Here is a 57671-nt window from a genome sequence, read left to right on the forward strand (position 1 = left end):
AGGATCCGCTCCCGGGTCTCGCGCGCCTTGTTGGTCCGGCGAGTCGGCGGCGGTGCGTCGGTGATCGGATGCGCGCTGGGCGGTGCCCATTCCCTGGCCGGATCGCCGCCGCCCGTCAGCACGGCACTCAATCGCGCCGAGGTCAGGTCGAGCGGCAAGGTGATGAACAACAGGCCGATCATGGTGTCGATCGCCGTCTCGACGTCATGTTCCCCGCGCGCGCCGGGCATCGCTCCCGCAAGATCGCCCCAGACCGCGAGCAGCTCGCTGAACCAGCTATCCGCCAGCGCATGTCCTTCCGGCGTACGCGCCGCATCGAGGATGATCTCGCACCAGGCCAGGGCGGATCTGCGATGGCGGCCAGTGGCGTTGATCAGGAGCCTGGCCGCGAACCCGCCAAGGTCAGTTGCCACACCATCGCCACGCCGCTGGCGCGCGGCAGCCCGCCGGAACGACTGGGCATAGCCCTCAAGCAAGCGACTGGCCGCATCAGCGATCATGTCGCGCTTCGTGGCGTAGTGATAGGTCGTGGCGGCAAGCGACACGCCTGCCGCGGCCGCCACGAGCCGGTGAGTCAACCTGCTCGACCCCGCCTCGGCAAGCACGGTGATGACCGCGTCGGCGATCCTGGCCTTGGTCCGCGCCGACCGTCCGCCCTGCCCACCCTGGCTGCCCTGCCCGTCCTGCCTGGCCTGTCCGCCCAGGCGCGACTGCCGAGCGCCAGCGGTCTTGGTCGATACCACGATTACACTCATCCCCTTTCGGCCATCCGCCCTGGCGTCGAGCCCAGCTTAGTCGACACGCGAGATAACGCACCTTTGGACAATAGTCCCTGCAACGCCAACGGCCTTGCGCCATGGAGGCCGCCGCCTGGCATATCAGAACCAAGAAGTGCGGCGATCCGTCGCTGAACTATTCCCCAAGGCTGCCGGTGACGCCGCGCTGAAACGTCGGTTCGAGCGGCGCCTAAAGGCTTGTGCCTCGTACGAATCGTCTCCAATACTTCCCGTCGAGCGCGATTCATCATGCCTCACCTCGCGGGAAGCACCTGCCATCCGCGCACATCGCATCCCCTTTGCAGAACGCCGATGCGGATCGCTGAATATAGTATTTTGAAGGGTTGTACAGGATATCCGCGAAAGCCCTGGCTGGATCATGCCGTGTCGCGCGGCGCGTCGCACATTCAGGCCGCTTCAACGTCCGGTTTCCCAATGGGCATATTTTCTTCCTAATGCCTACTCGATTAGTAGGTTATCGTCTTCCGCATATCGCGCCGGAGGCTGGAGGCATCGGATGGTTCTGAGGCTGCTCGAACAGGTACCTGAAAACAGGCCCATGCGTCTTGCCGCAAGCCTGGCCGGCGCTGCGGCATGAGCGCGCCCTTCTTTCCACGCGGCCCTGCTAGGCCGAGCAAGCCGGTCATCGGCGTTCTATGCTGCAACGAAATCGCCGAGCGCCCCATCCAGGCCGTGGCCAGCCGATTCATCGAGCCCCTGTCACGCATCTCGGGCGCGACGGTGCTGCTTGTCCCCGCGCTGATCGACGTGCTCGACGCGGCCTCGCTGACCGATCGGCTGGACGGGCTGCTGCTCACCGGCTCGCGGTCGAATGTCTGCCCGACGCGCTACGGCGCGAGCGCCTGCACGGGAGACCGGGTGGACGAGGAGCGCGATCAGGTCGCCTTCGCGCTCGCCGGGCATATGATCGAGCATGGCAAGCCGGTCTTCGGCATCTGTCGCGGGCTGCAGGAACTCAATGTGCTTTTCGGGGGCACATTGACGGCGGAACTCGGCGGCGAGACGCATCACGGCAATGAGGACGCGCTGTCGTTCGAGCAATTGTTCGAGCATTGCCACGATGTGAGGCTCGTCGACGGCGGCATGCTCGCTGGTGCCGCAGGCGCGCGCCGGCTCAAGGTGAACTCGGTGCACCGCCAGGGCATCGACCGCCTCGGCACGGGCCTGGAGATCGAGGCTCTGGCGGTCGACGACGACCTGATCGAGGCTTTCTCCGCGCGCCCCTGCGGCGGGGACGTCCTGGCGGTGCAATGGCACCCCGAATGGAACAGCGCGAAGAGCACGGCCAGCCAGGGCTTTTTCGGGCTGATCGGCTCGGCGTTGCGCGGTGAAATCGCCCCTATCGCAACATCTCCGTAAAACTCGCGGGGTGCGGCAGATCCGCAGCGGTGTGTGATGCGTGATGCGATCCCACCACGCCGTGCTCGAAGGCGCGAATGCCGAGCAGTTTCAGATCGCGCTTCTCGGTCAAGGTCGAGAACCAGGACTCGCCGGGCGACACGATCGGGTAGGTGAAGAAATAGAATTCGTCGATCAGGTCGAGCGCGACGACGGATTGCGCGAAACTGGCGCCGCCCGACACATGGATATCGGCTCCGGGCTGGGCCTTCAGGTCCCTCAGAAACGCCGCGAGATCGGCATCGGTGGCCGCCACGACCGGTTCCACGTTATTCCAGGGCGTCAGTGCGGCGCTGCCGGACCGCGAGAAGACGATCTTGCGATAGTCGTTCATTCGCTGCGCCATCGCCCGGTTGGTCTCGGTCCCGACATCGTCGGAAAGCGCGCCCGGCCAATAGGCGGCCATCTCCTCATAGGTCGTCCGTCCGACCAGAACGGTATCATATCCGGCATAGATCCGGTCGATCTCCCGATATTGGTCGTCCCCGACCCCGGAAAGCCAGGCCATCGGGTCATCCAGGCGGCCGTTGAGGGTCGTCATCATCTGCAGAATGATCTTGCGCATGGGCAGCGTCCCTTTGTGTGATGAAAGTCTATTCGACGAGCTTCGCGAGCTGCCCCATCACGGTGCCCCAGCCGTCATTGAAGCCCAGATTCTGGTGCATGGTCCGATCGGCATTGCTCCGATGCATGACATGGGCGGAATAGTCGGTGCCGAGCGGATGATCCTTGAAGGTGATGATCGCGGTCATGAAGGGGTTCTCCGCCGGCCGCCAACCGCCGAGCAGCGCGTTGGTGAAGACGATGCGTTCCTGGGGATCGACCGCGAGGAAACAGCCGCTCACATGAGGTCCGAAGGCACCCCCATCCTCGCTGATCCGGGTCACGAATGCGCCGCCGGGGGCGAGATCCATCTCGGCAACCTCGCAGCGCGCCGGTTCGGGAATCCACCACTTCTGAAACTTCGCCGGATCGGTCCACGCGCTCCACAGGGCCGACCGCGGCGCCTTGATGATACGCGAAATGGTCAGGTCGAGATCGGGATTGAATGGGGGCGTCATTGGGCATCCTCTGGTTGATGGGTGACGAAGTGTTCGAGCCGGTCGGTGCGCTCCTCCCAGAGCGCGCGCTGGTCGGCGAGCCAGTCGTCGACCGCGGCGAAGGTCGCCTTCTCGATCGTGCAGGTTCGCACCCGGCCCTGCTTGCGCGTCCGGATCCAGCCGCTCTCCTCGAGCAGATGGATGTGTTTCATGAAGGAGGGCAGCGCCATGTCGAAGGGCTGCGCGAGTTCGCTGATGCTGGCTGGCCCCTTGCCCAGCCGCCCGATCACCGCGCGGCGCGTGGGGTCGGCAAGCGCGTGAAAGACCGTGTTCAGCTGCTCGTGATACTGTTCCATAAGGCTAAGTATCACGCGCAATCGCTTAGCTCAAGAGCTAAGTGTTACGGCCACCGGGTTCTGGCGCCGTCTTCTCGTTGGGCGCCGGCAGAACCGGACCGTGCATCCATGACGACATAGTTACGTATTTGTCACGGACACATGGGCTGAGTCGTACGTTCCACATCTGACGGCCGATGCAGCACGCTTTGTCGCATCGGAACGTGCTGGAGGAAGACATGAAGACAGGAACTTCGCGGGCCGCGCTTTTCGCAGTGCTGGGTGCCGCAACCTTGATGACCGCGGGCTGCGCCACCGAAACAGCCTATCGCCCGGCGACCGGCACGGGCTTCGCGCGGGCGGGCTATAGCGACCGGATGATCGAGGCGAACCGCTACATGGTGAGCTTCGCCGGCAACAGCTACACGTCGCGCGACACGGTCGACCGTTACCTGCTGTACCGCTCGGCCGAACTGACGGTGCAGCACGGCTTCGATTATTTCATCCTGGCCGATCGCGACACCGACCGACGGACGCGAACCTATACGACACCAAGCGCCTTCGGCCCCGGACCCTATGGTTATTGGGGCGCGAGCTGGCGCTATCGCGGCCGCGGCTTCGGCTGGCGCAGCTGGGATCCGTTCTGGGGCGATCCTTTCTGGGATCGCAGCGTCGATGTGACGACGGTCGACAAATATGAGGCCAATGCCGAGATCGTGCTCGGCCGTGGCCCGAAACCGCGCGACAATGTCCGCGCCTTCGACGCGCGCGAGGTGATGAACAACCTCGGCCCGTCGATCGTGATGCCCAAATAAGCGAAAGGCTCCCCCGTATCAGCGGGGGAGCCTCTTTCTCACGCTACCCCGACGGCGCCGTGGCAATGCTTGTATTTGCGACCTGAACCGCATGGGCATGGTGCGTTGCGGCTCACCTTGCCTTCCCATTCAGCCGGATCTTCGCCGACCTCGTCGCCCATCGGTCGCGGGATCGACAGCGGCGGCAGCGTGGTGGTCAGCAGACCGCGCGTGCCCCCGTCGAAATCCGCACTGTCATCGTCGCCGCTGAACGGGTCGAAATGCGTCGTGATGAAGTCCGGCAGGTCGGGCAGCGGCGGCGCTTCCTGAAGCTGAAACTGGGCGTGCGCGATGGTGCGGGTCACATCCTCGCGGATATTGCCGAGCATGCGCTCGAACAGCGAAAAGGCTTCCTGCTTATATTCGTTGATCGGCGTCTTCTGCGCATAGGCGCGCAGATGGACGACCTGGCGCAGCGCATCGAGCGTCGCCAGATGCTCCTTCCAGTGATGGTCGAGATTCTGCAGCAGGATCGACTTCTCGACCTGGATCCACTGCTCGGGCTCGAGCATCGCGGCCTTTTCGGCGACCATCGCATCGGCCGCCTCGCGCACGCGCTCCTCGACGACCTCCGGATCGATCGCCTCTTCCTTCAGCCAGTCGTCGATCGGCGGTTCGAGCGCGAGCGTCTCGGCGAGCTTCGCCCGCATGCCCTCGACGTCCCATTGTTCGGGATAGCTGTTTGGCGGGCAAGCCTCGCCGACGATCGAATTGACCAGCTCGGTGCGCATGTCCTGCACCACGTCGCCGACCGTGTCGGCATCCATGATGTCGGCGCGCTGCTCGTAGATGACCTTGCGCTGATCGTTCATCACGTCGTCATATTCGACGACCTGCTTGCGGATGTCGTAGTTGCGCGCCTCGACCTTCTTCTGCGCGGTCTCGATCGCCTTCGACAGCCATTTCGATCCGATCGCCTCGCCGTCGCCGATGTTGGAGCGCATCATGCGCGCGAACAGCGTGTCCGGGCCGAAGATGCGCAGCAGATCGTCGTCGAGGCTCAGATAGAAACGGCTGAGACCCGGATCGCCCTGGCGGCCCGAACGGCCGCGCAGCTGGTTGTCGATGCGACGGCTCTCATGGCGCTCGGTGCCGAGCACGAACAGGCCGCCCGCGGCGAGCACTTCGGCCTTCTCGGCGGCGATCTCGGCCTTGATCGCAGCGATCGCGGCGTCGCGCTCAGGCCCTTCGGGGATGTCGGACAGCTCGTCGTTGACGCGGAACTCGAGATTGCCGCCGAGCTGAATGTCCGTACCGCGGCCCGCCATGTTGGTCGCGATGGTGACGACGCTCTTGCGGCCCGCCTGTGCGACGATGTGCGCCTCGCGCTCATGCTGGCGGGCGTTGAGCACTTCGTGCTTCACGCCTTCCTTGACGAGGAACTCGGACAAGAGCTCCGACTTCTCGATCGAGACGGTGCCGACCAGCACGGGCTGGCCCAGTTCGGCATGGTGCTTGATCTTCTTGGCGATCGCCTGGAATTTGTCGGCGGTGTCCTTGTAGAACTCATCCTCCTCGTCGACGCGCTGTACTGGCACGTTGGTCGGGATGGTCACGACGTTCATCTTGTAGATGTCGTAGAATTCGGCCGCCTCGGTCGCGGCGGTGCCGGTCATGCCCGAGAGCTTGGGGTACATGCGGAAATAATTCTGGAAGGTGATCGAGGCCATGGTCTGGTTCTCGGGCTCGATCTGCACGCCCTCCTTGGCCTCGACCGCCTGATGCAGGCCATCCGACCAGCGCCGGCCGTCCATCATGCGGCCGGTGAACTCGTCGATGATGATGACCTTGCCGTCCTTCACGATGTAATCGGTGTCGAGCTTGAACATCATGTTCGCGCGCAGCGCCTGGTTCAGGTGATGGACGACCTGGGTGTTCTCGAAGTCATAGAGGTTCGCGCCCTCGAGCAATCCGGCCTTTTCGAGCATGCGCTCGACCTTCTCGGTGCCATCCTCGGTCAGGATGATCGACTTCTGCTTCTCGTCCTTCTCGTAATCGATCGCGTCGAGCTCCTTCACGACCAGGTCGACGCTGCGATACAGGTCGGACTTGTCGTCGGTCGGGCCGGAGATGATCAGCGGTGTGCGGGCTTCGTCGATCAGGATCGAGTCGACCTCGTCGACGATCGCGAAGTTGAAGGCGCGCTGGACCATCGAGCTGCGCTCGTACTTCATGTTGTCGCGCAGATAATCGAAGCCGAACTCGTTGTTCGTGCCGTAGGTGATATCCGAATGATAGGCGTCGCGGCGCTGCTGGTCGGTCAGGTTCGGGATGATCACGCCGACGGTGAGGCCGAGGAAGCGATAGACCTGGCCCATCCAGCCCGCGTCGCGCTCGGCGAGATAGTCGTTGACGGTGACGACATGCACGCCGGTGCCCGGCAGCGCGTTGAGATAGGTCGCGAGCGTCGCCACCAGCGTCTTGCCCTCACCGGTGCGCATCTCGGCGATCTCACCGCGGTGGAGCACGATGCCGCCGACCATCTGCACATCGTAATGGCGCTGGCCCAGGGTCCGCTTGGCCGCCTCGCGCACTGTGGCAAAGGCCTCGGGCAGCAGATCGTCGAGCTTGATGCCGTTCGCCAGCCGCTCGCGGAACACGACCGTCTGGTTGGAAAGCTCGGCATCGGTCATCGCTGAGATGGTCGGCTCGAACGCCGCGATCTTCGCGACGATCGCGCCGAGGGACTTGACGTAACGGTCGTTCGAAGAACCGAAAAGCGATTTGGCAAAGCCGCCGAGCATGGAGAATTCCCGATCTATAAGGCATGGCCGCCGGGTCGTGCCGGGCGGCGGAATGAACGTGACAGGTGGAGCCGGCCGCAGCCGGATCAGGCGGTCGCTCTATTCGCGACGGCGCTCCGCATAGAGCGGAATGACGGTATCGAGCGCAAAGGCGGTTTCAATGCCGAAGGACGACGCCGCGACAAGCGTCGGCATCGCCTGGACGATCGGCCGTGCCGCGACACGCGCAGCAGTCGGCGCGCTGGCCTGGACCGTGGAGGCCCCGACCACTGCCTGATGCAACCGCACCTCGGGTGTCCGCACGCCGGAAATCGCGCCGGTCAGCGCGCTCAGCAGCGCGGAGAGGATGAGAAGCAGTTCCATTGCGGCGTGCGATGTAGTGGCTCGCGGTGCGGGCGTCCAGCAATTGCTCATGGAAGAAGTCCGTTCAATCCTCGGGCAATACCCAGCGGACGGGCACCGTATAATCGCCAACGGTCGCGGCGCCGTTTCGATCCCGTGCCGGTGTGAAGGTCGCATGTGTCATGAGGATCGAGCAGGTCGTCGCATCCAGGCTGGTCGAGCGGCTGCTGGTGAGGATGGTGCATGCCGTGGGCGACCCGGACGGGTCGATCGCCAGCCTGGCCAGCACCCGCCCCTCCGCGCCCGCGCGGATCGCGTCGGTGGGATAGGCATCATTGGTGAACCACATACCCGGATTTTCCGCTGGCATGGCCTTCACGCCGGCAAGCGCACGGTCGGGCGGCGGCACCGGCCTCACCAATGCGACTGGATTCTCAAGGCGCATCGTTCCCGAGTCCATGATCGAGCCGTGGGGCGGCCCGGGCTCGGTCGGCCCGATCCGGCTTGCGGTCGAGGTCGCTTTCCTGTCGGCGGCGGCCCGCGCCGACTCCGACGGCCCTCCACCGAAGACGGCCCAGAGTTTCGGGCCATATTCCTCGAAGCCCATAACGATGACCACGGTCAGCAGCAGGAACAGCGTAAAAACCACTGCCACCACCGCGAGGGTGACACCCTTGCCTTCTCCGATGATCATGCCTGCGTCATCTCAATCGGCATCCATATAGGCGCTCATCGTCATGGTCACCGTCGCCGGCGCCGGCTTGCCATTCCGGATCGGAGTCCCGAACGGGCGGGCGTCCAGCGGAAAGCCGCGGCATATGTCGGGTTTCACGCCACCGGTCTCGGCTTCTTCGTTCCTGATGACCTTGCACGCCTTCACGGCCCCCGTCTCGTCCAGCGATAATTCGATGGTCCGATCGGCCAGCTGGCGCCGGCCGTCGCTAAGATCGAGCTCGCGATCGTCCTTGGGAAGGACCCATCGCACGGGCAGGAGGAAGGTGGAGGGCAGCGCACGGCCGCGCTCGTCGCGCCCGGGTTTGAAGCGCGCGCGCGTCATCGCCACATTGCAGGTGCCCATATCGAGGTCGGGATTGCCCGCGCTCACCGCGACATAGCATTGCGACGGCGTACCATGTTCGTCGATGTTGAGCCGTACGACTACCCTGCCCTGCGCGCCCGCCCTGATCGCTTCGGGCGGATAGGCATCTCCGCTGAACCACAGTCCAGGGTTCTCGACCGGCGTCGGCTCCTGCGCCTTGTTCTTCGCACCAGCCTCTGTCGAGACAGCCAAGGCAAGTGCCCCCAGCACGATCCTGCTTGCCTTACCCCCCATATCGCCCCTTGCCGTATATGATCCGTGAGAGGCCAGCCTTATAGCCTTGCCTCAAGGCGTTACCACAGCCGACGCGTCCGAAACGGCACGCAAATCCCATCCGGCATTTGCGTGGCGGGCGCCTGGCCTTATGAGGGCGCCATGTCCGCCAACCGCTCTCCGCTCGCGCCCGAAGGCTTCCCCGCTTTGCCCCCGATTCCCGGCGTTACGCCGCGCATCGCCCGCGCGCGCTACAAGACCTGGGATCGCTGCGACCTGACCTTCGTCACGCTCGATCCGGGTACGGCGGTGGCCGGCGTGCTGACCCAGAGCCGCTGCCCCTCGCCCGAGGTGGAATGGTGCCGCAAGGCGCTGGTGCTGGGCCAGGCGCGCGCGCTGGTGGTGAACGCGGGCAATTCCAACGCCTTCACCGGCGATCGCGGCCGCGAGGCAGTGGAGAATCTCGTCGCGCGGGTCGCCACCCGGCTCGGTTGCCAGCCCTCGGACGTGTTCGTCGCCTCGACCGGCGTGATCGGTGTGCCGCTGCCGATCGACAAGAGCGAGGCCGGCCTCGACGCCGCCTTCCAGGCCGATTCCTGCAGCTGGGAGAAAGCCGCCGCGACGATCATGACCACCGACACCTTCGCCAAGGCCGCAGTGACTCAGGCAGTGATCGGCGACAGGACGGTCAATCTGGTCGGCATCATCAAGGGATCGGGCATGATCATGCCCGACATGGCGACGATGCTCGGCTTCATCTTCACTGACGCCGCGGTCGACCCCGCCTTCCTGCAGGCGGCGCTCTCCGACGCGAATGTGAAGAGCTTCTCCTGCATCACGGTCGACAGCGACACCTCGACCAGCGACACCGTGCTGGCCTTCGCCACCGGATCGGCCGGCAATGCGCCTTTGATCTCATCCGACGATGCCGGTGCCGACGCCTTCCGGGCCGCACTCGCCGATCTCTGCCTGCAACTCGCCCATCTCGTGGTGCGCGACGGCGAGGGCGCGTCGAAGTTCATCACCGTCGAGGTGACGGGTGCCGAGAGCGACCGCAGCGCGCGGGTCATCGCCCTGTCGATCGCCAATTCCCCGCTGGTGAAGACCGCCATCGCCGGCGAGGACGCCAATTGGGGCCGTGTCGTCATGGCGGTCGGCAAGGCCGGCGAGCCGGCCGAGCGCGACAGACTGTCGATCCGCTTCGGCGAGACCCAGGTTGCGCGTGATGGTCTTGCGGTAACCGGTTATGACGAGACGCCGGTCGCAGCGCATCTCAAGGGCAGCGAGATCGATATCGGCGTCGATCTCGGCCTTGGCGACGGCCGCGCGACGGTTTGGACCTGCGACCTCACGCACGGCTATATCGCGATCAACGCGGATTATCGGAGCTGAGCCGGTGCTGACGATCTGGGGCCGCCTCAACTCGCACAATGTGAAGAAGGTCGCCTGGTTCGCCGAAGAGGCCGGCCTGGCCTATGTCCGCCACGATGTCGGCGGCCGGTTCGGCATGGATGCCGATTATCTCGCGAAGAACCCGAACGCGCTCGTCCCGACGATCGAGGACGGCGAGGTGACCTTGTGGGAATCCAACGCGATCCTGCGCTATCTCGCCGCCCGCCACGCGCCGGATCGCTTCTGGCCGGCCAACCCAGCGGCACGCGCGATGGCCGATCGCTGGATGGACTGGCAGATCGATTATGCCGAGGCCCAGCGCGACGCCTTCGTCAACCTGATCCGCCGGCCTGAAGACCGGCGCGATGCAGACGCGATCAAGCGTTCGGCCGAGGCCTGCGCCAGGAAGATGACGATACTCGACGCACATCTCGCGCAGAGCCCCTGGCTGTCGGGCGACGCCTTCGGCATCGGCGACGTACCCATGGGCGTCTATGTCCACACCTGGTTCACCCTGCCGATCGAGCGGCCGAACCTGGCCAATGTGGCCGACTGGTATGAAGGCCTGCAGGCGCGCTCCGGCTATGCCGGCAATGTGATGATACCATTGACTTGACGGCGGTCTCGTCGCGGAGCATCCGGCTCGCGTCGCGCTCTGGCGACGTTATGACAGGAGGCCGTCATGCACCGCATCGACCAACTCGCCGACCTGCCCTGCTTTCGAGGTCAGCTCGAAGCGGCGTAAGGGATATCCGTCCGAAACGCAGGTGAAGCGGGGTCTCCGCTTCGTGCACGGCGATATCGAGCTCATCGAAAAGCTGGGTCGCAACGATCCCTGCCCCTGCGGGTCCGGGAAGAGATTTCCGCGCGTGCTGCCTGCAGGGAGGCCGTTTTCGATGGCGCGGAACGCCATGAATATTATCGCTGAATAGGAAAGGGGCCGCGCGGCAGATGCCGCGCGGCCCCATAATGTCAGTTGGCGGCGGTGCTGACCGAAGAACCGAGCTCGCCTTCAAGCCATGCCTTGATCCGGCCCTTGGGCTCGGCGCCGACCTTGGTCGCGGCCGGGGCGCCGTTCTTGAACAGGATCATGGTCGGGATGCCGCGCACGCCGTACTTGCCCGGCGCGTCGGGATTGTCGTCGATGTTCAGCTTGGCGATGGTAACCTGCTCGCCCAGCTCCTCGGAGATTTCCTCCAGGCTCGGGCCGATCATCTTGCAGGGACCGCACCACTCAGCCCAGAAATCGACGAGCACCGGCTTGTCGGAACTGAGGACGTCAGCCTGGAAGCTGTCGTCGGTGATGTGCTTGGTTGCCATGTCGGGAATCTCCTGTGTTGCCGGCAATCTAGGGAGCCCGGCCCCGGCACTCAAGCCGGCAGGTCGTAGCTTTGTTGCGCGGGTGCATAGCCGGGCTTGTGCAGTGCGAGGAAGCTGTGCGGCACGGTCAGCAGCTTCGGCCCGTTGGTGTAGAGCAAGACCGCCTCGATTGCGCGGCCGGGAAAGATCACGCCGAGGGCGTCGACATAGGCCGCCATCTGGCGCGCGTGATAGGGTGGGATCTCCTCGGGCGTCAGCGGGATCTGGCGCCCCGTCTTGAAATCGATCACCTGGATCCGCTCGGGCGTCACGCGCAGACGATCCACCGTGCCCGATACCACCACACCGTCGCCGATCACCGCCGCGATCGGCGCTTCCGCCAGCGAGTCCGGTCCGAACAGCGCCGCGAAACGGACGTCCTCGAGAACCCCGAGCACCGTCTGCGCGATATCCGTTCGCACATTGGCATCGGCAACCCCACCGACCCGTTCGAGCCAGCGATCCGCCGCGCCCCTGCGCTCTTCGGGCGCCACGGCCGGCAAGCGCTCGAACAGCGCATGGATCAGCTTGCCGCGTTCGGCGGCAACCCGCATCGCCGGAGAGGGTGGCGGATCGGCCACCGCGTCCTCGCCCAGCGAGGATGGTGCAAGTGGACGCGGCGGTCGCGCCTCGACTGGCGCGCGCTGCTGGGTCCAGGCGGGAAGCGATGTCTCGTCCTCGGCCTCGGCCGGCTTCCTGCTCGACACCGGCACTGCCCGTTGCGGAACGATCCCGGTGAAGCTCCGCGCCTCCGGGGAAGGCGGCACATCCAGCGCGGTCATCGCGCGGTCGGCGGCGGCGTACCAGCTCGACGGTGGCGGCTCGCCCTTGGCCAGCGGACCCAGCGCGCCTGCGATCACCAGCCGTTCTTCCGCGCGGGTCGCCGCGACGTAGAACAGCCGCCAATGCTCCTCCAGCTCGCGCTGCGCATCGGCATCGAGCACCTCGCCGAGCGGCCCGCCGCGCTCGCTCGCGCGCGGGCGGAAGATCGGCAGCGCGTTCGCCATGCCCGGCGGAGTCCAATTGAGCGTCGAGCGCGGCGATTTGGTGGGGTCGACCGCCGCATCGGCCAGGATCACCAGCGGCGCCTGCAGTCCCTTGGCGCCATGCGCCGTCATCACCCGCACGGCGTCGAGCGGCGCGGAAGGATCGCGCTTGATGTCGACATCGCCGCGATCGAACCAGTCGAGGAAGCGCTGCAGCGACGGCGTGCCGAGCGATTCGAAATCGAGCGCCGCGTTGAGCAATTCCTCAATCGGATCGCGCGCCTCCTGCCCCAGCCGCCGGATCAGCTTGCGCCGCCCGTCGAGCGGCCCGGAAAGCATCTCCTCAAGGAACTGGTAGGGCGTGGCGATATCCGCCCGGTCGAGCATCCGGTGCAGCGGATCGAGCGCCTCGCGCGGCTGGGTGCGCGACAGATGCCGCCACAGGCTGCCCGACTCGCGCGGGGCGGCCTCCATCAGCTTTTCCTGGCTCCAGCCGATCAGCGGCGAGACGAGCAGGCTGGCAAGCGACAGATCATCCCCCGGCTGCAGCACGAAACGGATCGCGGCGAGCAGATCCTGCACCGCTAGCGGCGCGTTGAGCCGGAGCCGGTCGACGCCCGCCACCGGCACATCCTCGGCATAGAGCCGCGCGACGATCAACGAGGCCAGCTCGCCGCGGCGCTTGACCAGGATCATCACATCCTCGGGACGCAGCGGACGGCCCTTGCTCTCCAATATGAGCGTGCCGATCCACGCCTTGATCTGCTTTGCGATCCGGCTGGCGAGTTCGCGGGTGGAATCGGCTATCCAACCTTCCTCATCCTCCTCGCTGCCGCCGGCGATGGTCAGCGGCCAGAGCGTGACCGTGCCCGGCCCATCCACTTCGCTGGCATGCGGTTCGCGCTCGGCAATGGTGCCGAGACCCGGCTCCGGGATCGCCTCGATCGCGGCATCGACGAACTCGAGCACTGGCCGGGTCGAGCGGAAGCTGTGAGTCAGCGACAGTCGGTCGAAGCGCAGCCCCTCCCCGTCCGGCCCCTGCGCATCCTCAGCCAGTCCGCCGAAATGCCGCTCGGCCGCCTGGAAATAGATCGGGTGCGTGCCCTGGAAGCCGAAGATCGCCTGTTTATAGTCACCGACCGTGAACAAGGTCCGCAGCCGCTCGTCATGCGCGCCGAGCCCCGCGAAGAACTCGTCGGCGAGCGCGCGGATGATCGACCATTGCTCGGGATTGGTATCTTGAGCCTCATCGATCAGGATATGCTCGGTGACCTGGTCGAGCTTGTAGCGCACCCATTCGCCCATGCCGGGCTGGCCGAGCAGATCGATCGTCGCGCGGATCAGGTCGTCGAAATCGACGCCGCCGACCCGGCGTTTGGCGCGCGCATAAGCAGCGGCATAGTCGCGCCCTACATCGAGCGCGTCGGCAAGCAGGTCCGCATAGACGGCGCGAACGCGCAGATCGAGCAACTCAGCGCACCAAGTATAGAGCCCGCCAGCTAGTTCGGCATAATCCTCTTCCTGCGGCGCCTGCCCTTTGGCGAAGGAGCGCATGTCGCCATCCGCCTTGGCCCAGACCTTGTGGAGATCGGCCAGCGACGCGGCGCGCGCTACGACCGGCTTTTCGAGCCAGCCATAGATGATCCCGGCCCGCTCGATCCCGCTCTTGGTGCCCCAGCCGCTGTTCATGCCGCCGATCGCGTCGAGCGATTCATGGTCCACCACATCGTCGCAGCACGCGCTGAGAATCACGCTCTCGATATCGCCCGTCGGAAGGTCGAGCGCACGGCGGATGAACGGACGCAGCCCGTCGCCGCGCGGCAATTCCTCCATCGCGGCCGGCGCGCGCGCGCAGGCACGCAGGAAATTCTCCGCCTCACCCTCGCCCAGCCGCACGCTCAGCCGTCCGATGGTGTCGATCGGCTTGAGCCGGCCGTCGCGGTCAGCGTCGACCAGCATCTCCGCCAGCGCCTCGCGTGCCAGGACCGCTTCCTCGCGTCCCTCAAGCGGACGGAAACCGGGCACCAGCCCCGCCTCGACCGGAAAGGCCGCGAGCAGCCCCTGGCAGAAGCTGTGGATCGTCTGGATGCGCAAACCGCCGCCCGGCGCGTCGAGCACCTTGGCGAACAAGGTGCGGGCATAAGCAATGCGGCGGGGATCGAAATGATCCTCGCCCAGCGCGAACAGGTCCTTTTTCAGGTCGTTATCGGGCATGCGCACCCAGGCGGCGAGCCGGGCGCTGATCCGCCCCGCCATCTCCGCAGCGCCCGCCTTGGTAAAGGTCAAACACAGGATCGCGCCCGGATCGACGCCGCGCAGCAACAGGCGGAACACGCGGGCGGTCAACACCTGAGTCTTGCCCGTGCCAGCCGAGGCGGACAGCCAGACATGCGCGTCGGGCGCGCTCGCGGCGGCCTGATTGCCCTTCAAATGGGGGAGTGGCCGGTTATCCCCGCTCACGGCCATACCATTCGTCGCGGCGCATCAGCTGGTCATACTCGGCATAGGGCGCATATTCGGGGTGGAGCTTGGCGGTGAACGCTTCGCTGCCGGTCAGCCAGGCAGCAACCGCTTCGGTGAAATGATGCGCGGCCAATGCGGGGAAGTCCTCCGGGCGCACTTTCTCGGCCTTGCCCGCCGGATCCGTCGGCGTCGTGACATAGCCGAAACTGTCGTTGCGCTTGCCCAGCGACCAATATTCGAAGCCGCGCGCCTCGCCGCGAATACCCTCGAACCCGCCGCGTTCGGCGATCAACCCGAGCAGCCCGAGCTGGAGGCTGAATCCCGCCCGCACCGAGGCCGGCGATGGCGCCTTGCCCGTCTTGTAGTCGATCACCGACAGCGTCCCATCAGGCAGCCGGTCGATCCGGTCGAACTTGCCGGTCAAGGTCACACCAGCAATGTCGATCTTCCCGTCCTTCTCGACCGCCAGCACCTGCCGGCCCAACGCCGATCCCCGCGCGATTTCCGTCGCGATCCAGTCGATTGCCTCCATCAGCCGCGGTTGCCACAGCGCGCGCATCATCGGGTGCGTACGCTCGTCCGCCAGCATCGCCAGCGCCCGTCCGCGCAACGTATCGGGCGCGCAGTCATCCTCCCGCGCCCAGACCTCGAGGATCTCGTGCACCGCTGTGCCCCGCCATGCGGCGCTCGGATCGGCATCGACCGGATCGAGCGCCATCAGCCGCAGGACCCGCTTGGCATAGAAGGCGTACGGATCAGCCTTCAGCCGGTCGACATCAGTGACGGCGATGCGCTTCGGCCGGAGGATTGCGGGCGGCGACGGTGCCGGCTGATCGGCTGGCTCATGCGTGTCCGGGCGGTCGAGCGCTCGGGCCCAGCGTTCGAGCGAGCGAGCGCGCTCGAAGCGCTCGCCGGCCAGCGCCTGCAACCGCAGCCAGAAGCGCGAGGCGATGGCTGGCTGGCTCGCATCGCGCCGGGCGCGGGTAATCAGCGCCTGGGGTGCCCCCAGTGCCCCCGCCAGATCGTGCGCGGAGACGCCGACGCGTCGTTCGAGGCCTGGCAAGCCAAGCTCGGCGCGGATGCGCGGCGCCAGCCACGGGTCCGGAGCGGGCTGGCCGGGCCAGGTGCCCTCGTTCAGCCCGCCGAGGATCATCAGGTCGGCGGTCTGCAACCGCGCCTCGATCAGGCCGTAGATCGCCAGGCGTGGATGACCGCCCTGGGGCGGCCGGACCGCCGCTTCGTCCATCAGCGTCTTGAGCAGCGGCGCGAGACTGGCTGGCTCGACGCTCGCCGGGCCTGCATCCGCCTCTGCTTCAAGATCGGCGAGCAGTTCGGATGACGCACGCCCAGCCGGGCCGCTCCACAGCGTATCGCCACACAGGGCTTGCGCGGTCTCGCGAAGCGCGGCGACCAGCGCCGCCAAAGGCTGAGCGCCTGCTTCGAACACCGCTTCGATCGGTGACAGCAGTGCCCGCGCCTCGGGCCACCAAGCCGTCGCCTCACCGAACAGCTTCCGCTCGCGATCCGACGGGTTGGCCAGATGATCGTCGATCCCCGTCAGCCCCGCCGCCGGTCGTGGCCCGCGCAGCACCCGGTCGAGTGCACGCGTCCCCTCCAGCCATGCTCCCCGCCCGTCGCCGAAACGCACCAGCGGATGCTTGAGCAGAGTCAACAATGCGAGCGGCGCGAAACGTTGCGTCGCTGCCTCCGCCAGCGCCGTGAGCAGAGTTCCCGAGGGCAGGATCGACAAAGGCCGCCCGGCCGTATCGTCGATCTCGATTCCCCAGCGCGCCGCATGCGCCGCCACCCGGCGTGCCAGTCCGCGATCCGGCGTTACCAGCGCCGCGGTTCGGCCCGGCATCTCAAGCACCTCACGTAGTGCCAGCGCGATCGCCTGTGCCTCTTCGGCAGACGTCGCCAGTTCGGCCGCGGCAATGCCCGACAAGCGCCGGTCCTCGGCCTCCAGCCCGGTCCATTTGCCCGTGAACTCGGCAGGTGCCAGCGCATTGGCAATGGCGCGCCCCCGCGCCGCCGTCGCGTCGTGGCCGCCACCATCACGCCAGGGCAGGAATTCGTCGCGGTTCACACCCATCCGCCTGAGCAGCAGCTTCAGATGGAATTGCGGATGAGTCTCGATCGACCGGCGGCGGAATCCGGTGACGGGATCAGGCTCGTGCGGACCAAGCGCCTGCCATTCCTCCTCGTCCATGCCGGTCGCAAGATCGGCGAGTACCACCATGCCGTGCGGCATCTCGGCGACGCGTCGCAGCAGCAACCCCACGGCCGGTGCGGAATCGGTGATGCCCGCGGCGCAAACAAAGCCCAGCGGCGGCGTGTCCTTCCATCGCGCGGCCAGCCGGCGCAGCAGCCGTCCGCGCCGATCCGCCAGGTCGATCCTGCCCAGCCGCTCCAACTCGCCCGGCCAGCGATCCAGCACGATCCCGAACAGCGCCAGCGCCCGGCGCCAATGGTCGGACAGGTCCTCGCTCAATTCGAGGTCGCGCAGCTTCGCCGGCGCCACCTCCTCGACCAGCAACTGGTCGAGCGTCCGCGCCAGATCGCCCGCCAGCCGCACTGCCTCGGCCGCATCGACCGGCTGGCCGGTTCGCGCGCGCTCCTCGGTCACCAGCCGCGCCAGGATCATCCGGCGCTGGAGCGGCGGCACCGCTGGCGGCACCGGATCGCTGTCGTCAGCCGGATCGAGCGCCGCGCCAGTGGCCTCGTCCAGTTCGCCAATCGAGACCAGCCGGGGCAGCAGCAGCCCGCCTTCGCTGGCGCGCACGAACGCATCGGTCATCGCCCGCTTGGCGCGATTGTTGGGCAGCAGCACCAGCCCGCGCGCGAGTCCGAGCGCTTCCCCGCCGAAGCGCCGGATCAGCCCGGCGGCGAGCGCGTCGGCGAATGCCCGGTGCGCAGGGATGGTGAAGAGTGCCGGTTTGACGGCCTCAGCCATCAGCGAGGATCGCCTCGGTCTGCCCTATCGCGGTCGGTGTGCCGACGTCGAACCACAGCCCTTGATGGACCAGGCCGTAAGCCCTCCCGGCCGCGATCGCCCGCTCCCAGAAGAGCATCGTCGAGAAGGGGCCTTCCGGCCAGTCCTGGATCACGCGCGGCGACAATATCTGCACGCCGGTATAGACGAACGGCGCGGGCCGCCCGGGCTGGCGCCGCTTGGTGATGCGGCCGTCGGGTGCGAGGTGGAAATCGCCCTGCCCGCCATGATTATACGCCCTGGCGAACGGCACCACGAGTAGCAGCGCGTCCATCGTCGTGTCGTCCCACCGCGCGGCGAGCAGCCGGATCGCGTCTGCCGGCCCATCGATCCACAGATTGTCGCTGTTGACGACGAGGAACGGCTTGTCCCCGATCAGCGCGCGCGCCTGGACGATGCCGCCGCCGGTTTCCATCAGCCGGCCGCGTTCATCGGAGACAGCGATTTCAATGCCTTTGACGCGATTCATCAGATGCGCTTCGAGCGCGTCGGCCAGATAATGGACATTGACCACCGCCCGCTTCACGCCCGCGCTACGCAGCCGGTTGAACACATGATCGATCAGCGGCCTGCCCGCCACCTCGACCAGCGGCTTGGGGCGCGTCGCGGTCAGCGGGCGCATGCGCTTGCCGAGGCCCGCCGCCATCACCATCGCGGTTTCCGGCACGTCGCCGCCGGGATCGGGGCGGATCGCAAGGGTGCGCTTGGTCGTCATTGGCCGAAAATCACCATCGGGTCGCCGCGCATGTCGGCAGGGACATTGGCATCGAACCACGCCTTGACTGGCGCCAGCGCCGGGTGTGCGAGGTCGCGCTCGAGATAGCGCCAGACGCGCGGGCACAGCGCCGAATAGCGCAGCTTTCCATCGCGCTTCCACAGGCGGGTGAAGATGCCGACGATCTTCGCGTTCCGCTGCGCGCCAAGGACATGATAGGCGATATCGAAATCCTCCCCGGCGCCGGTGATCCGCTTGTACCGCGCGAGCATGACGCTTTCGAGCGCCGGATCCACATCGCGCCGCGCATCCTGCAGCAGCGAGACGAGATCATAGGCGGGATGGCCGGCCAGCGCGTCCTGGAAGTCGAGCAGGCCGAGCGTATCGGTGCCGCCGATCAACATCAGATTCTCGGCATGATAGTCGCGCAGCACCGTCACGATCGGGCCGGCGAGCGCGGCATCGAACACCTTGTCCCACGCCGCGTCATAGCCCGCCTGATCGGCCTCGATGCCGACTGCCGGGCAATACCATTCAGTCAGCAGATTGGCCTCGCGGTGCAGTACCGGACGATCATAGGGTGCCAGCGGCCCGGCCTCGTGCTTGTGCAACGCGATCAGGATGTCGATCGCCGCTTCGTACAGGCCGGTCGCACGGCCGGCCTGTTCATCGACTGTTTCGCGCATCCGGATATCGCCGAAATCGTCGAGCAGGACGAGGCCACGGTCCAGGTCGACGCCGTGGATCGCCGGCGCGGCGAACCCTCGCGCGCCCAGCCAGCGCGCAATCTCGATAAAGGGGCGCGGATCCTCCTGCGGCGGCGGCGCATCCATCAGGATCGCGCTGCGGTCGCCCGCGACGACTCGGAAATAGCGGCGGAACGAAGCGTCGCCGGCGACGGGCAGGATGTCTGCCCCTTCCCAGCCATTCGCCGCGAGAAAATCGGCCGCGGCGGCCGGCGGGGTCATATCTGCTGCCATCGCGCCCTCCAAGCCGCCGGCACCGCGGCTGTCAAGGCGCGGGCGCCGTCAGGCTCGATCGTCAGGCTCAACGCCAGCGCTTCGGGCCAGATGCCAGACGCGCGTTCGGGCCATTCGACGATCAGCAGCGAATCGGACAGCGCTTCGTCCAGCCCCAGTTCCTCGATCTCGCCGGGGTCGTCGATGCGGTAGAGATCGATGTGGAGCACGGGAAACCGCACCTCAGGCGGCGCGTAGGGCTGCACGATCGCAAAGCTCGGGCTCGGCGCTTCGCCCTCCAGCCCGAGCGCCGCTAGCAGTCCGCGCGCGATGCTCGTCTTCCCGGCGCCGAGCGGACCGGTCAGGGTGATCACGTCGCCCGGCGCGGCAAGCGCGGCGAGGCGGGCGCCAAGCGCTTCCGTCGCGGCAGGGTCAGCCAGTTTCATCGGTCAATAGCCGGTCAGAAGCATGTCGATGGCATTCATGATGGCGACCTGCTCATCGGCCAGTGATGTGACGCGCTGGCCGATCAAACGGACCGGGATGGTAGCGGCCGACTGAGTCGCCATGATCACGGTTTGCCCCCCCACCTCGAATGTCGGATTCAGCCGCACAAACGTCCTGCGGAACGTGGTAGCCGGCAACAATGGAACGACGAACCGGCTGTCCAGTTCGTCCAGCACATCCGCCTGGCAATCGAGCAGCAATTCGTCGCCATCTTTCGGACGATAGACGTCAAAACGCGCCATCAGAATTGACGGAAGCGCTCAAGCGGCAGCCCGTGCTCTGCGACATAGGCGTTCCACTCGGCAGTCGCCTCGCGATTCTCTTCTTTCCAGCGCCGCCCGCGTTCCTCGGAAATCTGCTTCGCCAGCCCCTCTTCGCAGGCGCGCGAGATGTTGATGCCGAGTTCCCTGGCATCGTCGATCATCGCTGAATCGAGCGAGATGTTGGTCGGCCGACGGAACGGCGCCTTTGCTTCACGGACGGATCGCGTCATGGAATGCCTCCATTATATACGCATGTCATATGCGCATAACAATGCACATACAAGCTAGCGCCGTGGCAATTTGACGGTGATGAACGTCCCCTCGCCCGGTTCCGACACCAGGTCGATCGTGCCGCCATGCGCCTCGACGAACTGCTTGGCGAGCGGGAGCCCCAGCCCCAGCGATCGTTCCCCACCCCGCGTCACGCCGGGCTCGGCAAAACGGTCGAACGCATGAGCGACGGCCTGGGGCGTCATCCCCGCCCCATCGTCCGACACCACGATCCGGGCCGCCGCCGCGGTGCCGTCGACATGGAGCAGAATGCGGCCACCCTGTTCGGTGCCGCCCACCGCGTGGCGCAGGAGGTGCTCGACGACCTGGCGCAAGCGCTTCGCATCGCCCTTCATGCTGCCGGTCGAGGGCAATATCTCGACCGCGAAATCCAGCTTCTTGCGTGCCGCCAGCGGCTGGATCGCATCTGCCGCCTCACGCGCCACGACATCCAGATCGACTTCGAGCGACTCCAGCGCGGGGGTGCGCCCCTCGTTCTGGGTAAGATCGAGCACCTCGTCGACGAAGAAGCCGAGCCGTTCGACCGATTCGAGGATTGCTGCGACATAGCCGTGCGCATCCTTGCTCAGCTTGCCGGCATAGCCCTCGGACAGCATCTCGGCGAAACCGCTGATCGAGGTAATCGGGGTACGCAGTTCGTAGCTCATATTGGCGACGAAGGCGGTCTTGATCCGGTCCGCCGCCTCGAGCGCCTCATTGCGATCACGCAGCGCGCGCTGGATCCGGCGGCTGTCGGAGATATCGAGCATCGTGAACAGCCCGTTGCCATCGGGCAGCGGCACCGCGGCCAGCTCGAAGAAGCGCCCATCGGCGAACTCGAGCTCGCCGCCACGCTGCTGCCGCTCGACCGTTGCCGCGCGCACCAGATCGCCGACCAACGTGGCGCGCCCGGGCTTGGCGAGCTGGCGCGCCGCCGCATCCGCCAGCGCGTCGACGCCTGGATGGCTGGTCAGGAACTCCTCCTCGAAACCCCAGAGCGCACGGAACTTGTTGTTCCACAACTGGAGCCGCCCGTCCGCCGCGAACACACCCAGCGCTTCGTAGAGATTGTCGAAGGTAGCGGTGCGCACGCGCAGCAGCGTGTCGCGCGCGCTGGCAAGCTGGACCTGCTCGGTCCGGTCCTCGAAGATCAGTAGCAGCCCGCCATCGGGCAAGGGCTGCGCCACGACGCGCAGGTGCACGCCACCCGGCAGATGCCATTGCTCCTCGATCGCGCCGCCCGCTTCGAGGAACCAGTCGCGCCGCTCCGCCTTCCAGCCCGGGAAGTCGCGCACTTCGGGCAGGCGGTTCGCCTCGCGCATTCGTTCGAGCACGCGGTCGAACTCCGGCCGATCGGCGAGCCATTCGCTCTTCATCGCGAACAACCGGCGGAAGGGCTGGTTGCAAAAGGCGAGCGTGCGGTCGGGGGCGAATTGCACGACGCCGGCGGAAAGCCGATCGAGCATCGCGCGCTGCGCATCGGCGAAACGCTTGATGCCGCTGCGCGCCTGCTCCAGTTCCTCGATATCGACCGCGAAGCCGGCCACGCCGCCGGTCGGCAAGGGCACGTCATAGACGCGCAGCATCCGCCGCATGGTGCGGATCGTCGCCGGCATGGTCTGCATCTGCGGCTTGCCCGTGTCGCGCGCGATGACCGCACTCGCCAGCGGCCCGCCGATGCCCGATCCTTCGACCAGTTCCACGCCGCGCCGGATCACGTCGGCGGCATCGGGCGCTTCGACGGCCTCGACATAGGCGGAATTGACCATCGCCAGGCGCAGGTCGGGTCCACGATACCACATCGGCAACGGTGCTGCCTCAATCAACCCGGTCAGCGCGTCGAATGCGTCGAGCGCTTCGGCCCGCTCCTCGCCGAGCCGGGTAATCTCCGCCTCGCTGTCGGTCGCGTCGAACACCCAGAGCACCACGCCGCCCGGCGCCTGCAGGTCGCGTGGCGCGCGTTGGCCCTTGATCATCAAGGCGCGTGACGATCCCCGCGCGCGGATCGCACGCGCGAAGGTCCGCCCCGCCTTCTGCGCAGCGGCGACATCGGCAGCGATCGCGCGCGCATCTTCGGGGGTGAGGCCACCGTCCCGTCCGGCCAGGTCATCGAGATAGCGCGGCGGCGGCGACAGGCCGAGCCAGTCGGCCAGCCGATCCGGCAGCTCGAGTCGGCCATCCGCGCGCACGATCATCGCAAGCGCGGGGGCGGAGCCGACCAGTGCCTCGAGCCGCAGATTCGTCGCGAAAACCTCCGCGGCATCGCGGCGCGCTTTCAACCCCAGATACAACAGCCAGACGGCCGCGCCGACGAACAGCGCCAGAACGACGCCGACAATGACCATGGAAAGCGCGCTATCGTGCACGTCGTCCCTTGCGCGACTGCGCCCTGCCTATGCCGCCCGAAATCATGTTCGATCCTTAGGGCAATCCGCCGACAATAAGGAAGCGTCCGCACCACAAAAAAGGCCCGGTCGGCGACCGGGCCTTTTCGCGCCTGGGTTTCGAACGATCAGAACTTGGGCAGGCTCACCTTGACGCCCGCGTAAAGGAACCGCCCGACCGAGCTTACCGGATAGGTGTTGGTGCCGATGTCCGGCTTCTGCCCAAACACATTGTTTACACCCGCATAGAATTGCATGCCGCCCTTCACGTCGACGCTCGCGAAGATGTCATGCTGCCAATGCTGCTTCAGATAGACATATTTCGGATCGACGATGTCGGTGTTCGTCGCCATCTCCTGGTTGGTGTAGCGCAACGTCTTGTCGAACCACAGCAGGCCGTAGTTCACCGTGAACGCGCCGAGCTTCCACGTCAGGTCGGCATTGACGGTATATTTCGGCGAAAAGGCTTCACCACGCTGATTGGTGACCGGAGCGCCGGGCGAGCTGATAAACTCCAGACGATCCAGATAGTTGCCCATGACATTCAGATTGAAGGTGCCGACCTTTGCCGTCTCCACCCGGTAGCTTACATTGACGTCCAGGCCCGCCGTGCGGAACTGTGCGACGTTGAACGGACGCAGCGTGAAGTCCACGATGTTGCCCGGATCCGCCGTGCCCGCGGCGCCGTTCTGGCGAACGATGCCGGCGCAATATTGGTTGGCGAGTGTGGGCTGGTCGACGCAGAGCCCAGCCAGTTCGGATGCCGTCGCGGTGTTGATCGCACCCTTCAGTTTGATGTCGTACCAGTCCGCCCGGATCGACAGGCCCGGCACGAAGCGCGGCTGCAGGATCACGCCCGCCGTCCAGGTGGTCGCCTCTTCCTCGCTTAGATTGGGATTGCCGCCTTGGAGGCCGGGGATGTTGGTGGACCGGAAATCGCGATAGTTACCCGGATCCGTCACGCCCAATGATGTCAGCAGCGCCTGACAGTTCGCCGCACGATACTGGGTACCATTCTGGATCTGGTTGGTGTTGCAGGGATCAGTGATGAAGTTGAACGTCTGAGACTGGCCCGCGAACAGCTCACCGATGTTCGGCGCGCGAACCGCCTTGGAATAGGTGCCGGTCAGCGTGATGTCCCGGACAGGCGCCCAGGATCCATCGACCTTCCAGGTCGTGGTGTTCCCGATCGTCGAATAATCGGAGAAGCGGACCGCCGCACCGACCTCGAGCCGGTGAGCAAATGGCAGGTCCTTCAGCAGCGGCGCACGCAACTCGCCGAACCCTTCCTTGACCTCATATTTGCCCGTATCGTTCGACAGGGAGTTGGTAAAGGTAAGCCCCTGCGCGGCGAGCGGGTCAGCAGTGAAACTGCTCGTTTCCTTGCGATACTCGCCACCGATCGCGAACCCGATCGGGCCGCCGGGCAACGAGAAGAACTGCCCGAAATCGCCAGAGATCGACCCGGAGATCACCTGTTGCTCGAGCCGGGCGTGATCGACGGTGTTCGCGCGAATGAAGTCCAGCGCCGCCTGGGACGGCGCGCCCTCGCCGAACAGGTTCAGCGGCACGCACTGGCCGGGCTGGAACGTCGTCGGCGCGAAGATGTCGCGCGTGTAATTATAGGGCTGATCCGGCGTCCAGCTTGGATCCAGATTCACCCGGCAGGTCGGCTGGCCATTGGCTGGATTGGTCACGACATCAATCGCAGCATAGTAGCGATCGTCGAGGATGTCGTTGACATACTTGCTTTTGATGTCGGTACGCCCCCAAGTGTACGACAGTTCGTAATTGGCATGCTCGCTGATCTCGCCACGAGCACCCACCACGAAACGGTAGGTCTGCCGGGTAACGTCCTCACCGCGTTGTCCGAAGTCGAAATTGTCGCGATTGACCAGCACCCCGCCATTGCCGAGCGCGGCAATCTGCGGGCGCAACGCAGCCGGGATATAGGGATTGTCCTCGGGGATCAGCAGATAATAATCGAAAGTCGGCTGAGCGAGCGAGAAACTGCGGATATTCGCATATTTCCCTTCGGCGAACAGTGTCAGCGCTGGCGCGACGTCGAAATGCGTGATCGCGTTGACCACATGCCGCCTAATCTGAGGCAGCAGATCGTTGCCATAATCCGAGACCAGCGTCGCGTTGCCGCCCTGCTGATAGAAATCCGGCACGAAGGTGCCCGGGTCGAACTGGGTCAGGCCGCCGCCCGTACCGACGAAATAATCAGGGAAACCGTCGAAATCGAGATCGATGCCGCCCTGTCGGTTGGTGTCGAAATAGCGGATGTTATTGAGCGGGATATTGTCGGGAATCCCGTTGTTCGCAGGGCCCGTGTAGCCGCCCTGATTCTCGGGATCGTCTGGATTGAGGAAGAAACCGACCCGGTTCGTGCCGGAAAGGCTCTTCCTGTTCCTGGTCTCGAGCCGATCTTCCTCGCCATATTCATAGGCGATCGCGAAATTGCCACGACCTTCGGCGAAATTCTTGCCCGCGGTCACCGAAAGGAAACGCTTGCCCGCGTCTCCATATTCGGAAATCCCCGCTTGGGCGTGGGCGGAGATTCCCTCGAAGTTCTTCTTGGTGATGAAGTTGACCACACCGGTCACGCCATCCGCACCATAGATCGCCGACGCGCCGCCCGTCAGGATCTCGACGCGCTCGACCAGGTCGTTCGGGATGGTGTTGATGTCGATCGCCTGGCTGCCCGGCAGGGCCGCGACATGGCGGCGGCCGTCGACCAGCACGAGCGTGCGCTCGGTACCGAGGTTGCGCAGGTTCAGCAGGTTGAGGCCGGTGGCCCCGATGCCCGCACCGTCACCCGAATTGTCGGCTGAGGTGGAGGAACCCTGCAGGGCGGGGTAGCCGGTCAGAAAATCGGTCAGGTTGGTCGAGCCCGATTGCTGGATCTGGGCTGCACTGATCGAGAGAACCGGGTTCGGCGTGTCGAAGTCGGGACGGCGGATACGCGATCCCGTTACAACAACGTCATTTTCGCCTTCATCCGGCGCATCGGCAGCGATGCTTTCCTGCGCATCCGTCGGCGGCGGCGTCTGCGCCAGGGCCGCCGGCGACGACAGGCTGGCGAGCGACAGGGCGAACAGCGAAGCGGTGAGCGAAAGGCCAGCACCGCGCCGCGGCGTGCGAATGGACATATAAACCCCTTTGTCTATTGCCCCCCGGCCTCTTCAAATCATGACAAATTGTTCAGATAGGCAAGCCCATGGCGGTGGTAGTTCACGACTTTCGCGTTACTATGTTGCAAGCTTGCAACAAAAAGGCCGCGCCGGCCCTGAGGGCCAGCGCGGCCAGATTTCAGCGGATGAACGCTGTATGTCTTAGTAGCGGTAATGATCCGGCTTGAACGGCCCTTCGACCGGCACGCCGATATAGCCCGCCTGCTTGTCGGTCAGCTTGGACAGCTTCACGCCCAGCTTGTCGAGGTGAAGCGCCGCGACTTTCTCGTCGAGATGCTTCGGCAGGACGTACACGTCGTTCTTGTAGTTCTCGCCCTTGGTGAAGAGCTCGATCTGCGCCAGCGTCTGGTTGGTGAAGCTGGCCGACATCACGAACGAGGGGTGGCCGGTCGCGCAGCCCAGATTCACCAGGCGGCCCTTGGCCAGCACGATGATCTGCTTGCCGTCCGGGAACTTCACCAGGTCGGTGCCCGGCTTCACTTCGGTCCACTCATAGTTGCTGAGCGCCGCGATCTGGATCTCGCTGTCGAAGTGGCCGATGTTGCACACGATCGACATCGGCTTCATCGCCTTCATGTGATCGGCAGTGATGACGTCGGCATTGCCGGTCGCCGTCACGAAGATGTCCGAGCGGGTGACCGCTTCTTCCATCGTCACGACTTCAAAGCCTTCCATCGCCGCCTGCAGCGCGCAGATCGGATCGACTTCAGTCACCATTACGCGCGCGCCGCCGTTGCGGAGCGACTGGGCCGAGCCCTTGCCGACGTCGCCGAAGCCAGCGACGGTCGCGACCTTGCCGGCGAGCATCACGTCGGTGGCGCGACGGATTGCGTCGACCAGCGATTCCTTGCAGCCATAGAGGTTGTCGAACTTCGACTTGGTCACGCTGTCGTTCACGTTGATCGCCGGGAAGGGCAGTTCGCCCTTCTTCGCGATCTCGTACAGGCGGTGAACGCCAGTGGTGGTCTCTTCCGAAACGCCCTTCAGGTTCTTGACCGTCTCGGTCAGGTAACCCGGATATTTGGCGAGGAACGCCTTCAGCGCGCGCTGGAACTCGACTTCCTCCTCGTTCTCCGGCTCGCCCAGCGTGTGGCCGGCCTCGATCTTCGCACCCCAGAGTGCGAACATGGTGGCGTCGCCGCCATCGTCCAGGATGATGTTGGCGGTGGTGCCGTCAGTGTCGGCGCCCCAGTTGAAGATGTCGCCGACATAGTCCCAATATTCGGCCAGGCTCTCGCCCTTCACGGCGAACACCGGCACGCCGGTCGCGGCGATCGCGGCGGCGGCATGGTCCTGGGTGGAGAAGATGTTGCAGGTCGCCCAGCGGACGTCTGCGCCGAGCGCGGTCAGCGTCTCGATCAGCACCGCGGTCTGGATCGTCATGTGCAGCGATCCGGTGATGCGTGCGCCCTTCAGCGGCTGCGACGCGCCGAACTCCTCACGGAGCGACATGAGACCGGGCATCTCGGTCTCGGCGATGTTGATTTCCTTGCGACCGAAATCGGCGAGGCCGATGTCTGCAATGACATAGTCTTGGGCGCGGTCGGCGAGTGCGGTGGCCACGTAGGTGTCTCCGGATATGCGAATGGATGCCCGCCACATAGGGCCCCGACGCCGCCAAATCAAATATAAAGATGTCTTTATATGTAGGTCTTTCGGCCCCGGCGCTCCAGTTGACACGGTTTCGAACCACTGCCAGTCCGCGGACAGGAAACGGTCTCTGGGGGGAATGCCGTGAAGTTTTCGTCGTGCTTGCGTCACGGTCTCATGGCCATGGCGATCTCTACCCTGCCGCTGAGCCAGGCCGCCAGCGCCGCGCCGCTCCAGGCCGCCGAAGAGAAGGCCGGTTCGCTCTACGTCCAGTGCGACGGCATGCCCAACAATATGAGCACCGGCGAATCCGCCGCGCGCCTGCTCGGCGCGGTCACGCTGCTTGCCCTGCTCGCGCCGCCGCCGGAAAGCGCTGACGCCTCGAAGCGCAAGTTCGGTGCCGAGGGCGTCGCTGCCTGCTCGGCGATCCTCGAGGGCGAAAAGAAGGAAGGCAATGTCTCCCGGCGCATCGGCCTGATCCTTGCCCGCGCGATCCATCAGATCGAACAGAAATCCTATGATGCGGCGATCGCCGATGCCGGCCTCGCCCGCACCGAGGCGACCGCGGCGGGCCTGATGGCAGATCCCTATTATGCCCGATCGCAGGGCCGCGCCTTTGATCTGATCGAGTCCGCTGCCCTGTACCGTCTCGGCCGCCCGGCAGAGGCGCGGGACGCGGCGCTGCGCGGCACGGCCTCGGTCAAGCACAGCTTCCTCAGCCTGATGAGCGCGCCCGACTATCTCGACTCGGTCAAGGCCGGCTCCGAGACGGAAGAGCATTATCTGACGTGGCGGACCCGCACGGCGGCCACCACCGCCGCCGGCGAGGCCAATCGGCTCGAGGAACTGGGCCGGTTCGCCGATGCCGCTCGCCTCCGCGACGGGCTGGTCGATTACGACCGCTCCAGCACGCCGGATCTGGTCAGCTCGACCTGGCTTGCCCGGGCCGCCGTCTCGCATGCGCTTGCTGGCGACAAGACGCTGGCGGCCGAGCGCGCCGCCGCCGCCAAGGCGAATTTCGACAAGCGCACAGCGGACGGGAAACCCGAGAGCAACGCGGCGGAATATGTCGAGCTGATGGACCTTTACGGCATCGTCGACATGGCCAATACCGGCGACCTGAAGGGTGCGCGCCGGCTGTTCGCTGCGCGGTCGCAATGGGTGGCTGCCTCCTTCGGCAGTGTGCTCGAAGTGACCCGGCGCCTGCGTACCGGCGCCGCGCCGGACGAGATGATCGGCGGCCTCGCAAAGGACCCCGACCAGATGTGGAAGGAGCGCTCCGAGGCCAGGATTGCCGAGCGGGTCGCCAAGGACAAGGACAACAAGACCCTCTTCAACCTGATCCCGCGGCTAGTGCCGGCAGGCAGCTATGAAATGGTCTCGAAGAATGTCTGGCAGGCTGAAAAGTCGAAGCTCCTGCTCAAGGTCAAGAAAGAGCCGACCAATACGTCGAAGCTCGAGACCTTGTTCCAGTACGGCATCGATCCGGTCACCGCGCTCGAAGCCTATACGCTCCACGCGGCATTGCTGGCCAAGACGCGCGGCCAGCAGGGCTTCGTGATCATGCCGGTATTCACCCGGGAGATTCTCGCTGCCTGGATTCTGACGGGCAACAGCGGCGATCCCGGCCTGCCCGCCGCCCTGTTCAACAATGCCGACGAAGTGATCGCCGACCTGTCGCCGATCATCCCCGATCCAGTCGTCCTCAAGGCGCGCCGGGCGGCAAAGCGCTGAGCGGCGGCAAGTGTCGTGACAGGTGCGTCCGGTCCCGGCATATCCGTGCCATGGACCTGATCGATACAGCGCGCAGGGTCGCGGGATGAGCGGCAATGCGCCCGTCTTCATCCGGCACGATTTTCTCGACGAGGCGACGGCCGACGGTCTGCTCGACTATGCCCTTGCCCATCGAGAGGCGTTCCAGTCGACGCGTATCGGCATCAAGGATCGGGCGCGGGAGGATCCGCAGAACCGCATCTCGGTCGCCTCGCGTGACCTCGGCCCGTTCAGGCCGCTCCTGAACGATATGGTAGCGGCCGGCGTGCCGGAGATGCTGACGGCCCTGGCGATGACACCAATCAGCATCGCCAAGATCGAGCTCGAGGTGGTCGCGCACGGCGACGGTGCCTTTTACAGCCGCCATATCGATCTCAACCCGCACCGTCAGGCTGCGACGATCCGGGCGCTCAGCGGCGTCTATTATTTCCACGCCCGGCCCCGCGCCTTCAGCGGCGGCGCGTTGCGGCTCTACCCGTCGGCGACAGGCGCGACCGACAAATTCATCAATGTCGATCCGGCGCATAACAGCCTCGCCGTCTTTCCGTCCTGGGTGGTGCATGAGGTCATGCCGGTGCGCTGTCCGTCCAACCGGTTCGAGGATTCTCGCTTCTCGGTGAATTGCTGGGTGCACGTCCTGCGCAAGCCGGGCTGACCCCGCTCAGCGCACCAGCCGGTAGCTCACGAACGCGATCGATTTGCTGTCGGGGGACCATGACGGTACGTTGATCGTCCCCTGCCCTCCGAACAGCCGGGTCAGCACGCGCGGCGGCGCGCTGCCATCGGCCGGCATGATCCGCAGCAGCACGTCGCGGTTCGGCGGGTGGTCGCCGAGATCGACATCGAGCCCGAACGAGATGAACGCGATCCACTTCCCGTCGGGCGAGAGATGCGGGAACCAGTCGCGATAGGCCTCGTCCTGCGTGATCCGCTCGGGATTGCTCCCGTCCGCCGCGTTCGCCCGCCAGATCTGCATCGATCCCGACCGGGTCGAGTTGAAATAGAGATAGCGCCCGTCCGGCGAATATTCCGGTCCGTCGTCGGTGCCCGGCCCGCTGATCAGCATGGTGTCCGGCCCGCCCGCCAAGGGTCGGGTGCGGATGTCATAGGTCCCGTTCTTGGTGTGGACATAGACATAGGCGATCGTCTTCCCGTCGGGCGACCAGCCATGCCAGTAGGATCGTGCATCGGCATGGCTCACTACTTCGCGCGGCGCAGCCGATCCGCTTAGCGGCAGCACATGGATGCGCGAGAGATTGTCCGGCTCGATCTGGTCGGAGATGATCAGCTGCGTGCCGTCGGGCGACAGGCCGTGATCGTTGTTGTTCTTGATGTGCCGCCCGGTGTCGATCGCCGCCGGCTCGCCGCCTGTCGCCGGGATGCGATAGATGCGGCCATTGCTATTGTAGATCAGCGCGGAGCCGTCGTGTGTCCAGTTGGGCGCTTCGATCTTGCCGTCGAAATGGCGCACCACGGTCCGGCTCTGCTCGCCCGCGACCTGCATCGTCTCGAGCGTGCTCTCGACCTTGGCCGGATATCCCGTATCCGGCACATGGGCGAGCACCGGCACCGTCAGCGACACGTTGGAGAAGACCGCGGTCTCGCTCACCTTGTTGTCATGCGCCGATACCGCCAGGCCGACATAGGCCTCGGGCAGCGCGATGCGGAAATTGCCGCCGGCATGATGCCACACGCCGTCCGCTCCGCGCACCGAGAAGAAGACATAGTCTCCTTCCCGCTCCAGCCTGATCCCGCGCGGCGCCTTGATGTTGGACATGATCTGCCGGGTCGGCCCGTCCTGCACCTCGCGATATTGCAGCGCCGTCAGCCCGTCGCCATGCACCATCACATCGGCATAGCGCGATCCCGGCGTCAGGTTCTCGCGGATCATCAGCCCCGCCTTGCGATGCGGATCCCCACCAGTCCCGACAAAGGCCACGTCCGCGGCGACATGAAGATCGCCCGCCGGCCGTCGCGTCGCCACGAAATGGAACGCGTCCTTGCCGCCCCAGATATTCGCCCCGCCGCCGGTGATGCGATAGCTGTTCGTTGCCACGTCACGGACCACCGACCCGCGCAGCGCGGTCTCGCCGATATCGACGCTCTGCTCGAACGGTCCCGAAACAGGTGCGCCCGTCTGCCCGTGAGACGTCGCGCTGCCCCACAGCGCCACCGCTAGGAACGCGCACAGCGCGACGGTCCGGCTCGGCTTCATGCCACCCACTCCTTTTTCTCCCGGATCGGCAGGCCGTCCGGATTTCCTATAGGATGGTAGCGGTACCTCTCAGCGAAAGCGAGAGGGCAGAAGGAGAATTCAGGCCGTTCCGGTGCTGGTCGCCAGCAGGCGTGGGTCGATCCCCGCCTCGGCAAACCCCAGTTCCCAGCGCGTCGCCGCCTCGGTGTCGTAAAGCAATTCGATATCGCCCTGCACGTTGAACCACCCATGCCGGGTTAGTTCCTCATCGAGCTGCCCCTCGCCCCAGCCGGCATAACCCAGCGCCACGAGCCAGCGACTCGGTCCCGATCCATCCGCGATCGCCTTCAGCGCGTCGATCGTACCCGACAGTGCCCAGCGTCCGGCGACGTCGATCGTGTCCTGCCCGCTCCAGTCATTGGAATGCAGCACGAAGCCGCGGCGCTGCTCGACCGGCCCGCCCGAATGGACCGGCGCGTCGGGCGCAGCACCCGGCTCGATGCCGAACTGCGCCAGCACTTCGTGCAGCCCCAGCCCGCGAATCGCCTGGCCGATCCCGATGCCGATCGCGCCCTTGGGGTCATGCGCACAGATCGCGATCACCGCGCGTTCGAAGCGCGGATCGCCGATTCCGGGCATCGCGAGCAGAAGCTGCCCCGTGAGATTCGCCGCTTTATCCATCGCCGTCCATCATAGCGCAGCGATCAGCGCTCGCCATGCTTGAAATCCGAACGCGTCTGCACGAGGTAGGCTCCGTCGCCGGCTCGCGGTGGCACCTACGAAAACATTTGCGCGCCCAAGGCGGCTCCAGGAGGATTCCAACATGACCATCAGCGTCGGCGATCGGCTGCCCAGCACCACTCTCGTCAAGGCGACGGCGAACGGCCCCGAGCAGGTCAGCTCGGACGAGTATTTCGCGGGCCGCAAGGTCGCCCTGTTCTCCGTGCCCGGCGCCTTCACGCCGACCTGCTCGGCCAAGCATCTGCCCGGCTATCTCGACAAGGCCGAGGACCTGAAGGCCAAGGGCATCGACGAGATCGCCTGCACCGCGGTCAACGATCCGTTCGTGATGGGCGCCTGGAGCAAGGCGAACGACGCCGATGCGGTGACCATGCTCGCCGATGGCAATGGCACCTTCGCCGAGGCAGTCGGCCTCACCATGGACGGCTCGAAATTCGGCCTGGGCAAGCGCGGCCAGCGTTACTCGATGGTCGTCAATGACGGCGTCGTCGAGCAGCTCAATGTCGAGGCGCCCGGCGAATTCAATGTGTCCTCCGCGGAGCACATGCTAAACGAACTTTAAGGTCTGAGACTCGGGTCGTCACTCGGCGGGGCGCGGGCGGGCAACGATCCGCCTCCCCGTCGGGAACTTGCATCATCACCCCCACGTTCGGGGAACGATCGACCATAGGAGGCATAAATGACCGACGAAACCAGCACCCCCGCCGCAAAGGCAGAAGAGAAGTCCTTCTTCGAACGCGCCCAGGATGCCATCGAATCCGCGGTCGAATCGACCGTCGAAGCGGTGAAGGAGCATCCAGCCGCCGCGGCCGCGATCGCCGCCGGTGCGACAGCAGCCGTTGCCGGTGCCGCCTACGGCATCAGCAAGCTGCTCGATGACGACGACGACGCCAAATCCTGATCCGACATAAACGGGGCGCCCTCACCGGCGCCCCGTTTCGTTTCGGGTTTCCGCGGCCGTCTTGCCAGCGTCATGCGCGTGCTTTAGCCACGGAGGATGACGACTGCCTCCGATATCGTCGCCCAGCTCGATACCCTCTACCGTGCATCGGTCGAGCGGCTGCAGGCGGCTCTCACTGCCTATCTCACCGATGGTTCGGTCCCCTCGCGCGACGCGCGCCACGACGGCAGCTTCGCTTATCCCGAAATCAGGCTGCGCTATCGCGGCGACAATGATCGCCCAACCCCGATGCGGTCCTTCGGCCGGCTCGTCACGCCGGGCGAATATCGCATCAGCGTCACCAAGCCGTCGATCTTCGCCGACTACCTGACCGAGCAGCTCACCCTGCTGATCGAGGACTATGACGTCTTCGTCGAAGCCGTACCCGGCCGGCAGGAAATCCCCTTCCCCTATGTGCTCGACGCCGGCCATGCGATGAGCCTGGACGAAGTCTCCGCGCTCGAGCTGGCCCGCCATTTCCCGGCGACGGAGCTCGCCTATATCGGCGACGAGATCGCCGACGGCCTCTACACCGACGCGGACGGCACTCGCCCGCTCGCCCTGTTCGATGGCTTGCGCACCGACTTCTCGCTCGCGCGCCTGCGGCATTACACCGGCACGCCGCCCGAGCATGTCCAGCGCTACGTGCTGTTCACCAACTATCACCGCTATGTCGACGAGTTCGTCCGCTGGGCCTGTGCGCAGCTCGGTGAGGGCAGCCGCTTCACCGGCGTGTCGGGGGCCGGCGGCACGATCATGCGCGCCGGCGACGATGTCGAGGCGATGCTGGCCGACAGCAGCGCCTGGCGCCGCCACCAGATGCCGGCTTATCATCTGATGGCGGACGACCGTACCGGCATCACTTTGGTCAATATCGGCGTCGGTCCGTCCAACGCGAAGACCATCACCGATCACCTCGCCGTGGTGCGTCCCGAAGCCTGGATGATGATCGGCCATTGCGGCGGCCTGCGCCCGAGCCAGCGCATCGGCGACTATGTGCTCGCGCACGCCTATCTGCGCGACGATCATGTGCTCGACGATGTCCTGCCGCCGGAAATCCCGGTGCCCGCCATCGCCGAAGTCCAGCTCGCGCTCGCCCGCGCCGCCGAGACGGTTTCGGGCCAGTCTGGCGAGGAATTGAAGCGCCGCCTGCGCACCGGCACGATCGTGACCACCGACGACCGCAACTGGGAACTGCGCTACGCCCGCTCGGCGCTGCGCTTCTCGCTGTCGCGCGCCGTCGGCATCGACATGGAATCGGCTACCATCGCCGCCCAGGGCTATCGCTTCCGGGTACCCTATGGGACCTTGCTCTGCGTGTCGGACAAACCGCTCCACGGCGAGCTGAAGCTGCCCGGCCAAGCCAACCGCTTCTACGAGCGCGCGATCAGCGAGCATATGCAGATCGGCATCCAGGCCTGCGAGGAATTGCGCCGCGAGGGCGCCAAGCTGCACTCGCGCAAATTGCGGGCGTTCAACGAACCGCCGTTCCGGTAAGCGGAAACCCTTTGCGTCTCGTGCGTTACGGCTGCTCAATATTCTTGAGGAGCATGTGATGGCTACCGCCGCAAAGAAGCCGACCGCCCCGCGCAAACCCGCTACGGCCCGCAAGACGGCTGCCAAGCCCGCAGCGCGCAAGGCGCCGGTCCGCGCCAAGGATGGCACCTTCGCCAAGAAGTCGGCCAGCCATTGGGGCACCGCCGCGATCGTCGGCGGCGTGGCAGCAGTCGGCGCTGCCGCTACGGCTGCGCTCTACGCCTTCCGCGACCGGATCCCGACCGATCTGGACTCGCTGCTGCACCGCGATGGCGCGCATCAGGCCGATGGTACGGATTCCTCGGCCTCGTTCGACGCCAGGATCGCGGATGAGGGCACGATCCCCAACCGCATCGTCGCCTAAAACCCTTCTCCCCTCGCGGGAGCAGGATACATAGACTTGGCGCTTTAGCGCTTAGTCGAAGTTGGATGAGGGGGAGTGAGGCTCGAAACCTCCCAATGTCCCCCTCACCCTTCCCAAGCTTCGCTTGGGCCCCTTCCCTCTCCCACAAGGGGAGAGGGAAAATAGCTCACCACCCGGTCGGCTTGCCCTTGTTCTGCTCATCGAGCCACGCCTTCAGCGGCGCGAAATACTCGACCATTGCCTCGCCGGACATCTCACGGCTGCCGGTGAAGGCCTCGAGCGCATCCGGCCATGGCTTGGACTGACCGAGCGTCAGCATCGCATTCAGCTTCGCGCCGACTTCCTTGTTGCCGTAGAAGGAGCAGCGGTGCAGCGGGCCCTTCCAGCCGGCCTGGTCGCAGGCTGCCTTGTAGAACTGGAACTGCAGCAGCCGCGCGAGGAAATAGCGGGTGTAGGGCACGCTTGCCGGCACATGATATTTCGCGCCAGGATCGAACTTCGTCTCGTCGCGCGCGACGGGCGGGGCGATGCCCTGATATTGCAGCCGCAGCGCGTTCCACGAGGATTCATAGCCGCCCGGCTTGATCTGCCCGGAGAACACGCCCCAGCGCCATTTGTCGATCAGCAGGCCGAACGGCAGGAACGCCACCTTGTCCATCGCCTGCTTCAGCAACAGGCCGATATCCTTGTCGGAACTCGGCACCTTCGTCTGGTCGAGCAGCCCGATCTGGACGAGATAATCGGGCGTGATCGAGAGCGCGACGAAATCGCCGATTGCCTCGTGGAACCCGTCATTCGCGCCGTTGAGGTAGAGATAGGGCTGCTTGTTATAGGCGCGCTGGTAATAATTATGCCCCAGCTCGTGATGGATCGTGACGAAGTCGTCGCCGTTGACCTTGGTGCACATCTTGATGCGCAGATCGTCCTTGTTGTCGACGTCCCAGGCCGAGGCGTGGCAGATCACTTCGCGGTCGGCCGGCTTGGTGATCTGCGACCGCGTCCAGAAGGTCTCAGGCAGCGGATCGAATCCGAGCGAGGAATAGAAGCCCTCGCCGGTCTTCACCATCTTGACCGGATCATAGCCCTTTTCCTTGAGCAACTCGCCAGTGTCGAAGCCGAGATCGCCCGCCCCGGGCGGCGCCACCAGATCATAGATATTGCCCCATTCCTGCGCCCACATATTGCCGAGCAGGTCAGCGCGGATCGGGCCGGTCTTGGCCTGCACCGAGTCGCCGTACTTCTCGTTGAGCTTCCAGCGGACATAGGTGTGCAGCGACTGGTAGAGCGGCTCGACCTGCTTCCAGAGCGTGTCGGTCATCTTCGCGAAGGCGGCCGGATCCATGTCATAGCCGGAACGCCACAATGCGCCGGTATCCTTGTAGCCGAGCCCGACCGCGCCCTCATTGGCGATCGAGACCATGCGCTGATAGTCGCCGCGCATCGGCGCGCCGACAGTGTCGTGCCAGCTGACCCACATCTCCTTCAGCTTGGCCGGGTCGCGCTCGGTGCCCATCGCCGCCTCGATGTCGCTGCCGTTGATCGGCTTGCCATCGAGCGTCCCCTTGCCCTTGCCATAGGAGGAGGACATGCCGGTCACCAGCGTCGCCAGCGTATCCGCCGCACCGGGCCGGGTCGGCGCCGGCAGGGTGATGGCGTTGCGCATCAGGTCGAGCTTGCGCCGCGTATCGGGCGAGAGCCCCGCGACCTTGTCGTATTTCGCCGCTTCCAGCGCGGCCTTCACCTGCAGTTCGGTCTGCGCCGCGTTGACCCGCGAGGCGATCGCGTCGGTATCGTCAGTGATATAGGTCGCGTTGACCCATTGCACCTGGTTGGCGTTGATCGAGAAATCGGCGAGCGCCTTTTCGGTCTTTGCGACAAAGGCGTCTGCATCGGCAGCGGTAAGCTTGGTCTGGGCCAGCGCTGGCGTCGCGGCGAGCGACAGGGCCAGGGCAAGCGTCGAAATTCCAGTGCGGATCATGCGAAAGGGTCCTCGATAAAATCGGGTGATGCGCCACGTTGTGACGCCCCCGCTCCGCGGTCAAGCGGCGAGGAAGTCCGCTATCTCCTGCCCCAGCTCGGGCTTCGTCACCGCGCTCATATGGCCGCCCGGCGTCGTCCGTAGAATGGCATTGGGCAACGCCGCCGCCAGCTCCGCCGCCGATCCGTTATCATTGTCCTCGTCGCCGGTCAGGACCAGTACCGGTTCCTCGATCGCCACGACATCGGCTTCGGGAGTGTTGACGAAGGTATCGATGATCCGGAGCAGCGCGACCGGATCGCCCTTGGTCGTCTTCAGGAATGCCTCGGCCAACCATTCCGGCGTGCCGCGCTCATGCTTGCCGAGATTGGTGAGGATATGCCGGAAATGATCGCCGCGCCGCGCGGTGCCGACCAGGCCCGACATGCCCATGCCCGACAGGATGACCTTCCCGGGCTTGGCGCCCCTCATCAGCATCCGCACCGTGGTCCGCGCCCCGAGCGAATAGCCGCCGAGATCGTAGTCGGTGAGCCCGAGATGCGCGATCAGCGCGAACTGGTCCTGCGCCAGCACATCGGGCGGATAGCTCGCCGCATCATGCGGCTTGGCGCTCGATCCATGCGCGCGCAGATCCGGCATGATCACCCGAAAGCCCCGGGCCGCGATCTTCTCCGCATGGCCGTAGCGGATCCAGTTGGTCATGGCGTCCGAGAAGAAGCCGTGGATCAGGACGACCGGCCGCCCCTCCCCCGTCTCGCGCCACGCGATGCGCGCGCCGTCGAAGCTTTCGAAGAATTTCGGTTCAATCGGGGAACTTGCCAATGGCGTCCATCCAGCGTTGCACGAGGCGGTGGTTCTGGTCAGTCCGTTCGGCGGGCAGGCCCGTCGTGTCAAGCCATGCCGCGTGCCAGCTCTCCGCGCCCGAATGCTGGGTCGGCACGAAACCGAACGGATCATCGAAACTGCCGACCGTCAGATCCAGATAGTCGCTGTCATGCGCCTCATAGGTCAGCGGCGTCCCGCACGCCGCGCAAAAGCCGCGAAGCGCGATCGGCGACGAGGCATAACGATCCGGCTCCCGTTCCCAGGTCACATCGGCCTTCAGCACATATTTGAAGGCGATCGACACGCCACCGGTCGCGCGCTGGCACATCCGGCAATGGCAGAGATAGGCATCGCGATCGTCGATCAACGCCCGGTAGCGAACCCGCCCGCACTGGCATCCGCCGATCATTTCCTCCCGCATTCCGCCTCCTGCATGTTGCAATGCAAAATAATCATCCGGCCGGGGGCTAGGATTATATAAGCATGCTTATTATATGTGCGCCCATGAGTGACTCGGTCGGCTTCATGATTAGCGATGTTTCGCGCCTGATGCGCCGCCGTTTCGACGAGCGTGCGCGCCAGATCGGCGTGACACGGACTCAATGGCGCACGCTCACCACGCTCAAGCGCCATGAAGGCATCAATCAGGGCGGCATGGCCGACTTGCTCGAAGTCGAACCTATCACCCTGTCCCGCATGATCGACCGCCTCGAAGAGGCGAATCTGGTCGAGCGCCGACCCGATCCAGCGGATCGCCGTGCCTGGCAAATCTTCCTGACGCCCAAGGCGTTGCCTATTCTCGAACAGCTCCGCGGCCTCGCCGAGGGCATGGTCGAGAACGCGCTCTTCGGCCTCGACGAGGCCCAGCGCGACCAGTTGATGGCCTCGCTCGCCACCATCCGCACCAATCTCAACACCCAGCTCGAAAGCGACGAGGCCAACCATGGCTGATGCAGACCCCAAGATCGACCAGACCAAGGCCGACACCATTGCCATCAATCCGATCGAGGAGGTCACGGCGCCCGCTGCAAAGCGCCGCAACTGGCTGCGTTCGGTGCTGATGCTCAGCGTGCCGCTGCTGCTCGCCGCGATCGGCGGCTATTTCTACCTGACCTCGGGCCGCTACGTCTCGACCGACAATGCCTATATCGAGCAGGACATGATCTCGGTCAGCCCCGACGTCACCGGGCGCATCGTCGCGGTGAACGTGAAGGAGAACCAGCCGGTGAAGGCTGGCGACGTCCTGTTCCGCATCGATCCCCAGCCCTTCCAGATCGCGCTCGCCCAGGCCGATGCCGCGCTCGCCAATGCGCGCGTGCAGGTGAACACCATGTCGACCGACATGGGCGGCGCCCAGGCTGATATCGAAAGCGCCCAGGCCGATATCCAGCTCGCCCAGGCGACCTATGACCGCCAGGCAGCGCTGATGAAACAGGGCTTCACCACGCGCGCCAGCCTCGACGCCGCTCGTCATGGCGTGGCCGCCGCCAAGGCCCAGCTTGCGAAATACCAGGCCGATGCAGCGCATGCCCGCAACCAGCTCGGCAGCGGCACCGCTGCTTCCAGCTCGCCCGTCGCGGTTCAGGCAGCCATTGCGCAGCGCGCCAAGGCAGCACTCGATCTCGCCAGAACGGAAGTGCGCGCGCCCAAGGATGGCATCGCCAGCCAGACCGGCCGCCTCCAGGTCGGCAACATCATGCCGAGCGGCGTGCCGGTGGTCAGCATCGTGGTCAGCCAGGCGGCATGGATCGAGGCGAATTACAAGGAGACCGACCTCAACCATATGGCGGTCGGCCAGCCCGCCGAGATCAAGTTCGACGCCTATCCCGGCCTGAAGGTCCGCGGCCATGTCGCCAGCATCGGCGCCCTTACCGGCTCGCAATCCTCGGTGCTCCCGGCGCAGAACGCGACCGGCAACTGGGTCAAGGTGACTCAGCGGGTGCCGGTGCGCATCGCGATCGAGGGCACGCCGCCGCGCGCCATGATCGCCGGTCTCAGCGCCGACGTCGCGATCGATACAAAGGCTGGCGACACCAAGTGAGTGATCATCCGCCCGGCCCGGCTCCCGGCAAGGCGATGCTGCCGGTCAGGAACCGCGGGCTCCTGACCGTCGGCGTCATGGGGGCGATGATCATGCAGATCCTCGACACCACCATCGCCAATGTCGCCCTGCCGCACATGCAGACCAGCCTCGGCGCGACGGGGGAGACCGTCACCTGGGTGTTGACCAGCTATATCGTCGCCTCGGCGATCGCGATCCCCGCGACCGGCTGGCTGTCGGACCGGCTCGGCTCGCGCAACCTGTTCCTCTTCGCGGTCGGCGGCTTCATCATTGCCTCGATGCTCTGCGGCACCGCCATCAGCCTCGAGGAGATGGTGTTGTTCCGCGTCGCGCAGGGCGTGTTCGCGGCGTTCATCGGCCCGCTCTCGCAGACCGCGATGCTCGACATCAACCCGCCCGAGCGCGCCGCCAAGGCCATGTCGGTCTGGGGCATGGGCGTCATGGTCGGCCCGATCATGGGGCCCGTGATCGGCGGCTGGCTGACCGAAAGCTATAACTGGCGCTGGGTGTTCTACGTCAACCTGCCGGTCGGCCTGCTGACTTTCGCGATCCTCTGGTTCCTGCTCCCCTCGCGCCCCAAGGCGAAGCGCTCGTTCGATGCCATGGGCTTCGCGATGATCTCGATCGCGGTCGCTTCGTTCCAGCTGATGCTCGACCGCGGCCAGCATGACGACTGGTTCGCCAGCTGGGAGATCATGATCGAAGCCCTGGTCGCCGCCGCCGCCCTCTGGATGGCGATCGTGCACCTCGCGACCGCCGACAAACCGCTGTTCGACCGCGCCATCTTCAAGAACCGCAACCTGGTGATGGGCATGATCTTCATGGTCGTCATCGGCATCTCGACCATGGCGCCGATGGCGCTGCTGCCGTCGATGCTGCAGCAATTGTTCGGCTATCCGGTGGTCGACACCGGGTTGATGCTCGCCCCACGCGGCGTCGGCGTGCTGCTCACCATGTTCCTGGCCGGCCAGATGATGGGCAAGGTCGACACCCGCCTCGTCATCGTCGTCGGCCTGATCATCTTCGCCTATTCGCTCTACCAGATGTCCACCTGGTCGCTGGAGATGGATTTCTGGCCGGTGATCATCAGCGGCTTCGTCCAGGGGTTGGGCATGGGGCTGGTGTTCATGCCGCTGAACTCGCTCGCGTTCGCGACGCTCAGCCACAATTATCGTACGGACGGCGCCAGCCTGCTCAACCTGTTCCGCAATGTCGGCCAGTCGGCGGGCATCTCGATGGTCACGGTGCTGCTCGCCCGCAACATCCAGACCAGTCATTCGGACCTGGCCAGTCACGTCACCGCGACGACCATCCCCTCGCTCGATCTCAGCACGGTGGACCGGTTCGGCGCGCTGTCGGACAGCGTGTTCAGCTATGCGGATGCGATGATCAACCGTCAGGCAGCGATGATCGCCTATATCGACGATTTCTACCTGATGGCCTGGATCTCGATCGCGGTGCTGCCGCTGGTGTTCTTCCTGAAGAAGCCCAAGGGCAAGGTTGAGGCAGTCCTGGCGGAGTAGGCCGGGGCTTTCGCTAAATCCGAACCAGTGGAGACGCTGTTTCCGCTCCCCTTCTTCCTTCCCCGGCGAAGGCCGGGGTCCAGTTGGAAAGGTTGATGTAACGGCTCGCAGCGCCAGCCATGATCGTCCCCCGACTGGGCCCCGGCCTCCGCCGGGGAAGAAAGGGGCGAGGTTAGCGCGACAGAATCGCCACGAACTCCGCCGCCGAAGTGCTTTCCTCGAACGCCGGCACATCCCCGGCCAGCACGACCCAGGGCTGTTTGCGCTTCACCCAGATATGCAGCTTCGGCTGAAGCCCGTCGCTCGCATCGAGCGTCCCCGCCCGCACCACCGCGATACCAGGGCGCGCGCTGTTGGTGTTCCACAATCGCGTATGGCAGGTTCCGCACAGCCGCTGATGCGATTCCGATCCGCTCGGGCTGGTGAAGCGATAATCGACAATCGGCCCGGTCGCCGAGATCGCGTCCTCGCGTACCACGCCCTGTTCGGCAAAGGCACTGCCCGACCAGGTCTGGCAATCGAGGCAGTGGCAGCAATAGACCGGGGGCAGCTGCTCCATGGCCAGCGTGTACCGACACGCGCCACAGCGGCAACCGCCCTCGATCACTGGCTTATGCCGCTTTTTGCAGGTGCCGCCGTCCGAGCAGCTCGGCGATCTGCACGGCGTTCAGCGCGGCGCCCTTGCGCAGATTGTCGGACACGCACCACAGCGCCAGGCCGTTCTCCACCGTCGGGTCCTCGCGGACGCGGCTGATGAAGGTCGCATATTCGCCGACGCATTCGATCGGGGTGACGTATCCGCCGTCCTCGCGCTTGTCGATCAGCATCACGCCCGGCGCCTCGCGCAGGATTTTCTGCGCGGTCTCGGCCGAGATCTCGTTCTCGAACTCGATGTTGATCGCTTCGCTATGCCCGACGAATACGGGGACACGGACGCAGGTCGCGTGGACCTTGATCTTCGGATCGAGGATCTTCTTGGTCTCGACCACCATCTTCCACTCTTCCTTGGTCGACCCGTCGTCCAGGAAGCTGTCGATGTGCGGGATCACGTTGAACGCGATCTGCTTGGTGAACTTCTTCGCCTCGGCCGGATCGCCGACAAAGATGTTGCGGCTCTGCTCGAACAGCTCGTCCATACCCGCCTTGCCCGCGCCCGACACCGACTGATAGGTCGCGACGACGACGCGCTTGATCTTCGCGACATCGTGCAGCGGCTTCAGCGCCACGACCATCTGCGCGGTCGAGCAGTTCGGGTTCGCGATGATGTTCTTGCGGGTATAGCCGCTGATCGCCTCCGGGTTCACCTCCGGCACGATCAGCGGCACGTCCGGGTCCATCCGGTAGAGCGACGAATTGTCGATCACGGTGCAGCCGGCCGCGGCGAAGCGCGGGGCATGAATCTTCGTCGCTTCGGATCCGATCGCGAACAGCGCCATGTCCCAGCCGGTGGGATCGAAATGCTCGATGTTCTGGACCTTGAACTGTTTACCGGTCTCGCCATAGTCGACCATCTCGCCCTGCGACCGCGACGATGCGACGACGGCGATCTCGTCCGCCGGAAACTCACGTTCCGCCAGGATGTTGAGCATCTCGCGCCCGACATTCCCCGTCGCGCCTGCGACTACTACCCGGTACCCCATATCCATCTTTCCAAAAATTGCGCCCATGCGGCGGGCATGGCCATTTAGGCATCATGTTGGCGAATGGAAGCGAGTTTTTGTGTCCTGCGCACCAGCCTCGCTTGCTGCGCCCCGTTTCCCGCTCCGCCCGGGCGGAGATCGCACAAGCAACATCTCGATCGGCGCGTCATTCCGAAATGCTTTCTGATATTCAGCATTGTATCGCACACGTTACGAAAATCGCCGCAAAAATGGTTCGGACTCCCCTTGCAATAAAATGCTGGGCGTCAATGAATGCAACCAGTCGAATAGATTAGGTGGCAGCGGTCGCGGGAGCACAAACTCTCCGCACTCAGGCGAATATCGCTGTCATCCTCGTTGGCCGGGGCGGGGATTCTCCCTTGAACCCGCCCCGGTCAACGCAGTTTCGACTTATTTCCCAAGCTTCTCGTCGAGGAAGTCGAAGATCGTCGTCCAGACATGCACGTCCTTGCCCGCGCTGTGAGTCTTGCCCGGGTAGAACATCATCTGGAACGGCACATTCTGCGCCTGCATCTTCGCCGCGAACGCGGTCGAATTGTCGAGCACGACATTGTCGTCGGCCATGCCGTGGATCAGCAGCAGCGGATCCCTGATCTTCGCCGCATCGTCGATCGCGTCGGACGTCGCATAGGCTTTCGCGTCCTTCTTCGGATCGCCCATATAGCGCTCGGTATAATGGGTGTCGTACAGCTCCCACTTGGTTACCGGGGCGCCCGAAATGCCCGCCGCATAGACGCCCGGGTTCGCCTCGAGCATCTTCAGGGTCATGTAGCCGCCATAGGACCAGCCATAGGTCGCGACCTTGGTGGGATCGATGAACGGCTGGGTCTTGATCCATTTCGCCGCGGCCAACTGATCCTCGACCTCGACGCTGCCCATCGCGCGATAGATATGGTCCTCGAACGCCTTGCCGCGATTGTTCGAGCCGCGATTGTCGATGCGGAAATAGACATAGCCGCGGCTGACGACATATTGCGCCAGCGGGCTCTGCCAGGCGCGCGTGACCTGCTGGCCGGTGCCCGGGCCGCCATAATGTTCGAAGAACACGGGGTATTTCTTGCCGGGCTCTAGCGCTGGCGTGATCATTTCGTACCAGAGCGTGGTGCCGTCAGCCGCCTTGAAGCTGCCGAAGGTCTTGGCCTGATGATGGGCGAGATAGGGATAATAGGGATGCCCAGGCACCACCGCATTCTCATTCACCCAGGCAATGCGCTTGCCGCTGATGTCGGCAAGGAAGGTCTGGGGCGGCTGGCTCGGGTTGGAGCGGGTCACGATCAGCCGGCTCGCCGCCTTGTCGATCTTGCCGTTGTTCCACCAGCCAAGCTCGGTCAGCCGGGTGACGGCGTTAGGCCGCGCGATATCGACTGAATAGACATGCTGCTCGAGCGCGCCGTCCTTGTTGCCGGTGAAGAAGATCCGGCCCTTCGCTTCGTCCACCCCGTTCAGTGCCTGGACGGTCCATTCGCCCTTGGTCAGCTGAGTCCATTTGCCCTTGGCGAAGCGATAGAGATGGCCATAGCCGTCGCGCTCGGACCGCCAGATCAGGCTGCCGTCCTTCATCGGCCAATAAGCGTCGGACAGGTTGATCCAGCTCCGCTCGCCCGATTTCTCGGTGAACAATATGCTGCTCTTGCCCGTCGCCGGATCGACCTTGAGCACATCGAGCGTTTTCTGGTCGCGGCTCTCGCGCTGGACCAGCAGGGTCTGGCCGTCAGGCGTCCAGTCGACCCGGGCGAGATAGATGTCCGGGTCGTTGCCCAGATCGACCTTCACCTGGCCGGTACCGTCGGCATTCATCACGTACAGCTCGACCAGCACATTGGGCGTGCCAGCAGCGGGATAGCGCTGGTTATAGACCTTCGTCCCGTCGGCGCCGATCGCGGCGCGCGTGACGATGCCGACCGGCGCCTCGTCGAACCGCTCGACGGCGATGCGCGCGTCATTGGGCGACCACCAATAACCAGTGGTGCGATCCATTTCCTCCTGCGCGACGAACTCGGCCTCGCCCCAATGCACCGTGCCCGCGCCGGTGGTCGTAACCTGCTTCGCCGCACCGCCACCGAGCGGCTGGACGAAGAGATTCTGGTCGCGCACGAAGCTGACGAACCCGCCTTTGGGGCTGACGATGGGATTCAGCTCGCCATCGGGCGTGTTGGTCAGGCGCGCAACCTTGCCGTCGAGCGTGGCGAGATACAGGTCGCCGTCCAGCGGCACCAGGATCGACTTGCCGTCCGGCGCCCAGTCATAGGCGACGATCCCGCGTGTCCCGCCGATGCGCGCGCGCTCGCGCTGCATCTTCTCGGCCTCGGACAGCTCGGCGCCGGTGCCGACCTTCTTGGAATCGACCAGCATGCGTTCCTTGCCGGTCTTCGTGTCGAGCGCCCAGAGGTCGAGCCGGTCCTTGTCGTCCGGTCGCGGCTTGAGCGAGGTCAGTAACGTCCCGTCCGGCGACAGCTTCAGCGCACGTGGTTGCGCTCCGGCGAGGTCGGGGCTGGAGAACAGGCGTTCCAGCGTCAGCGTCTTCGCCGCCGTATCGGCGGGCGCAGCCGCAATCGGCGCGGCGCCGGGTTCAGCAGCCATTGCAGGGGTCGCCAGTGCGGCGAGCATGACGCCCGCCAGCAGCCAGGATTTCGGCATCGATCATCTCCAGTCCCGATAATTTTCAAGCCCGGCGAACGCGGGCGCATGCCGTCGCTTATTGCGGGGTGTCGCACTGTCGTAAAGAGGCGCGCTACCAGCGAAAGATCGGGATCGGACTGAGCGGATGCGCGGCCAGCCCCTGCCCCAGCAACTTCACCAGCCGCCAATGGAAACCGGCATTGGGAAAGGCGCGTTTGAGCGCGCCGACGAACGAGACGGGCAGCCCCCGCCGGATGGCTCCGAGCGACACATCGGCCAGATCGGCCTGACGGAAGATCTCGACGAGCGGATAGCGCGGATCGCGATATGGCGTGATCTTGTGGTGCAGGTCGATCATCAGCACGATTTCGTCGGCCCAGGCCTCCAGCCCTTCCCGCGCCAGCCAGTCCCGGGCGAGCGCGATCGACGGCGACAGATAATCCGCCGTCCCCGCCGACCAGATGCCCAGATCGTGGAACGCCCCGGCAATGACGATCCGCCGCTTCTGCTCCTCGCTCCAGTCGCCCAGCGCGAAGGCGACATTGACGACGCGGCAGACATGGTTGCGATACCCGGCATAATCGCCACCGATCGTCTCCCGCCATTCCGACAGGATCGCATCGAGCAATGGCAAATCGCGCACCACGGTCGGCATCGCTCTTCCCCCCGGGCCCGAGCGCATCGTCGGAGGAAAGCCTAACGTCTCCCCTCCCTTCCGTCACCCCGGTTGAGGTAAGCCAGTCCGCCGGAAACACGCTGCGGCATGATCGTCGACGATCCCTACCGCCTCCATCCAGGCATAGACGATCACTGGCCCGACGAACTTGAACCCGCGCTTCTTCAGCGCGATCGACATCTGTTCCGACAGCGGTGACTTTACCGGCAGATGCACCCCGTCGCCCATGATCGGCTTGCCGCCCGCCATGCCCCACACGAACTCGGAGAAATCCTCGCCCGCCTCGCGCATCGCGAGATACGCTTTGGCGTTACCGATCGTCGCCTCGATCTTGGAGCGCGACCGCACGATCCCCGCGTCGCCGAGCAACCACGCCACATCCTCTTCGCCGAAGCGCGCCACTACCTCCGGATCGAACCCCCGGAACGCCTCCCGAAACGCATCGCGCTTGCGCAGGATAGTGATCCAGGCGAGCCCCGCCTGGAACCCGTCGAGCATCAGCTTCTCCCAGAGCGCCCGGCTGTCACGCTCGGGCACGCCCCATTCCTCGTCGTGATAGGCCCGCATCTGCGGGTCGTTACCGGCCCAGGCGCAGCGTTGGATGCTCATCGCGGCGGCGCGCCGAACTTGTTGGCGCCAGGCTGGCCAGGGAGCGCGCCGAGCACAACGAGCGCGCCTACGAGCATGGCGGCGAGGATGATCGCGATCAGGTTCGACCCGGGAAAGATCTCCGGTCCCGCCAGGAAAAGCGACTGCACGTGAGCCCCGGCAATGAAGAAACCGACGGCCCACCAGCCGCTTCTACCTATATCGTGCAGCCGGGGAATGGTGGACATGATTACCACCACGGCTATCTGGGGGAGCGCCGAATAATATATCCATGCCGCGGCGAAGACTGCAGCCGCCAGCGTCAAAATGAACCAATAGGGCGCACGACCTACCCGATCCATAAGGCTTGCCGGCTCCGATCCAGTCGATGAAGGCGCCCCGTCGCGCGCAATATTCCTAGAGCGCAAACCCGTAGTAACGCAAATGCCGAATCACGCCGCCACCTTCCGGAACGGCAGCCGCCGCCCCTCCACGATCGATCGCCACGCCCATTCGACCGGCGCGATGCGGAAATGGCGAAGATAGACATTGGCCAGCCACAACAGCCCGAGATTGATGACCAAAGCCGTGACCATCATCGCCGCCCAACCTTGCGTCCCGTACAATCCCAGCGCGAAGGGCGGATAGAGGATCCACAGGCAGATGATCGTCTGTAGCACATAGATCGACAGCGCGGTCCGCCCCGCGGCCACCAGCGGATGAATCAGCCTCGCGCCCAGCACGCTCGTCGCCAGCAGGTTGATCAGGCCGATATGGCCCAGGGTCATCGCCTGTCGCGCGATCTCCTGCGTCGCCCAGGTGATGTGCGGCATATCGTCGAAGCGCATGGTCTCTTCCGCACCGAAAATGCGCAGCCCTCCGCCGATCAGATAGGCCGCGATCGTCATCCGCCAGTAGAAACGCCGCGATCGCTGGCCTTGCATGATGCCCAGTTTGAACAGCGCCGCGCCGATCAGCATCAGGCTCGCCGATTCCCAGACCGCGAACAGCTCGCCGAACCCGAACAGGCGTTCAGCGCTCATCCGCACCTGCTCGGTCACCCAGCGGGTTGTCGTGCTCGACCGGTCCGCATCTTCCTTCGCGATCTCGGCCTTGCGCTCGGCGCGGTTCTTGGCGCGCTCGGCTTCGGACTTCCGGGCCTTCTCCAGGGTCGCCTTGTCGGCCGCCGTCAGCGTCTGGCCTGCGGCGCTCCGCGCCTTCAGCTCGGTAACCTGGGTTTGCTGCTGAATGCCGCGATAATAGCCGAAATAGCCGGCGCCGCCGAGCTGCATCACCGCCATGATCAGGCCGATCGCGATCAGCCAGCGCGGCCCGAGCTTGCGGAACCAGAACACCACCAAAGCGGCCATGCCATAGGTATGCAGGATGTCGCCGCCCCAGAGCAGGATGAACATGTGCACCAGGCCGAACGCCACCAGCACGATGTTCCGCCAGTAATAGCGGCGCATCACCTGCCATCGTCCGGCCGCCTCGACCGCGCGGCTGGTCAGGATCACCATGCCGGCACCGAACAGCATCTCGAGCAGGCATCGCGCGGTGCCGTTGGCGAACACCTCGCGCAGCCACCAGGCGATCTGGTCGATCGGCGCCCAGCCGAAATGCCGCACATCGCCGCCGGCGCGGAACGATGCACCCATGTCGTTGATGTTCATGAACAGAATGCCGAGGATCGCGACCCCGCGCAGGATATCCAGCACCGCGATCCGCGGCGCGCCGTCCGGCTCTTCGACGCTGGTCATCGTCTGGTCGGTCATCGCCTGCTCCCCAACGGCTGAAGGCCCTAGTTAGCTCAGGCCGAAGTGTGTTGCAATGATAATACACAACATGCCGCTTCTAGTGGCTTGACCCTGTAGTGACTTCAGGGTGCATGGATGCGGCCGCACGCAGATTCGGAGCCCGCGCATGGCCATCAATTCCGTGAAGCAAATCCACGGCAAGGCGGGACCGCTGCCGCCAGGGGCTTGGCGGTGACAGGTCGCTCGCGAGCCGCTATCCCGGCATCGATGCTCCGCCACGGCCTGTTCCTGCTTCTGTGTCTGCTCGCGTCGTCCCTCCTGGCGACGGCGACGGTGCATGCACGGGAAGGCTATGCCGCTCCGGAAACTTCCTGCGGCGGAGCGGCTCATGTCGAAGGCGATGCCGACCAGGTTCCAGCCGATGGCGACCAGCCCTTTCCCCATCATCACGGCACCTGTCACGGGCATGGTCTTGGCGCGCCGGTCGCGTCCTCGACGTTCCTGCCGACCCTGATCGAGCGCGAGGCGCCCGACACATCCCGCACCGCGCGCCTGGCACGGCGCATCATCGGGCCGGCATTCGAGCCTCCACGGGCCTGACCGAACGCGCTTTCGCGCCTTCGCCATTTCCAGAAGCCCGGCCGGCGCGGACTGTCCGCCGGCACAGGAACATCGTCCATGAAGATCATCATTGCGGCCTTGCCGCTCCTGCTTGCGCTCGCCGCCTGTGGCGGCGGGAGCCCGCCTGCCGAAAACCGTAGCGAAGCCGAAGCCGGCCATGGCGAGGAAGGCATTGTCCCGCTCACGGTCCAGCAGATCGCCATAGCGGGCATCGAGATCGTCGGAACGACGGTCGGCAGCAACGGCGGCACCATCGAGCTGCCCGCGCTGCTCGAAAGCGATCCGCAGGCGACACGAATCGTCGCCGCCACCGTCCCCGGCCGCATCGTGGAACTGCGCCGCAATCTCGGCGACAGCGTGCGTGCCGGCGAACCGCTGGCCGTGCTGGAAAGCCGCGAGGCAGCAGGCCTGCAGGCCGAGGTGCAGCGTGCCGCCGCTGGCGCCGAGCTGGCACGCACCACGCTGGCGCGCGACGAGGCGCTTTACGCCCGGGGCTTCCGGCCGTTGCGTGAAGTCGAGATTTCACGCGCCGCCGCGAAACAGGCCGACGTGGCGTTGCGGCTTGCGCGCGAGCAGGTCGCCGCCAGCGGCGCGCGCGGCGGCAGCAACAACCGCATCGTGATCGCCGCGCCCATGTCGGGCCGGATCATCGCGAGATCCGCGATCCTCGGCCAGAATTTCGCGGCGGACGCCGCGGATACCGAGCTGTTCCGCATCGCCCAGCTGGATCGGCTGAGCGTCACGCTGTCCCTGTCCCCTGCCGATGCCGGCCGCGTGCGGCCGGGCGTGATGGTACGGATCACCGCGCCGGGACGCAGCCAGTCCGCCCGGATCAGCTTCGTCTCGCCCGCGCTCGACGCCCGGACGCGCCAGGTGCCCGCCATCGCGACGCTCGACAATCGCAGCGGTCAATGGCGCGTCGGCGAGCCGGTCACGGCCGCGATCCAGCTGCCGGGTGGCGGCGATGCGACGATCCGCGTGCCGTCCACTGCCGTGCAGACGGTGGAGGACAAGACCGTCATCTTCGTGCGCACGGACACGGGTTTTCGCGCCGTGCCGGTCACGCTCGGGCGACAGGACGGCGCGATGGTCGTGGTGACCGGCGGCCTCAGCGGCAGCGAGCGGATCGCCGCAGCCAACAGCTTCACGCTCAAGTCAGCGCTCGGCGCGGCCGAAGCCGGGCATGAGGACTGAGCCATGATCGATCGCATCGTCACATGGGCCGTCGACCGCCGCTGGCTGGTCCTGCTGCTCACCGCTATCGCCGCGATCATCGGCGGCCTGGCGCTCGCGCGCCTGCCGATCGACGCCGTGCCTGACATCACCAACAATCAGGTGCAGGTGAACATCCTCGCGCCCGCTCTGTCGCCCGAGCTGATCGAAAAGCAGGTCGCCTTCCCGATCGAGACCGCGCTCGCCGGCATCAAGGGGCTCGAGAGCACGCGCTCGCTCAGCCGCAACGGCTTCGCGCAGGTCACGGCGATCTTCTCGGATTCGACCGACATCTATTTCGCCCGCTCCCAGGTGCAGGAGCGGCTGACGGCCGCGCAGGAAACGCTGCCGTCGGGCGTCAGGCCCGAAATGGGGCCGATCGCGACGGGCCTGGGTGAGGTCTATATCTGGACCCTGCGCTATGCCGAACGCGCGCACGACCAGCACCGCCCCGGCGAACCGGGACTGCAACCGGACGGCAGCTACATCACCCCCGAAGGCGATCGGCTGGCGAACGAGGCCGACAAGGCGACCTATCTCCACACCGTGCAGGACTGGATCGTCGCGCCGCAGATCAAGGCGATCGATGGCGTCGCCGGCATCGACTCGCTCGGCGGCTATGAGAAGGAATATCTCGTCGTCCCCGACGTCCAGCGGCTCGCCGCGCTGAAGCTGTCGCTCGCCGATCTCGCCACCGCGCTCGAGCGCAACAATGTCGCGACCGGCGGCGGCACGGTGAACCGCAATGGCGAGGGCCTCGCGGTCCGCGCCGACGCGCGCATCCGCAGCCTCGCCCAGCTGCGCGGCACCGTCATCGCCACGCGCGACGGCGTGCCGATCACGCTCGCCCAGGTCGCCGAGGCGCGGCTCGGCCAGGGCGTCCGCATGGGCGCCGGCTCGGAGAATGGCCGCGAAGTCATCACCGGCACCGCGATTATGCGCATCGGCGAGAATAGCCGCACCGTATCGACCGGCGTCGATGCCCGGCTCAAGGCGATCGCCCCCTCGCTGCCGCGCGACATCGTGATCGAGCCGGTGCTCGACCGCACCCGGCTGGTCAACGCGACCATCGCGACGGTGGCGAAGAACCTGTCCGAAGGCGCCTTGCTCGTCATTATCGTCCTGTTCCTGCTGCTCGGCAATTTCCGCGCGGCGCTGATCGCGGCGCTGGTGATCCCGATCACCATGCTACTCACCGGCTTCGGCATGCTCCGCCTCGGCGTCTCGGCCAATCTGATGAGCCTCGGCGCGCTCGACTTCGGCCTGATCGTCGATGGCGCGGTGATCATCGTCGAGAATGCGCTCCGCCGTATCGCCGGGCGCCAGCATGCGGAAGGACGGACGCTGCTCCTTACGGAACGGCTCGCCGTCGTCACCGCCGCAGCGCGCGAGATGATCCGACCCTCGGTCTATGGGCAGGCAATCATCATCCTCGTCTATGTGCCGCTGCTGACCCTGACGGGCGTCGAGGGCAAGACGTTCGAGCCGATGGCGTTCACCGTCATCATGGCGCTGGTCTTCGCCTTTATCCTGTCGCTCACCTTCGTGCCGGCGGCGATCGCAATCGCCCTGTCGCGCCCGGTGGAGGAGAAGGAAGGGCGCGTGCTGGGCTGGCTGCGGCGACGCTACGAACCCGGCCTCGACCGCGCAATGAGCCGGCCGACCTTGACGATCGGCGTGGCGATCGGCGCACTGGCGCTGGCTGCGGGCGCCTATACGACGCTGGGCCAGGAGTTCCTGCCCCAGCTCGACGAGGGCGATGTGCTCGTCTCCGCCTTTCGCGTACCGGGCACCTCGGTCGAGCAGAGCCAGAAGATGCAGGCCCAGATCGAACACGCGCTGCAGGGCATGCCCGAAATCCGCACCGTCTTCTCGCGCACCGGCACCGCGGAAGTCGCCTCCGACCCGATGCCGCCCAATGCGACCGACACCTTCATCATGCTCAAGGACCGCAAGCTCTGGCCGAACCCTTCCGAGGAGAAAGCCGCCATAGTGGAGCGGATCGAGGCGCGGATCGCCCAGGTGCCCGGCCATGCCTATGAAGTGACCCAGCCGATCCAGATGCGCTTCAACGAGCTGATCGCGGGCGTGCGCTCGGACGTGGCGATCAAGGTCTTCGGCGAGGATTTTGCCGAGATGAACGCGACCGCCGCGAAGATCGCCGGCGTGCTTCGACGCACGGCCGGCGCCGAGGACGTCAAGGTCGAGCAGACCGAGGGCCTGCCGATGCTCGACATCGCTTATGCGCAGGATCGCGCCGCGCGGGTCGGCGTCAGCGCGCAGGATGTCGCCGATACGGTCGCCACCGCGGTGGGTGGACGCGAGGCAGGCCGGATCTTCGAAGGCGACCGCAGCTTTCCCGTCGTCATCCGCCTGGCCGACGCGGCCCGCGCCGATCTCGAGACGCTCGGCCAGACGCCGGTACCGACCCCGGCCGGCAGCTTCGTCCCGCTCGCTTCGGTCGCCGACATCCAGGTCCTGAACGGCCCGAACCAGATCAGCCGCGAGAACGGCAAGCGCCGCGTGGTGGTGCAGGCCAATGCCCGCGGCCGCGACGTGGCGAGCGTCGTGGCCGATGCCCGCGCATCGATCGCGCGCGAGGTCCAGCTTCCGGCCGGCACCTTGCTCGAATGGGGCGGCCAGTTCGAGAATCTGGCGTCCGCACGCGACCGGCTCGCGCTGGTCGTGCCGGCCTGCTTCGCGCTGATCATGCTGCTGCTGTTCGGCGCGCTCGGCAATATCCGCGATGCCGCGATCGTCTTCACCGGCGTGCCGCTCGCGCTGGTGGGCGGCGTGCTCGCCCTGCTGCTGCGCGGCATGCCCTTCTCGATCTCCGCCGCGGTCGGGTTCATCGCGCTGTCGGGCATCGCCGTACTGAACGGGCTGGTCATGCTCACCTCGATCCAGCAACTCGTCGCCGAGGGCCATGACCGGGCATCGGCGGCGCGCGAGGGCGCATTGGCGCGACTGCGCCCGGTGGTGATGACGGCGCTGGTGGCGAGCCTGGGCTTCGTGCCGATGGCGCTCGGCCATGGTGCCGGCGCCGAAGTGCAGAAACCCCTGGCCACGGTAGTGATCGGTGGCCTGGTCAGCGCGACGCTGCTCACCCTGTTCCTGCTGCCGACGCTTTACCGGCGTTTTGGCAGCGGGGGCGCCGCGGCGTCCGCATCATAGTTATAGTTGCGAAGGCGGCCGTCTGGTCGGTGGCGGTCATGAATGTCTGGGATTGGGCCGCAACCGGCCCGGCAGCTCTTCAGAGTCGCAACCGCGATAGCTGCCGTTCGCCACCAAACGAATCGGATGCCGGTCAACGACCTAGTCGCTGACGACGACGTCACTTCTGCAGTTCGCCACGCAGGCTTGGACCAGGCGGAAGAGCCATGATGCAGAATATGGCACTGCGATGCTACACGCGGGTGTGAGCACAGATTAGCAGTTCGACGGGCTGCTAGGCCGCTATCGCCAATTGATCCTCGGGCCCGGCGAGCAATTCGGGCAGGCCAAGTTCAATTAATCTCGCGCGCGCGGCCAGTGTGAATGGCCGATTGGGGAGCGTCCAACCGGTTATAGTCTTCCGATGCATCTCGATGAGGTTTGGATCACCGGCTCGCTCGGCCTCCATTGCATCCGCAATCAACAGAAGGAGCTTATCGACCTCATCTCCAAGGTCAATCATGACCTGACGTCTGGCCGCTAATATGTCAGGTAAGTCAAGACCATAGAACCGAACGCTCGCCTTCACACGCTCCTTCCCAGCTTGAGTGCATGTTTTGGACGGTATCATCCGTCCATCTGATCCAACGTCGATCAACGCTACATCAGCTTTCCGAGTCGGATCGAGCAGCAGTGGCTTTTCTTGTTTGGTACAGCGGTTGTCCCAGCACGCAATCGGACTATTCGGCACCAATGGGAACCAGCTCGACTTTCCAAACGTCTGGCCGGTTTCTTCGTCGGTGCTCAGCCGGTTGGATCTTTCGGCGGAATATCGGAAATTATCCCAGTCAAAAGCAAGCCAGGGATAGCCATCGTCCTTTTCGTTATCAGCCCGCTGGGCTTCCGATTTGGGTCGAAAATGATCCACATCATAGGGTGACTGCGGTCCCATCGCCTCGGAGTACCAGCACTTCCCATATGACATAGCGCGCAGGTGCCGCTTAAACGCCCTCCAGACGTGTGACTTCTTTTTGATAAATGCCACTCGCTGATCGATGGGCATCTGCTCCAAGGCGTTTTGCGCCCGCTCTGCAACCTTGACCAGCTTTTCGGGAATCATCGAAGGATCACGCTTTACGTAAATCAATGTGCCGCTCCCCGTTCTTCGGTGAGCGACTTAATCAGCGCCTGCATCGCGAGCCGTCGCTTTTCAATTTGTTCCTGCGTCAGTGGAGGACGGTCCGCATATTTTACGTCATGGACCGCTTTTAGGAAATCGTCATAGAGCGGATCACGGCTCTCGTGCATGAACCCGAGTCGGTCCAGCTTGTCGTTGAGTTCGATCAGCATCCGCTCCTGCTTTTCACTGCGCTCTTCAATACGAGCAAGACGATTGCGCTCGTCGATCTGTTTCTGCGTCTCCCGGTCTAGCGTCGTCGGTAGCCCGAAAATTTCCGTCAGCGTGGATGTAAATCCCATACCGCGCGGGTCAGCGTAGGGTGCAGAAATTTGGACCTTTCCGTTATGCAGAACCTGCATAACCCGGACTTCCTTCTTGGTCAGCGCCGCAATCGTCAGCGGATTGTGAGAGGTCATGATAATCTGGCATTTTTCCTGATCTGCGGCCAAGCCAGCCCATTGCTCGATCAGTTCGAGGTACTTCAGCTGCCATACAGGGTTAAGGTGTGTGTCGGGCTCGTCGAGCAAGAATAGCACCCGGTTTTTGCGCGACAGCCTGACCAAGCTCAGAACCATCAAAAACTGACGCTCCCCTTCGGATAGCGTGCCATAACTGACGGTGCCATCTTCAACGTTCGTTCGGGAAACCCACAACTGAACCCAGCGGTATAGGTCGGAAATGTCGATGCTTTCGAGTTCCTCGAACAGCTCCAGATCGTTCTGGAATTCTGCCGCGAAAGCCTCCAGCGCCTCCTGATTGCGAATGTAGATGGCGTACTGACTTTCAGGCTTGCCCTGGCTTCGGTAATCATTTCTGGCCGGTTCGGTTATCGCCATAGGGAAGAACGCATGCTTGCGAGCAAGGCGCGCGGCGCGCCCCGGACGTCCTTTCGCTCCCCAAAATCGCCCCGGCTCTTTCGCGGCAGCGCCCTTTGCAAACCACGGCTTGCGCAGTAGGAGCATGGCTGAATGGAAGCCGGTAATTCCAACGGTTTCGGCTAAAAGCTTTTTGGTTTTTTCGTCCGCGCCCACCATGAGCGCTATGACCGCCAAAACACCATGAATCGGACGGGCATAAAATAACCGCCGATTTGCGATCGAAACAGACTTAAACCGATCATCAAAATCGTCATTGATCAGATCGGAGTAATACCTTTGCTGATGGCCATCGAAAAGCGCCTCAAGACGGTTATTTTGTCCCGAATAGTATGCAAAGACTGTGTCGGGTAACAGCTCCGCGCGGCGATCGCGAAAATTCGTTCGGCCGATGATTTCTCCGTTAACCGTCATACTCCAGATATTGCTATCCGATGCGAGACGTACTTCAATGCCGCCGATGACATAATCCAGTTCGAAATCGAAGGGCGGCGCGGCGTATAGGTCCACGTTCCTGAAAATCATGACGATCGCCTCGATCAGGTAGGATTTTCCCGACCCGTTTTGCCCGATGATCACGGTCGATAGACTCTCCCGATCGAAAACGACCTCCACATCTTTCAGGTTCTTGTATTCGATGATTCGAAGGCGAAGAAGGCGCATCTCAAGCAGCCTTTACGAGACTGTTCTCATCCGACAGCCAACCTCGGTCATGCTCGAACGATAATTGCATGTAAAAATCAACTAGGCTCAATTCCGATTTGTCATAGAGCTCATTTGCGCTGACCACGCCACCCATCTCGCGCACCAATGATGCCAGATAGGATCTACCTTTAACCGAGGGGTCGAGGCGGTTCTTGCTCATTGACGTCGCTCCAAATGACTTGTTAGCCTCGATGCTTTCGTCACCGCCTGTGCTCCGGCCAAGTTTAACGCTAATGGTTTTATCGACCTTGGCCGGTTGCGCCGAGATCTTCTTCGGCGTGCCTTCGCGTTCCACCCGTATCCGCTCAAGCAAAATGCTGGCGGGTTCGTCGTTGGGGTCTTGGGGAACGAGTTCGCCACGACAGGCTTTGGCAAGAATCGCGGCATCGAATTTGGGAAGAAGGTGTACGGCTGCGGCGTGATCTGCAGCCATGCGGTCGAGCCAGTCAAAGGCGGACTCGATGCGGCGCACGACTTCCCCTTGTTCAGGCTTCGCGAAGGTCATTACCGGCAACGAGCGCAAAACCTGCCCATTAATCTTAGGCATATTCCCCGCTGTGCCGGTCGCATTGTCTTTGAAATAGTCTCGCGCGAGATCAGAATTGAGATAGCGCCAAAGGTAGGTTCGCAGCTCTGCATCTTGAACGCGAACCCTCATCATCAGGTCCGGATAAATGTAGGTGGTGTCCGGACCATCATAGATTGCGGTCGCCCCAACATATTCTAACGAATTCGCTCGCTGAATGAGCATATCGCCCGAGCGGAGCCAGAATTTGGAATTTTCTGGCG

Annotated in this window: 51 protein-coding genes (2 of these 51 only partly in view); 17 read left to right on the forward strand and 34 right to left on the reverse strand. The window is 64.9% G+C overall.

Annotated elements, in window-relative coordinates; genetic code table 11:
• Positions 1-755, reverse strand: the 5' portion of a protein-coding gene (locus WC729_RS16340; RefSeq protein ID WP_372854628.1) for a TetR/AcrR family transcriptional regulator. 544 nt of this gene lie to the left of the window's left edge; 755 of the gene's 1299 nt are visible here — the first part of the coding sequence; it begins with the start codon at positions 753-755; the stop codon falls past the left edge of the window.
• 615 nt (positions 756-1370) lie between these two features.
• On the opposite strand from WC729_RS16340, the gene WC729_RS16345 reads away from it, so the two are divergent.
• On the forward strand, positions 1371-2156 hold the full coding sequence (locus WC729_RS16345; protein WP_372854630.1) for a gamma-glutamyl-gamma-aminobutyrate hydrolase family protein: 786 nt from the start codon (positions 1371-1373) through the stop codon (positions 2154-2156).
• Here WC729_RS16345 and WC729_RS16350 read toward each other — a convergent pair.
• Genes WC729_RS16350 through WC729_RS16360 form a run of 3 tightly spaced genes read right to left on the reverse strand, consistent with a single transcriptional unit; the run spans position 2137 to position 3591 of the window.
• Positions 2137-2760 carry a dihydrofolate reductase family protein gene (locus WC729_RS16350; protein ID WP_372854632.1) on the reverse strand — a complete coding sequence of 208 codons (624 nt, stop codon included), beginning with the start codon at positions 2758-2760 and terminating at the stop codon, positions 2137-2139. The two genes, WC729_RS16345 and WC729_RS16350, sit on opposite strands and share 20 nt — an antisense overlap.
• 28 nt (positions 2761-2788) lie before the next feature.
• A complete protein-coding gene (locus tag WC729_RS16355; RefSeq protein WP_372854634.1) occupies positions 2789-3256 on the reverse strand; it encodes an SRPBCC family protein in 468 nt (155 codons plus the stop codon).
• Entirely contained in the window at positions 3253-3591 is a 339-nt protein-coding gene (locus tag WC729_RS16360; protein WP_372854636.1) for an ArsR/SmtB family transcription factor, read from the reverse strand. The genes WC729_RS16355 and WC729_RS16360 overlap by 4 nt, the downstream gene beginning before the upstream one ends.
• 218 nt (positions 3592-3809) lie before the next feature.
• On the opposite strand from WC729_RS16360, the gene WC729_RS16365 reads away from it, so the two are divergent.
• Entirely contained in the window at positions 3810-4385 is a 576-nt protein-coding gene (locus WC729_RS16365; protein WP_372854638.1) for a hypothetical protein, read from the forward strand.
• 38 nt (positions 4386-4423) lie between these two features.
• On the opposite strand, the gene secA is transcribed toward WC729_RS16365, so the two are convergent.
• The 4 genes from secA to WC729_RS16385 form a co-directional block, all read right to left on the reverse strand.
• Positions 4424-7168, reverse strand: coding sequence for a preprotein translocase subunit SecA (gene secA, locus WC729_RS16370; RefSeq protein WP_372854640.1), 2745 nt, complete (start codon positions 7166-7168; stop codon positions 4424-4426).
• A gap of 99 nt (positions 7169-7267) precedes the next feature.
• A complete protein-coding gene (locus tag WC729_RS16375; protein ID WP_372854642.1) occupies positions 7268-7531 on the reverse strand; it encodes a hypothetical protein in 264 nt (87 codons plus the stop codon).
• A gap of 64 nt (positions 7532-7595) precedes the next feature.
• Positions 7596-8204 (reverse strand): energy transducer TonB, encoded by a 609-nt coding sequence (locus tag WC729_RS16380; protein WP_372854644.1) that lies wholly within the window; start codon positions 8202-8204, stop codon positions 7596-7598.
• A 12-nt stretch (positions 8205-8216) separates the two neighbouring features.
• Entirely contained in the window at positions 8217-8801 is a 585-nt protein-coding gene (locus tag WC729_RS16385) for an energy transducer TonB (RefSeq protein WP_372854646.1), read from the reverse strand.
• Positions 8802-8984: 183 nt separating this feature from the next.
• Here WC729_RS16385 and argJ point away from each other — a divergent pair, with 183 nt between their 5' ends.
• From argJ to WC729_RS16400, 3 genes are all read left to right on the forward strand, one after another.
• Positions 8985-10214 (forward strand): bifunctional glutamate N-acetyltransferase/amino-acid acetyltransferase ArgJ, encoded by a 1230-nt coding sequence (gene argJ, locus WC729_RS16390; protein ID WP_372854648.1) that lies wholly within the window; start codon positions 8985-8987, stop codon positions 10212-10214.
• A gap of 4 nt (positions 10215-10218) precedes the next feature.
• On the forward strand, positions 10219-10830 hold the full coding sequence (locus tag WC729_RS16395; RefSeq protein ID WP_372854650.1) for a glutathione S-transferase family protein: 612 nt from the start codon (positions 10219-10221) through the stop codon (positions 10828-10830).
• 172 nt (positions 10831-11002) lie between these two features.
• Positions 11003-11146 carry an SEC-C metal-binding domain-containing protein gene (locus WC729_RS16400; protein WP_372855478.1) on the forward strand — a complete coding sequence of 48 codons (144 nt, stop codon included), beginning with the start codon at positions 11003-11005 and terminating at the stop codon, positions 11144-11146.
• Between the two features lie 40 nt (positions 11147-11186).
• On the opposite strand, the gene trxA is transcribed toward WC729_RS16400, so the two are convergent.
• The 11 genes from trxA to ahcY form a co-directional block, all read right to left on the reverse strand.
• Positions 11187-11534, reverse strand: coding sequence for a thioredoxin TrxA (gene trxA, locus WC729_RS16405; protein ID WP_372854652.1), 348 nt, complete (start codon positions 11532-11534; stop codon positions 11187-11189).
• Positions 11535-11584: 50 nt separating this feature from the next.
• A complete protein-coding gene (gene addA / locus WC729_RS16410; protein ID WP_372854654.1) occupies positions 11585-15025 on the reverse strand; it encodes a double-strand break repair helicase AddA in 3441 nt (1146 codons plus the stop codon).
• Positions 15006-17975 carry a double-strand break repair protein AddB gene (gene addB / locus WC729_RS16415; protein WP_372854656.1) on the reverse strand — a complete coding sequence of 990 codons (2970 nt, stop codon included), beginning with the start codon at positions 17973-17975 and terminating at the stop codon, positions 15006-15008. The genes addA and addB overlap by 20 nt, the downstream gene beginning before the upstream one ends.
• On the reverse strand, positions 17968-18729 hold the full coding sequence (locus tag WC729_RS16420) for a nucleotidyltransferase family protein (RefSeq protein WP_372854658.1): 762 nt from the start codon (positions 18727-18729) through the stop codon (positions 17968-17970). The genes addB and WC729_RS16420 overlap by 8 nt, the downstream gene beginning before the upstream one ends.
• Positions 18726-19697 (reverse strand): aminoglycoside phosphotransferase family protein, encoded by a 972-nt coding sequence (locus WC729_RS16425; protein WP_372855480.1) that lies wholly within the window; start codon positions 19695-19697, stop codon positions 18726-18728. The genes WC729_RS16420 and WC729_RS16425 overlap by 4 nt, the downstream gene beginning before the upstream one ends.
• Complete coding sequence (gene tsaE / locus WC729_RS16430) at positions 19694-20134, reverse strand: tRNA (adenosine(37)-N6)-threonylcarbamoyltransferase complex ATPase subunit type 1 TsaE (RefSeq protein WP_372854660.1); 441 nt, start codon at positions 20132-20134, stop codon at positions 19694-19696. Before tsaE ends, WC729_RS16425 begins: the two co-directional genes overlap by 4 nt.
• Positions 20135-20137: 3 nt before the next feature.
• The gene (locus WC729_RS16435) at positions 20138-20437 is read right to left on the reverse strand and encodes a CcdB family protein (protein WP_372854662.1); all 300 of its coding nucleotides are present in this window, start codon (positions 20435-20437) and stop codon (positions 20138-20140) included.
• The gene (locus WC729_RS16440; protein WP_372854664.1) at positions 20437-20688 is read right to left on the reverse strand and encodes a type II toxin-antitoxin system CcdA family antitoxin; all 252 of its coding nucleotides are present in this window, start codon (positions 20686-20688) and stop codon (positions 20437-20439) included. Before WC729_RS16440 ends, WC729_RS16435 begins: the two co-directional genes overlap by 1 nt.
• Before the next feature lie 54 nt (positions 20689-20742).
• Positions 20743-23073: a PAS-domain containing protein gene (locus tag WC729_RS16445; RefSeq protein WP_372855482.1), complete on the reverse strand. Its 2331-nt coding sequence runs from the start codon at positions 23071-23073 to the stop codon at positions 20743-20745.
• A 167-nt stretch (positions 23074-23240) separates the two neighbouring features.
• The gene (locus WC729_RS16450) at positions 23241-26267 is read right to left on the reverse strand and encodes a TonB-dependent receptor plug domain-containing protein (RefSeq protein WP_372854666.1); all 3027 of its coding nucleotides are present in this window, start codon (positions 26265-26267) and stop codon (positions 23241-23243) included.
• Positions 26268-26450: 183 nt separating this feature from the next.
• Complete coding sequence (gene ahcY / locus WC729_RS16455; RefSeq protein WP_372854668.1) at positions 26451-27872, reverse strand: adenosylhomocysteinase; 1422 nt, start codon at positions 27870-27872, stop codon at positions 26451-26453.
• Positions 27873-28082: 210 nt separating this feature from the next.
• Between ahcY and WC729_RS16460 the strand changes: the two genes are divergently transcribed.
• Both WC729_RS16460 and WC729_RS16465 read left to right on the forward strand, forming a co-directional pair.
• Positions 28083-29633 (forward strand): hypothetical protein, encoded by a 1551-nt coding sequence (locus WC729_RS16460; protein WP_372854670.1) that lies wholly within the window; start codon positions 28083-28085, stop codon positions 29631-29633.
• Between the two features lie 85 nt (positions 29634-29718).
• Positions 29719-30327 (forward strand): 2OG-Fe(II) oxygenase, encoded by a 609-nt coding sequence (locus tag WC729_RS16465; RefSeq protein ID WP_372854672.1) that lies wholly within the window; start codon positions 29719-29721, stop codon positions 30325-30327.
• A gap of 6 nt (positions 30328-30333) precedes the next feature.
• Here the strand turns inward: WC729_RS16465 and WC729_RS16470 are convergent, their stop codons facing one another.
• Positions 30334-31887, reverse strand: coding sequence for a TolB family protein (locus WC729_RS16470; protein ID WP_372854674.1), 1554 nt, complete (start codon positions 31885-31887; stop codon positions 30334-30336).
• 99 nt (positions 31888-31986) lie between these two features.
• Complete coding sequence (locus tag WC729_RS16475; protein ID WP_372854676.1) at positions 31987-32547, reverse strand: YqgE/AlgH family protein; 561 nt, start codon at positions 32545-32547, stop codon at positions 31987-31989.
• 142 nt (positions 32548-32689) lie between these two features.
• Between WC729_RS16475 and WC729_RS16480 the strand changes: the two genes are divergently transcribed.
• The 4 genes from WC729_RS16480 to WC729_RS16495 all read left to right on the forward strand — a co-directional run bounded on the left by WC729_RS16480 (position 32690) and on the right by WC729_RS16495 (position 35447).
• On the forward strand, positions 32690-33169 hold the full coding sequence (locus WC729_RS16480) for a peroxiredoxin (protein WP_372854678.1): 480 nt from the start codon (positions 32690-32692) through the stop codon (positions 33167-33169).
• A gap of 117 nt (positions 33170-33286) precedes the next feature.
• Positions 33287-33508, forward strand: a complete 222-nt coding sequence (locus WC729_RS16485; protein WP_372854680.1) for a hypothetical protein — start codon at positions 33287-33289, stop codon at positions 33506-33508.
• Positions 33509-33604: 96 nt separating this feature from the next.
• Positions 33605-35044: an AMP nucleosidase gene (locus WC729_RS16490; protein WP_372854682.1), complete on the forward strand. Its 1440-nt coding sequence runs from the start codon at positions 33605-33607 to the stop codon at positions 35042-35044.
• A 58-nt stretch (positions 35045-35102) separates the two neighbouring features.
• Entirely contained in the window at positions 35103-35447 is a 345-nt protein-coding gene (locus tag WC729_RS16495; RefSeq protein ID WP_372854684.1) for a hypothetical protein, read from the forward strand.
• A 166-nt stretch (positions 35448-35613) separates the two neighbouring features.
• On the opposite strand, the gene WC729_RS16500 is transcribed toward WC729_RS16495, so the two are convergent.
• The 3 genes from WC729_RS16500 to WC729_RS16510 are packed head-to-tail and all read right to left on the reverse strand — an operon-like array spanning position 35614 to position 38671.
• Positions 35614-37425: a M2 family metallopeptidase gene (locus WC729_RS16500; protein WP_372854686.1), complete on the reverse strand. Its 1812-nt coding sequence runs from the start codon at positions 37423-37425 to the stop codon at positions 35614-35616.
• A gap of 60 nt (positions 37426-37485) precedes the next feature.
• Positions 37486-38247, reverse strand: coding sequence for an alpha/beta fold hydrolase (locus WC729_RS16505; protein ID WP_372854688.1), 762 nt, complete (start codon positions 38245-38247; stop codon positions 37486-37488).
• Entirely contained in the window at positions 38228-38671 is a 444-nt protein-coding gene (locus WC729_RS16510) for a GFA family protein (RefSeq protein WP_372854690.1), read from the reverse strand. Before WC729_RS16510 ends, WC729_RS16505 begins: the two co-directional genes overlap by 20 nt.
• Before the next feature lie 104 nt (positions 38672-38775).
• Here WC729_RS16510 and WC729_RS16515 point away from each other — a divergent pair, with 104 nt between their 5' ends.
• Genes WC729_RS16515 through WC729_RS16525 form a run of 3 tightly spaced genes read left to right on the forward strand, consistent with a single transcriptional unit; the run spans position 38776 to position 41835 of the window.
• Positions 38776-39201, forward strand: coding sequence for a MarR family winged helix-turn-helix transcriptional regulator (locus WC729_RS16515; protein ID WP_372854692.1), 426 nt, complete (start codon positions 38776-38778; stop codon positions 39199-39201).
• Entirely contained in the window at positions 39194-40291 is a 1098-nt protein-coding gene (locus WC729_RS16520; RefSeq protein WP_372854694.1) for an HlyD family secretion protein, read from the forward strand. Before WC729_RS16515 ends, WC729_RS16520 begins: the two co-directional genes overlap by 8 nt.
• Positions 40288-41835 carry a DHA2 family efflux MFS transporter permease subunit gene (locus WC729_RS16525; protein ID WP_372854696.1) on the forward strand — a complete coding sequence of 516 codons (1548 nt, stop codon included), beginning with the start codon at positions 40288-40290 and terminating at the stop codon, positions 41833-41835. The genes WC729_RS16520 and WC729_RS16525 overlap by 4 nt, the downstream gene beginning before the upstream one ends.
• A 172-nt stretch (positions 41836-42007) precedes the next feature.
• Here the strand turns inward: WC729_RS16525 and WC729_RS16530 are convergent, their stop codons facing one another.
• From WC729_RS16530 to WC729_RS16560, 7 genes are all read right to left on the reverse strand, one after another.
• Positions 42008-42394: a GFA family protein gene (locus WC729_RS16530; protein WP_372854698.1), complete on the reverse strand. Its 387-nt coding sequence runs from the start codon at positions 42392-42394 to the stop codon at positions 42008-42010.
• A gap of 52 nt (positions 42395-42446) precedes the next feature.
• Complete coding sequence (locus WC729_RS16535) at positions 42447-43475, reverse strand: aspartate-semialdehyde dehydrogenase (RefSeq protein WP_372855484.1); 1029 nt, start codon at positions 43473-43475, stop codon at positions 42447-42449.
• A 411-nt stretch (positions 43476-43886) separates the two neighbouring features.
• On the reverse strand, positions 43887-46133 hold the full coding sequence (locus WC729_RS16540; RefSeq protein ID WP_372854700.1) for a DPP IV N-terminal domain-containing protein: 2247 nt from the start codon (positions 46131-46133) through the stop codon (positions 43887-43889).
• Between the two features lie 94 nt (positions 46134-46227).
• Positions 46228-46770, reverse strand: a complete 543-nt coding sequence (locus WC729_RS16545) for a hypothetical protein (protein ID WP_372854702.1) — start codon at positions 46768-46770, stop codon at positions 46228-46230.
• A gap of 63 nt (positions 46771-46833) precedes the next feature.
• Entirely contained in the window at positions 46834-47400 is a 567-nt protein-coding gene (locus tag WC729_RS16550) for a DNA-3-methyladenine glycosylase I (protein WP_372854704.1), read from the reverse strand.
• Positions 47397-47741 carry a DUF805 domain-containing protein gene (locus WC729_RS16555; RefSeq protein ID WP_372854706.1) on the reverse strand — a complete coding sequence of 115 codons (345 nt, stop codon included), beginning with the start codon at positions 47739-47741 and terminating at the stop codon, positions 47397-47399. The genes WC729_RS16550 and WC729_RS16555 overlap by 4 nt, the downstream gene beginning before the upstream one ends.
• Positions 47742-47831: 90 nt before the next feature.
• Complete coding sequence (locus WC729_RS16560; protein ID WP_372854708.1) at positions 47832-49154, reverse strand: DUF418 domain-containing protein; 1323 nt, start codon at positions 49152-49154, stop codon at positions 47832-47834.
• A 213-nt stretch (positions 49155-49367) separates the two neighbouring features.
• On the opposite strand from WC729_RS16560, the gene WC729_RS16565 reads away from it, so the two are divergent.
• The 3 genes from WC729_RS16565 (at position 49368) to WC729_RS16575 (ending at position 54143) form a co-directional block, all read left to right on the forward strand.
• A complete protein-coding gene (locus WC729_RS16565) occupies positions 49368-49736 on the forward strand; it encodes a hypothetical protein (protein ID WP_372854710.1) in 369 nt (122 codons plus the stop codon).
• Positions 49737-49814: 78 nt separating this feature from the next.
• The gene (locus tag WC729_RS16570) at positions 49815-50951 is read left to right on the forward strand and encodes an efflux RND transporter periplasmic adaptor subunit (RefSeq protein WP_372854712.1); all 1137 of its coding nucleotides are present in this window, start codon (positions 49815-49817) and stop codon (positions 50949-50951) included.
• Between the two features lie 3 nt (positions 50952-50954).
• Complete coding sequence (locus tag WC729_RS16575) at positions 50955-54143, forward strand: efflux RND transporter permease subunit (protein ID WP_372854714.1); 3189 nt, start codon at positions 50955-50957, stop codon at positions 54141-54143.
• Positions 54144-54417: 274 nt separating this feature from the next.
• Here WC729_RS16575 and WC729_RS16580 read toward each other — a convergent pair whose 3' ends face one another.
• The 3 genes in view from WC729_RS16580 to WC729_RS16590 are tightly spaced (at most 23 nt apart) and all read right to left on the reverse strand, a layout consistent with a single transcriptional unit that may run on beyond the window.
• Positions 54418-55242, reverse strand: coding sequence for a hypothetical protein (locus tag WC729_RS16580; RefSeq protein WP_372854716.1), 825 nt, complete (start codon positions 55240-55242; stop codon positions 54418-54420).
• 23 nt (positions 55243-55265) lie between these two features.
• A complete protein-coding gene (locus WC729_RS16585; protein WP_372854718.1) occupies positions 55266-56840 on the reverse strand; it encodes an AAA family ATPase in 1575 nt (524 codons plus the stop codon).
• A gap of 1 nt (position 56841) precedes the next feature.
• A protein-coding gene (locus WC729_RS16590; protein ID WP_372854720.1) for a restriction endonuclease subunit S crosses the window boundary here: on the reverse strand, positions 56842-57671 show its 3' portion. 781 nt of this gene lie beyond the right edge of the window; the window shows 830 of its 1611 coding nt (coding positions 782-1611); the start codon falls outside the window, past its right edge; it ends in the stop codon at positions 56842-56844.

Origin of the sequence: Sphingomonas sp. (assembly GCF_041661825.1) — a bacterium.
Taxonomy (GTDB): domain Bacteria; phylum Pseudomonadota; class Alphaproteobacteria; order Sphingomonadales; family Sphingomonadaceae; genus Sphingomonas.

Bases quoted from the DNA above. Each gene is read 5' to 3' on its own strand.
- WC729_RS16555 (WP_372854706.1), bottom strand. From the start codon at position 47,741: ATGGATCGGGTAGGTCGTGCGCCCTATTGGTTCATTTTGACGCTGGCG.
- secA (WP_372854640.1), bottom strand. From the start codon at position 7,168: ATGCTCGGCGGCTTTGCCAAATCGCTTTTCGGTTCTTCGAACGACCGT.
- WC729_RS16490 (WP_372854682.1), top strand. From the start codon at position 33,605: ATGACGACTGCCTCCGATATCGTCGCCCAGCTCGATACCCTCTACCGT.
- WC729_RS16575 (WP_372854714.1), top strand. From the start codon at position 50,955: ATGATCGATCGCATCGTCACATGGGCCGTCGACCGCCGCTGGCTGGTC.
- WC729_RS16480 (WP_372854678.1), top strand. From the start codon at position 32,690: ATGACCATCAGCGTCGGCGATCGGCTGCCCAGCACCACTCTCGTCAAG.
- WC729_RS16510 (WP_372854690.1), bottom strand. From the start codon at position 38,671: ATGCGGGAGGAAATGATCGGCGGATGCCAGTGCGGGCGGGTTCGCTAC.
- WC729_RS16535 (WP_372855484.1), bottom strand. From the start codon at position 43,475: ATGGGGTACCGGGTAGTAGTCGCAGGCGCGACGGGGAATGTCGGGCGC.
- WC729_RS16420 (WP_372854658.1), bottom strand. From the start codon at position 18,729: ATGACGACCAAGCGCACCCTTGCGATCCGCCCCGATCCCGGCGGCGAC.
- WC729_RS16425 (WP_372855480.1), bottom strand. From the start codon at position 19,697: ATGACCCCGCCGGCCGCCGCGGCCGATTTTCTCGCGGCGAATGGCTGG.
- WC729_RS16585 (WP_372854718.1), bottom strand. From the start codon at position 56,840: ATGCGCCTTCTTCGCCTTCGAATCATCGAATACAAGAACCTGAAAGAT.
- WC729_RS16355 (WP_372854634.1), bottom strand. From the start codon at position 3,256: ATGACGCCCCCATTCAATCCCGATCTCGACCTGACCATTTCGCGTATC.
- WC729_RS16475 (WP_372854676.1), bottom strand. From the start codon at position 32,547: ATGGATAAAGCGGCGAATCTCACGGGGCAGCTTCTGCTCGCGATGCCC.
- WC729_RS16360 (WP_372854636.1), bottom strand. From the start codon at position 3,591: ATGGAACAGTATCACGAGCAGCTGAACACGGTCTTTCACGCGCTTGCC.
- tsaE (WP_372854660.1), bottom strand. From the start codon at position 20,134: ATGAAACTGGCTGACCCTGCCGCGACGGAAGCGCTTGGCGCCCGCCTC.
- WC729_RS16460 (WP_372854670.1), top strand. From the start codon at position 28,083: ATGGCGATCTCTACCCTGCCGCTGAGCCAGGCCGCCAGCGCCGCGCCG.
- WC729_RS16440 (WP_372854664.1), bottom strand. From the start codon at position 20,688: ATGACGCGATCCGTCCGTGAAGCAAAGGCGCCGTTCCGTCGGCCGACC.
- WC729_RS16470 (WP_372854674.1), bottom strand. From the start codon at position 31,887: ATGAAGCCGAGCCGGACCGTCGCGCTGTGCGCGTTCCTAGCGGTGGCG.
- WC729_RS16450 (WP_372854666.1), bottom strand. From the start codon at position 26,267: ATGTCCATTCGCACGCCGCGGCGCGGTGCTGGCCTTTCGCTCACCGCT.
- WC729_RS16560 (WP_372854708.1), bottom strand. From the start codon at position 49,154: ATGACCGACCAGACGATGACCAGCGTCGAAGAGCCGGACGGCGCGCCG.
- WC729_RS16445 (WP_372855482.1), bottom strand. From the start codon at position 23,073: ATGGTCATTGTCGGCGTCGTTCTGGCGCTGTTCGTCGGCGCGGCCGTC.
- WC729_RS16530 (WP_372854698.1), bottom strand. From the start codon at position 42,394: ATGGAGCAGCTGCCCCCGGTCTATTGCTGCCACTGCCTCGATTGCCAG.
- WC729_RS16350 (WP_372854632.1), bottom strand. From the start codon at position 2,760: ATGCGCAAGATCATTCTGCAGATGATGACGACCCTCAACGGCCGCCTG.
- WC729_RS16515 (WP_372854692.1), top strand. From the start codon at position 38,776: ATGATTAGCGATGTTTCGCGCCTGATGCGCCGCCGTTTCGACGAGCGT.
- WC729_RS16550 (WP_372854704.1), bottom strand. From the start codon at position 47,400: ATGAGCATCCAACGCTGCGCCTGGGCCGGTAACGACCCGCAGATGCGG.
- WC729_RS16570 (WP_372854712.1), top strand. From the start codon at position 49,815: ATGAAGATCATCATTGCGGCCTTGCCGCTCCTGCTTGCGCTCGCCGCC.
- WC729_RS16545 (WP_372854702.1), bottom strand. From the start codon at position 46,770: ATGCCGACCGTGGTGCGCGATTTGCCATTGCTCGATGCGATCCTGTCG.
- WC729_RS16485 (WP_372854680.1), top strand. From the start codon at position 33,287: ATGACCGACGAAACCAGCACCCCCGCCGCAAAGGCAGAAGAGAAGTCC.
- WC729_RS16365 (WP_372854638.1), top strand. From the start codon at position 3,810: ATGAAGACAGGAACTTCGCGGGCCGCGCTTTTCGCAGTGCTGGGTGCC.
- argJ (WP_372854648.1), top strand. From the start codon at position 8,985: ATGTCCGCCAACCGCTCTCCGCTCGCGCCCGAAGGCTTCCCCGCTTTG.
- addB (WP_372854656.1), bottom strand. From the start codon at position 17,975: ATGGCTGAGGCCGTCAAACCGGCACTCTTCACCATCCCTGCGCACCGG.
- WC729_RS16345 (WP_372854630.1), top strand. From the start codon at position 1,371: ATGAGCGCGCCCTTCTTTCCACGCGGCCCTGCTAGGCCGAGCAAGCCG.
- WC729_RS16540 (WP_372854700.1), bottom strand. From the start codon at position 46,133: ATGCCGAAATCCTGGCTGCTGGCGGGCGTCATGCTCGCCGCACTGGCG.
- WC729_RS16580 (WP_372854716.1), bottom strand. From the start codon at position 55,242: ATGATTCCCGAAAAGCTGGTCAAGGTTGCAGAGCGGGCGCAAAACGCC.
- WC729_RS16375 (WP_372854642.1), bottom strand. From the start codon at position 7,531: ATGGAACTGCTTCTCATCCTCTCCGCGCTGCTGAGCGCGCTGACCGGC.
- WC729_RS16495 (WP_372854684.1), top strand. From the start codon at position 35,103: ATGGCTACCGCCGCAAAGAAGCCGACCGCCCCGCGCAAACCCGCTACG.
- trxA (WP_372854652.1), bottom strand. From the start codon at position 11,534: ATGGCAACCAAGCACATCACCGACGACAGCTTCCAGGCTGACGTCCTC.
- WC729_RS16520 (WP_372854694.1), top strand. From the start codon at position 39,194: ATGGCTGATGCAGACCCCAAGATCGACCAGACCAAGGCCGACACCATT.
- WC729_RS16500 (WP_372854686.1), bottom strand. From the start codon at position 37,425: ATGATCCGCACTGGAATTTCGACGCTTGCCCTGGCCCTGTCGCTCGCC.
- WC729_RS16380 (WP_372854644.1), bottom strand. From the start codon at position 8,204: ATGATCATCGGAGAAGGCAAGGGTGTCACCCTCGCGGTGGTGGCAGTG.
- WC729_RS16465 (WP_372854672.1), top strand. From the start codon at position 29,719: ATGAGCGGCAATGCGCCCGTCTTCATCCGGCACGATTTTCTCGACGAG.
- WC729_RS16435 (WP_372854662.1), bottom strand. From the start codon at position 20,437: ATGGCGCGTTTTGACGTCTATCGTCCGAAAGATGGCGACGAATTGCTG.
- addA (WP_372854654.1), bottom strand. From the start codon at position 15,025: ATGGCCGTGAGCGGGGATAACCGGCCACTCCCCCATTTGAAGGGCAAT.